The organism is Actinocorallia sp. B10E7, from assembly GCF_039871655.1.
In the GTDB taxonomy this organism is placed as follows: Bacteria; Actinomycetota; Actinomycetes; order Streptosporangiales; family Streptosporangiaceae; genus Actinocorallia.
Window position 1 is genome coordinate 111,682 of the sequence record NZ_JBDPLZ010000011.1, and the last position, 56,861, is coordinate 168,542.

Here is a 56,861-nt window from a genome sequence, read left to right on the forward strand (position 1 = left end):
CGACGACCACATCCAGCGGACCCCCGTGCGCCGGGTCGGCCGGCCCGAGGACCTCGCCGCGACCTGCTCCTTCCTGGTCTCGGAGGAGGCCGGATACATCACCGGCCAGATCGTGGGAGTGAACGGCGGACGCAACACATGAGCTCCGGCAGGCGGCCGGGCCGAAGAAGCACCGAGAAAGAAGAGGACATCACCCATGGGACGTGTTGAGGGCAAGGTCGCGTTCATCACGGGCGCAGCGCGCGGTCAGGGCCGCAGCCACGCGGTCCGGCTGGCCGAGGAGGGCGCCGACATCATCGCGGTCGACCTGTGCCGGAACATCTCGACTGTCGGATACGACCTGGCCGGGCCGGAGGACCTCAAGGAGACCGTCCGCCTGGTCGAGGAGAAGGGCCGCCGCATCGTGGCGGTGCAGGCCGACGTGCGCGACGCCGCGCAGCTGCGCGAAGCCCTGGAACGCGGCATCGCCGAACTGGGCAAGGTCGACGTCGTGGTGGCGCAGGCCGGCATCGCCCCGCTGCACGGCGAGCCGCCGCTGCAGGCCTGGTCCGACGTCATCGACGTCAACCTGATCGGGACGATCAACGCGATCCAGGTCGCGCTGCCCCACCTCACCGCGGGCGCCTCGATCATCGCGGTCGGCTCGGCCGCCGCGCTCATGAACCACGGCATGGTCCAGGTCCCGGGCTCCAACCCCGGCGGGACCGGCTACGCCTTCGCCAAGCGCACGCTGTCCGCCTACGTCCACGAGCTCGCGACGAACCTCGCCCCGCACAACATCCGGGCCAACGTCGTGCACCCGACGAACTGCAACACGCCCATGCTGCAGAGCGAGCCGATGTACCGCTCGTTCCGCCCGGACCTGGAGAACCCGACCCGCGAGGACGCCGAGCCGGCGTTCGCGGTGCAGCAGGCCATGCCGGTGCGCCACATCGAGCCGATCGAGATCAGCAACGCCATCCTCTTCCTCGCCTCGGAGGAGTCCCGCTTCATGACCGGCACTCAGATGCGGGTCGACGCCGGCGGCTACCTGAAGTGGCACGACTTCCACGTCTGATCAGAACGGCGAGGCCGACGCCCCGCCCCTGTCAGGCCCCGGCCTCGCCGGGGCCTGACAGGCGAGAACACCGATCCCGCCCCCGCGACAGGAGGAGAACCGTGAAGGTAAAGGTCGACCCGGAACGCTGCCAGGGCCACACCCTCTGCGCCATGAAGGCCCCGGAGGTCTTCGAACTGGACGACGTCGACGGCCACTCGTCGGTCATCGACGAGAACGTTCCGGCCGAGCTGGAAGGCAAGGTCATGGCGGCCGTCAGGTCCTGTCCTGAGAGAGCGATCTCCGTTTTCTGAATCCCGGCGGTCTCGGGGGTCCGCCCCTCCCCACTCTCCCCGGCAAGGAAGGACGACACCGTGAGCACGGAAGACGTCGTCGGCGACGACGACCGCAAGAAGATCCAGTACCACTTCGACCGGCACGCCCCCGGATACCGCGAGCAGTTCGAGGAGATCACCCAGGAGATGCACTCCCGGTGTCCCATCGCCTGGTCGGACACCTACGGCGGCCACTGGGTCGCCGCAGGCAACCGCGAGGTCTTCGAGCTCGCCGCCCGGTCCACCGAGTTCATCTCCAACGACCACGACCCTAAGGGCGAGCGGCGCGGATACAAGGGGATCATGATCCCCAACTCCCCGCGCGGGGACCGGGGCGGCTTCCTGGAGATGGACCCGCCCGAGCAGCGCCATTACCGGCAGACGCTCAACCCGTACCTGTCCCCGGCCGCGATCAGCCGCTGGATCCCGGTGATCGACGAGATCATCCGCGCCGCCGTCGACGAGAGGATCGAAGAGGGCCGCATCGACTTCGTCGAGGACCTCGCCAACATCGTGCCGGCCGTCTTCACCCTGGCCATGATGGGCATCCCGCTCAAGAACTGGACGATCTACAACGAGCCGGCGCACGCGGTGATCTACACGCCGCCGACCTCGCCCGACATCCAGCGGGTCGGGCAATTGCACGCCGCCATGCAGCGGGACCTGGTCGCCCAGATGACGGAGATCCGGGAGAACCCCCGGCCGGGTCTGGTGGACGCGCTCGTCCGCGCGGACATCGGCGGCAGGACTCCCCCCGACAGCGAACTCCTGGGAGTGCTGTCCTTGCTCATCGGCGGCGGCTTCGACACCACGACGGCGCTCACCGCGCACGCCCTGGAGTGGCTCGGGGAGAACCCCGGGCAGCGGAACCGGCTCAGCCTCGAGCGCGGCGCCCTGCTCGACTCCGCGACCGAGGAGTTCCTGCGCTTCTACACTCCCGCCCCCGGCAACGGGCGCACGATCTCCGCGGACTGCGAGGTCCTCGGGACCCGCTTCAAGGAGGGAGACCGCCTGTGGCTGTCCTGGGCGATGGCCAACCGCGACCCCGCGGTCTTCGAGGAGCCCGGCAGGATCGACATGGAGCGCGAGGGCAACAGGCACGCCAGCTTCGGCCTGGGCATCCACCGCTGCATCGGCTCGAACGTCGCCCGCACGCTGTTCAAGCGGATGATCGTCCATGTGCTCGACCGGATGCCGGACTACGTGTGCGATCCCGAGGGCACGAGACACTACGACACGATCGGCGTCATCAACGGCATGCGGAACCTGCCCGCCACCTTCACTCCGGGCCCCAGGCTCGGGGCGGGCCTCGACGAGACCCTCGAGAAGCTCCAGAAGATCTGTGACGAACAACGGCTCGCCGAGCCCGTCACGGTCCGCAAGGCCAGGGCCCAGGTCACCTGACCTTGAGAGCCGACCATCAGGAGCCGGACGCGGCCTCCCTCCCGTCCGGGGGCGGTGGCCGGTCCGGACTCCCTTCACCAGCAGCACGAACAGTTTGAGGAGGCGATTGTGGCCGGGTCCTCGGGACGTCCCCTGCCCATGCTCACACCGGAGAACGAGTTCTTCTGGACATCCGGGGCGGATGGCCGGTTGCGCTTCCAGGAGTGCGAGTCCTGTTCGGCCCTGATCCACCCGCCCCAGCCTGTCTGCCGGTACTGCCGGAAGACCCGGATCGGGGTGCGTGCCGTCTCCGGGTACGCCACGCTCATCGGCTTCACCGTCAACGAACGGTTCGGCCTGCCCGGCCTTCCGGCGCCCTACGTCGTGGCGCAGGTGGCGATCGAGGAGGACCCGCGGGTCCGGTTCACCACCAACGCCGTCGAGTGCGACCCGGCGGACCTGGTGCTGGGCATGCGCATGGAGGTCGTCTTCGAGCGGGTCGAGGACGTGTGGCTGCCGCTCTTCCGCCCCGCCGCCGAGCAGGGCGAGCCCGCCGGGCTTCCGCGTGACGAGATCGAGCCGGACCAGATGTGGCGCCACGTGCGCCCGATGCTCACGCCGGAGAAGTTCGAGGACAAGGTCGCGATCAGCGGCGTCGGCGCCTCGGAGATCGGCCGCCGCCTCATGGTCGACCCGCTGTCGCTGACCGTCCAGGCGTGCGAGCGCGCGGTCGCCGACGCCGGCCTGACCATGGACGACATCGACGGCCTCGCCACGTACCCGGGCGCCGGGCCGTTCGGCGGGTTCGGCGAGGGCGGCGTGACCGCGCTGGAGTCCGCCCTGGGAATCCGGCCGGTCTGGCACAACGGCGGCGGAGAGACCTTCGGCCCCGGCGGCTCGGTCATCGCGGCGATGATGGCGGTGGCCTGCGGGATGGCCCGGCACGTCCTGTGCTTCCGCACCCTCTGGGAGGCCACGTACAACGAGCTCACGCGGCAGGGGAGGATCACCCCGCCCGGCGGCCGGGCGGGCGGCGGCTCGGCCTGGCGGATGCCCTTCGGCTCGACGTCGGCGGCGCACACCCTGGCCCAGAACGCCCAGCGGCACTTCCACCGCTACGGCACCACCCGCGAGACGCTCGGCTGGATCGCGCTGAACCAGCGGGCGAATGCCGCCCTCAACCCGACGGCGATCTATCGCGACCCGATGACGATGGACGACTACCTGAACGTCCGCACGATCACCACCCCGTTCGGGCTGTACGACTGCGACGTGCCCTGCGACGGCTCCGTCGCCGTCATCGTCTCGGCCGTGGACGCCGCCCGGGACCTGGCCAAGCCGCCCATCCGGGTGGAGGCCGTCGGCACCCAGATCATCGAGCGTCTCGAGTGGGACCAGAGCACTCTCACCCACGAGCCCCAGGTCCTCGGGCAGGCCGCCCACATGTGGACGCGCACCTCGCTGCGCCCGTCCGACGTCGACGTGGCCGAGTTGTACGACGGCTTCACCATCAACTGCCTGTCCTGGATCGAGGCGCTGGGCTTCTGCGGGATCGGCGAGGCCAAGGACTTCCTGGACGGCGGCAAGAACATCGCCCGCGACGGCGTCCTGCCGCTGAACACCCACGGCGGGCAGCTGTCCCACGGACGCACCCACGGCATGGGGCTGTTCCACGAGGCGGTCGTCCAGTTGCGCGGAGAGGGCGGGGAACGGCAGGTGCCGGACGCGAAGGTCGCCGCCGTCAGCAGCGGAGGCCTCACCCCCAGCGGCGCGATCCTCCTCAGGACGGACACGTGACGCCCCGCGAGGCCGGTCTGGCGGTGGACGCTCCCGTGGAGCCGCTCACCGGCGGCGGCCCCGGCGTTCCCCTGACCGTCGAGGTCGGCGGCATCCCGATGTCGGCGCGGCTCCAGGAGGCTCAGAACCCTCGAGCCGTGGTCCTGGCCCTGCACGGCGGCGCGACGACGAGCCTGTACTACGACGCGCCGAACCGGCCGAGGCTGTCGCTGCTGCGGGCCGGCGCGGCGCTCGGGTTCACCGTCCTGGCCCTGGACCGTCCGGGATACGGCGCCTCCGCCGCCCACGCGGCGGAGCTGAACTCCGCGGCCCGGAGAGTCGACCTCGCCTACGCGGCGGTGGAGCGGATGCTGGAGGGGCGGCCCCGGGGCGCGGGCGTGTTCCTGATGGCGCATTCGAGCGGCTGTGAACTCGCCGTCCGGATGGCGGGAGACGAGCGCGGCGCGGACCTGCTCGGCCTGGAGCTCGCCGGTACCGGACGGCACCGCCACGAACGCGCCATGCGGCTCTGGGAGGACTGGCGGGGGCGGGAGAGGGAGGCGCGAGAGGGCCTGCGCGCCATTCTCTGGGGGCCGCCCCACCTCTATCCGGACGATCTCGTCGGCGGCTACAGTGTCTCGGCTTCCGCGCCTCCCTACGAGGGCGTCGAGGCGGAGTCCTGGCCGCGCGGCCTCCCCGGTCTCGCCGCCCGGATACCGGTCCCCGTCCACTACAGCCTCGGGGACCACGAGATGTGGTGGCGGTCCGGTTCTCAGGCGTTGGAGGACATCGCGTCCCTGTTCACCGCCTCTCCCCTGGTCTCCGTCCACGAGCAGGCGGGCGGCGGACACAACCTGAGTCTCGGGAACTCGGCCCTGGCCTACCACCTTCGAGTCCTGTCGTTCGTCGAGGAATGCGTACTCGCCCGCCGGAGCGCGGGCGCCGGGAGGGTGAACTGATGGAAGCGGAAGCAGCCGCGCTGCTGCTCGTACGGGCGGTCGTGGGAATCACCATGATCGCGCACGGCTACAACCACTGGAGGGGCGGAGGCCGCATCGAGGGCACCGCCCGCTGGTTCGGCGGACTCGGGCTCAAGCACGGGACGCTCCAGGCCTGGATGAGCGTGGTCACCGAGATCGGCGCGGGCCTCCTGCTGGTCGCCGGCCTGCTCACGCCGCTGGCCTGCGCCGCGGTCGTCTCCGTGATGCTCGTGGCCGGGCTCCTCGCCCACCGCAAGAACGGGTTCTTCGTCTTCAAGGACGGCTACGAGTACGTCCTCGTCCTGGGCGCGACCTGCCTGGCGCTGGCGCTGCTGGGCCCCGGCGACTGGTCCGTCGACGAGGCCGCGGGCATCACCGTCGACGGCTGGACCGGCGGTGGCATCGCACTCGGCGTGGCCGTGGCGGCGACCGCCGGGATGCTCGCGACCTTCTGGCGACCGGAGAAGACCGAGACGTCCGTCTGACTCCGCCTGCCCTCTCTGTTCCCTCCCACCCAAGGAAGAGAAATGAGTAGATCCGCCCCCACCCCTCCGGTTTCCCGCGTCCATCGGCGGGAGGCCCGCTGATGCGCGTCGGGTTCATCGGCCTGGGCATCCAGGGCGCCCCCATGGCGCGTCGGATCATCGACGCGGGCTACGAGACGACCCTGTGGGCACGACGCCCCGCCTCACTGGAGCCGTTCTCCGGCACCTCCGCGCGGGTCGCCGCCTCCCCCGCGGAACTGGCCGCGGACTGCGACGTCGTCTGCGTCTGCGTGGTCGACGACGCCGACGTCGAAGAGGTCCTCACCGGCGACCGCGGCGTGCTGGCCGGGCTGCGGCCGGGCGGTGCGGTCGTCGTGCACAGCACCGTCCACCCCGACACCTGCCGCAGGCTGGCCGAGCTGGCCGCGGAGCAAGGCGTGCGACTGGTGGACGCGCCGGTGAGCGGAGGCCCCTCGGCCGCGGCCGAAGGCCGCCTTCTGGTGATGGCGGGCGGCGAGACCGAGACCGTCGAACGCTGCCGCCCGGTGTTCGCGACCTACGCCGAGCCCATCATCCACATGGGTCCCGTCGGCTCCGGCCAGTTCGCCAAGCTCCTGAACAACCTGCTCTTCACCGCCCATCTGGCGACCGCCGCCAGCACGTTCGCCCTCGGCCGCTCCCTGGGAGTCGACTCCGCCGCCCTCGCCGAGGTCATCTCCCACGGCACCGGCTTCAGCTTCGCGCTGACCCGGGTCGGCGCCGCCGGGGGCACCCTGGAGCGGATGGCCCCCGTCGCGGGCCCCCTGCTCCAGAAGGACGTCCGGCTGATCGCCGAACTCGCCGAGACGGCCGGAGCCTCGGCGGGCACCGTCCTCGCCGCCGCCGACGACGCCCTGGGCCTCATGAAGCATCCCCGCTGATGGAAGGCGTTCCCTTGACCGAGAGCACCCGACGGTACCGGGTCGTCCAGTGGGCCACCGGGAACATCGGCACCCGTGCGCTGCGGCATGTCATCGAGCACCCGGACCTGGTCCTGGCCGGGCTGTACGTCCACAGCGCGCACAAGACCGGGACCGACGCCGGTGAGCTGTGCGGGCTGGCGCCGACCGGCGTCACCGCGACCGGGAACCTCGACGAGATCGTGGCGCTCGGCGCGGACTGCGTCCTGTACATGCCCGCCGCGTGCGACTTCGACGAGGTGTGTCGGCTGCTGGAGTCGGGCGCGAACATCGTCACGACCCGGGGCGAGTTCCACCACCCGGGCAGCATGGACCCCGGCGTGCGCGAGCGGGTCGAGGCCGCCTGCGAGCGCGGCGGCACCTCGATCCACAGCACCGGGAGCAGCCCCGGATTCATCACCGAGGCCGTCCCGCTGGTGCTCACCTCGATCCAGCGGCGGCTCGACTCCCTGACGATCAACGAGTTCGCCGACCTCTCGCGGCGCGACTCGCCGGATCTTCTCTTCAACGTGATGGGCTTCGGTAGGCCGCCCGCGGCGCTCGACGAACGGCGGCTGACCCACGGGAAGGTCAGCTTCGGTCCGTCTCTGCGCGCCGTCGCCGACGCGCTGTCGATGCCCCTCGACTCGCTGGAGGCGGGAGGAGAGGTCGCAGTCGCGAGCCGCACCGTCCGCATCGCTGCGGGCACCTTGGAGGCCGGTACCGTGGCCGCCCAGCGGATCACGGTCTCGGGCATGCGGGCCGGACGCCCGGTGCTGAACTTCCGCGCCACCTGGTACTGCACCACCGAGATAGCCGCGGACTGGGACATCCGTCCCACCGGCTGGCACATCACGGTCGAAGGCGACTCCCCGCTCGACATCGACATGCGCCTCGCGGTGCCCATCGAGAAGATGGGCGAGGCCTCACCCGGTTTCACCGCCAACCGCGCCGTCAACGCCGTGCCCGTCGTCTGCGGCGCGTCCCCGGGGATCCGCACGGCGGCCGACCTGCCCCAGGTCGTCGCCGCCCTCGGGTAGGGACGGCACGCCGAATCGCCGGGTCGGAGCATGCGCCGCCCGTCCGGAACTGCCATGCTGTCGTCCTGGTGTTCCCCGGACCAGGAGGCCGACTTCGATGACCGCGGCCTCCTTCCCTGAGCTGCCCCCGGTCCCGGGGGCGCCACCGCGCCGGGTGGCGTCCCCGGGCCTGGAGGCGCCCGAATGGGCCCCGTCACTCGGGCTCCTGGCGCCATGACGTCGCTGTTGCTGCGCGATGTCGAGGTCGGCGGGCGCCGGGCCGATGTACGCCTGGCCGGCGGGACGGTCCGCGAGGTGGGCGGGAAGCTGCGCGCGGATCCCCGGGAAGAGGTCGTGGACGGGCGGGGCGGGGCGCTGATCCCGGGGCTGCACGACCACCACATCCATCTGATGGCGACGGCGGCGGCCGAACGGTCCGTACGGCTGGGGCCTCCGGAGGTGTCGACTCCGCGCGAGCTCGCCGAGGCGCTGCGGCGGGCCGACGCCGCGTTGCCGCCGGGCTCCTGGCTGCGGGGGGTGGGCTACCACGAGTCCGTCGCCGGTGATCTGGACCGGGAGGCGCTCGACGCGCTGCTTCCCGGGCGGCCGGTGCGGGTGCAGCACAGGTCGGGAGCCCAGTGGAGCCTGAACGGGGCGGCCTGCCGCGCCGTCGGGCTGGACGGCGGGCCTCTTCCCGAAGGGGCCGAGACGGACGCCGCCGGGCGCGCGACCGGACGGTTGTTCCGCGCCGACGCGTGGCTGAGGGAAAGGCTGCCGCCGCAGCCCCCTCCCGACTTGGCCGGGCTGGGCCGACGGCTGGCCCGCGCCGGGGTCACCGGGGTCACCGACGCGACGCCCGTGGAGCGGGTGGAGGATCTGCGTCTTCTGGCCGAGGCCGGGCTGCCGCAGCGGCTGGTGCTCACCGGGGGTCCCGCGCTGGCCTCGGCGAACTTCCCCGAGGGGGTGGGGCGCGGGCCGGTCAAACTGGTGGTCGCCGACCACGAGCTTCCCTCGCTGGACGCCCTCGCCGCGGCGATCGAGGCGGCGCATCTGGCCTCCCGCCCGGTGGCCGTCCACTGCGTCAGCCTCGTGGCGCTCGTCCTGGCCCTGGCCGCCTGGGAGCAGGCGGGAGTGCGGCCCGGAGACCGGATAGAGCACGGATCGGTGGTGCCCGCCGGACTCATCCCCGTTCTGGCCGAGCGGAGGCTGACCGTGGTGACGCAGCCCGGTTTCATCGCCGAGCGGGGGGACCGCTACCTTCTCGACGTCCCTCCGGAGGACCACGGGGACCTCTACCGCTGCGCCTCCCTGCTCGCCGGGGGCGTGCCCGTCGCCGGGAGCACCGACGCCCCCTATAGCGCGCCCGACCCCTGGCGTGCCGTCAGGGCCGCGACCGACCGGCGGACGGCGTCCGGCCGGGTGCTGGGAGCGGGGGAACGGCTCCCCGCCGACCGGGCCCTGGACCTCTTCCTGACGCCCCTCGACTCTCCCGGCGGGAAGCCGAGATCGGTCCGGCCAGGGGTCCCCGCCGATCTGGTCCTGCTGGCGGCACCGCTGGAGGAGGTCCTGGCCTCTCCCTCGGCGGACGCCGTCACCCTGACGTTCTTCGCCGGAGCCCCCTTCCCCCGCTGAACCTCAGCAGGAGGCGCGGTCGTCGCGGGGCTCGTCGAGGTCGTGGTCGCTCCAGAAGGCCTCGAGTTCCGCGCGCGTGAGGTCGCCGTAGGGGCGTTCGGGAATCGGGCGGCCGGTATGGAGGGCCCACACCGTGTAAAGGCAAAGGGCCAAGGTCTCTTCATCGTCCGCGCGGGAGCTCGTCGACACAGTTCCACCGTGCGGCAGGATCGCTCTCTTCCGCGACCGAATCCTCACTATCCAGACAAAACCGGATACCCCGAATGGCTCGCCCGCACCTCCCGGAGCATCCCCTTGCTCGTGAATGGCACAATATAACAAACGCACTGGTCGGGAACGCGCACGGATGGAAGGATGCTCACGCACAGCACCGCATCGGAGTGCACGGATCCTTCCGGAGTCTGGATGTCCCACCGATCCGCACAGGAGGTGGTGGCCGCCTTCATCGCCGACCTCAAGGAGGCCTGGGCGGTGGCGGCCACGTCCTACGCCGCCGTGGAGAGGCTGGCCGAGGAGACCAGGAGCGGTCCGGGTCGGCCGCTCGGGTCGCGGATGACCCTGCTGCCCGCGGCCACCGTGAACGACCTGCTCACCAAGCCCCGGCACAGGCTTCCCCGCTGGGAGATGACGGCCTCGCTGCTGGTCGTGCTCCGGAAGGTCATCGCCGACCGCGGAGAGGACCCCGACCGCATCGGCACCCTCACCGGGTGGAAGGCCCGGCACGAGGCCGCGCACAGGGCCGTGGACGAGATCCGGCTGCGAAACCGCCGGTCGGGCGTCAGTCTGGCCTCCGGCGAACCGGCCCCCGAGGACCTGGCCCGCAGGCGCGCCGAGATCGAGGACGCCCAGCGCGCCACCCTGCTGGCGATGGCGGGGAACGGCGAGCGGAAGTGGTGGCATCCCTACCGGGACGTCGTCCCCGCCGGCTCCCGCGACTATCTGACGCTGGAGCGGTCGAGCCACCGGCTTCAGATCTACGAGCCCGGCGCGGTCCCCGACCTGCTGTGGCCCGAGGAGCGCATCCACCGCCTGGTCCGGCGGCGGCATCCCGGCGCGCCGGAGAGCCTGGTCGCCTCGACGGTCGGGCTGCAGCTGAGCCGCCGGCACGTGCTCCACCGCGACGAACCGACCCGGCTGTGGGTACTCCTGGACGAGACCGCCGTCCAGCCCTTCGCCGACCGCGACCTCTGGCGGGCGCAGCTGGAGCATCTGCTCGCTTTGGCCTCGCTGCGGAACGTCAGCCTTCAGATCCGGGCCTCGGGGGCGCACACCAGCCCGATCGGCGACGAGGTCAGGCTGCTGCGCTTCCGGGAGGCGGCGCTTCCGGACGTCGTCTGCCTCCGGCAGGGAGAGGAGCTGTTCTGCCCGGCCCAGTCGGAGCTCGTCCACCACTACGTCGCGCTCCTGAAAGGACAATTCTTCTCCGCGGCCACCCCCGAAAACTCGGTGAAAATCCTGAAAAACCTCCTTAAGCGGAATTGATGTCCAAAAATCCCTTATATCTAGCCAACACCCTTGTTCTTCTGTTGTCATGTGAGGGTCACCCGCACGATCACAGCGCCCTTCGTGGTGCCTTCCGGAGGCTGGTATGACCGCTGAAGAAGAGCGTTTCGCCTGGCATGAGGCGGAGAAGGACATCTATTCCGGGATCGACACCTCGGTACCGCACTCGGCCCGCATCTGGAACTACTGGCTGGGCGGCAAGGACAACTTCCCCGTCGACCAGCAGGCGGGCGACGAGTACGTGCAGGTCTTCCCCGGCATCATCGACCTCGCCCGCCACTCCCGCGCCTTCCTGACCCGCGCGGTGCGCCACCTGGCCGCGCAGGAGGGAATCCGCCAGTTCCTGGACGTCGGCACCGGGCTCCCCACCTTCGACAACACCCACGAGGTCGCCCAGCGCGTCGCGCCCGACGCGCGCATCGTCTACGTCGACAACGACCCCCTCGTGCTCCTCCACGCGCGGGCTCTGCTGACCAGCACCCCCGAAGGGGTGACCGCGTACGTCGACGCCGACCTGCACGACCCGCCCGCCATCCTGGAGAAGGCCGCGGAGACCCTCGACCTCTCCAAGCCCGTGGCCCTGATGCTGATGGGCATCATGGGCCACGTCTCCGACGACGCCGAGATCAAGGAGATCATCCGCCGCCTGCTGGACGGGCTGCCCTCCGGCAGCTTCCTGGTGCTCTACGACGGAACCGCCACCGACGAGTCCTTCACCGAGGCGCAGGAGGGCTACGACGAGACGGGCGCCGTCCCCTACCGCCTGCGCAGGCCGGAGCAGATCATCGGCTTCTTCGAGGGCCTGGAACTCCTCGACCCGGGCGTCGTCCCCGTCACCCTGTGGCGCCCCGAGCCCAGCCCCTTCGACCCCGGCCCCCCGGCCCACGCCTACGGCGGAGTCGGCCGCAAACCCTGAGCGCCCCCGTTCCCGCCCTCGCGACGATCACCGAAGACGGTCCTCCCGTCACCCGGCGCGAAAGCGGATGGGAGCGGCGGTCCGGGAGACGACCTCTTCCGGGGCGACGCCGGGAGCGGTCTCGACCAGGAGCAGGCCGTCGGGGGTGATGTCCAGGACGGCGAGGTCGGTGATGACGCGGTGGACGCAGCGACGGCCGGTCAGGGGGAGGGTGCAGGCGTCGACGAGTTTGGGGGTGCCGTCCTTGGCGGTGTGCTCCATGAGGACGATGACCTTGCCGGCGCCGTGGACGAGGTCCATGGCGCCGCCCATGCCCTTGATCATCTTGCCGGGGACCGTCCAGTTGGCCAGGTCGCCCTCGGCCGAGACCTGCATGGCGCCCAGGACCGCCACGTCGATGCGGCCGCCGCGGATCATGCCGAAGGACAGGGCCGAGTCGAAGAAGCCCGCACCGGGCAGGACGGTGACGGTCTCCTTGCCCGCGTTGATGAGGGCGGCGTCGACCTCGTCCTCACCCGGGTAGGGGCCGACGCCCAGCACGCCGTTCTCCGACTGGAGCACCACCTCCACCCCCTCGGGCAGGTGGTTGGGGATGAGGGTGGGCAGGCCGATGCCCAGGTTCACATAGGCGCCGTCGGGGAGTTCGGCGGCCGCGCGGGCCGCCATCTCGTCGCGGGTCCAGCTCATCGGACCGTCCTCTTCTCCACGTGTTCGACGGCGGCCTGCTCGGGGGTGAGGACGACGACGCGGTCCACGTAGACGCCCGGCAGGTGGATCTCGTCGGGGTCCAGGTCGGTGAGCTCCTCGACCTCGACGATGGTGGTGCGCCCGGCCATGGCGCACAGCGGGTTGAAGTTGCGTTCGGACTTGTCGAAGACGAGGTTGCCCCACCGGTCCGCCTTCAGGGCCCTGACCAGTGCGAAGTCGGTGACGATGCCTTCTTCCAGCACGTGTTCGCGGCCCTGGAAGTCACGCACCTCCTTGGGCGGCGACGCGACGGCGACGGTGCCGTCGGACGCGTAACGCCACGGCAGGCCGCCGTCGGCGACCAGCGTGCCGACCCCGGCCGGGGTGTAGAAGGCGGGAATGCCGGTGCCTCCCGCCCGCAGGCGTTCGGCGAGGGTCCCCTGCGGGACGAGTTCGACCTCGATCTCACCCGCTAGGTACTGGCGGGCGAACTCCTTGTTCTCCCCGATGTAGGAGCCGACGGTCCGGGCGATGCGCCCGGCGCCCAGCAGCAGGCCCAGGCCCAGCCCGTCCACACCACAGTTGTTGGAGACCGTGCGCAGCCCGGCCGCGCCCTGCTCGTACAGCGCCTCGATCAGGGTGAAGGGCACCCCGCACAACCCGAAGCCGCCGACGGCCAGTGACGCTCCCTCTGGAATGTCGGCCACCGCCTCGGCGGCGGACGCCACCGTCTTGTCGATCAATGTCCTTCTCTTTCTTGCTGCCCGGACCGGCGCCGCTCGACCGAGGAGTCAGCGCCGGTCCGGGGCCGGAGCCCCCTGCCGGGGGAGGGTCCGGCCCGGCGACGTCGAGTGGAAGGGTCGCGCCGGGCCGGAGGCCTGTGCTCCTACCGGGAGGCCGGGGCGGCGCGCAGCGCCTCGGCCAAGGAGGTGAGGTCTTGCGCGTCGGGCAGGCCGTAGGTCAGTTCGGTGACGCGGTCGGCCTGCTCGGGGGTGAGCAGCCGGGTGGCGTTCAGCCGGAACTTCGTGGCCAGCTCCTCGGAGCTCAGCGGATTGCCGGGGCCGCCGCGGTTGACGCTGACGCGCTCCTCCAGCACCTCTCCGGAGGCGAGCCGGACGCGCAGCACGGCCGGGAACTGGTGCGGGAAGATCCGGTCGCACTCGGCGTCCGGGACGCAGTGGACCTTGGCGGCCAGCGCGAGCCGGGCCGGGTCCGCCGCGGCCTCGTCGGTGAAGTCCTCGTGGAACAGGCCGAGGCCTCCGCCGCCGAGCAGCGCCGCCGCGACCGTGTAGGGGCCGGAGAAGGCGGCGTGGTAGCCGGACCTGGGGTGGATCTTGTCCTCGCGCGGCTCGCCGATGGTGCGCAGGACGGGCGTGGGCGCGCCCAGCTCGATGTGCTCGACCTGGGAGACATTGAGGCCGCGCTCCCGCAGCCGCAGTGCCGCGTCGATGCCCGCGTGGGTGAAGTGGTTGCACGGGTAGGGCTTGAAGAAGATGCCCGGCAGCTCCCACTTCTCGCCCAGCCCGTCGAGCAGCGGCTCCAGGTGGTACTGGTCGCCGCAGAACGCCTGGAGCAGGCCGAAGCGGCCTTCCAGCACGGTCGGCGGGCCGGTCAGGCCGGTGCGGGCCAGACCCGCGGCGGTGACGGCGGCGTGCGCGGCCCAGCCGCAGTGCACGCGCTTGACGGTGCCGCCGGTGCGGTTGGCCTCCAGCAGGCCGGAGCCCATGCTGGCGGCGATGCCCAGCGCGTCCGCGACGCCCTGGGCGCCCAGGCCGGAGAGCATGGCACCCGCCGCGGCGCCGCCGAGCGCACCGCAGATCGCGGTGGCGTGCAGGCCGCGCTCGAAGAACACCGAGTTGCCGAGCTCCTCGTCGTACCCGGCCATGCCGACGCGGACGGCGATCTCGATGCCGACCCCGATGGCGTCCAGCAGCTGGGCGCCGGTCGCGCCCCGGGACTCGGCGACGGCCAGCGCGGCGGGCACGACCGAGGCCGACGGGTGCAGCACCGACGGCAGGTGGGTGTCGTCGAAGTCGAGGGAATGCGCGAGGGTGCCGTTCAGCAGCGCCGCGCTCGGCTCGGGCAGCGGCTCGCCGAAACCGATCGCGGTGGCGCGGCCGCTGCCGCCCCACTCGCGGACCAGCGCGCCGACGGCCTTGGCGGGCGGCTCGGCGGTGGCGGCCAGGCTGTTGCCGAGCACGTCGAGGACGCGGCGGGCCGCGTCCGCACGCAGCTCGGCGGGCAGCCCCTTGACCCGGACCTCCTCGGCGAACTCGCCGAGCCTGTGGACGAGCGGCGCGGTCATGCGCTCACCGCCGCGAGCGGACGGACCGGGGAGCCGGTGCCGCCCTTGATGCGCAGCGGGGCCAGCACGAAGACGAACTCGTGGATCCCGGCCTCGGCGATGTCCTCGAGGTCGAGGTGCTCCATGATGTAGATGCCGTTCTCCACCAGCAGCACCCGGTGGACGGGCAGGACCGCGTGGCCCGCTCCGGCGGGGATCTGCTCGTAGGCGGTGGTGTCGGCGCCGGTCGCGACGATGCCGCGCGCGGCCAGCCACTCGGCGGCGTCGACGGTCGCGCCGGGCACGCCCTCCGCCTTGCTCATGTAGGCCTCGGGGTCGCCGAAGTTGCGGGCCCAGCCGGTGCGGATGAGCGCGACGTCGCCCTGGCCGGGCTCGACGCCCGCGCGCTTCGCGGCGGCCTCGAGGTCGGCGGCGGTCACACCGTGGCCGGGCGGCAGGGTCGGCACGCCGTGGACGGCGGCGACGTCGAGCAGCACGCCGCGGCGCAGCAGGCCGGGGAGGTTCTCGGCGCCGTGCTCCTTGAACACGCCGCCGAGCTGGGCCTCGGCCGCGTCGACGTCGCCGTGCAGCTTGCCGCAGTGGCTGACGTGCGACAGCGCGTCGATGTGGGTGCCGACGTGGCCGCCCGTGACGATGATCTCGTTGGCGGCGGAGCCCCCGTCGGGGCGCTCCATGTCGCCGTGCCGGCGGATCAGCGTCATCCGGAAGCCGGGGTGGTTGGGCGAGCACGGCATGCCGGTGAAGAACGGCTGGCCGAGCTCGATCAGCCGCACTCCGCCGGCGACGGCGGCCAGCAGGGGGTCGGTGGTCTGGGTCATTGAACGTCGCCTTCCTTGGCGTTCTCACGGTCGACGGTCCCGGCGAGGGAGAGCAGCCAGCGGGCCCGCTCCACGACGGCCTTGTCGACGAACTTTCCGGAGGAGTCGATCCAGGCTGATTCCCCGGTCGACCCGGCCGCTCCGGTGAACCGGCCGAGCAGCTCACGCGCCCACGCGGTCTCTTCGGGATCGGGGGCGCACGCCTCGTGCACGACGGGGATCTGCGCGGGGTGGATGACCGAGCGGCCGAAGAACCCGGCCTCGCGGCCGGACTCGGTGTCGGCGCGCAGTCCGTCCAGGTCGCGCACCGCCGTCCAGACGCTCTGCGCCGGGCTGGGCAGCCCGGCGGCGCGTGCCGCGACGACGATGCGCGACCGGGGCCAGGCCAGGGCCCGGCGGCCCGCCCGCAGGTCGGCCTGGAGATCCGCTTCGCCCAGCGAGATCCCCCCGACCAGCGGGTGGGCGGTCGCCAGCGCCAGGGCGTTCTCCACCCCGAGCGCCGACTCGATCAGCGGGAACACCGGAACGCCGAGCCGGTCGGCGACGCGTCGCAGCTCACCGGGGTCCTCGCTTTTAGGCACCCGGACGCCGGCGAGCGAGCCCTGCGCGGCGGCCAGCTCCCGCACGTCGGCCTCCCCTGAGGGGGCGGCCGGGTCGTTGATCCGCACGTACGCGGGCCGACCGGAGGCCAGGACGTCCAGCACGTTGCGCCGCGCCTCGTCCTTGGCCCCCGCGCCGACCGCGTCCTCCAGGTCGAGGACGACGGCGTCGGCGGGCCCGGCCAGGGCCTTGTCCATCCGGTCGGGGCGGTCCCCCGGCACGTACAGCCAGCTGCGGATCACCTGATGACGCCCTTGGCCCGCAGCTCCCGCAGCTCCTCGCCGGTGACGCCGTAGCGGGCGAGGACCTCCTCGGTGTGCGCGCCGACGGGCGCGCCGGCGGACTCGATGCGTCCGGGGGTCTCCGAGAGGCGGAACAGGATGTTCTGCATCTTGATGGGGCCGAGTTCCTCGTCCTGGACGGTGGCGATGGTGCCGAGCGCCTGGAACTGGGGGTCGGCCATGATGTCGGCGGCGTCGTAGATGGGGGCGACGGCGGCCTCGGCCTCCTCGAACGCCTTGATGACCTCGTCGCGGTCGCGCTGCGCGATCCAGCTTCCGACGGCCTCGTCGAGCTCGTCGGCGTGCTTCGCGCGCTCGGCGCCGGAGGTGAACCACGGCTCGTCGATGTACTCGGGGCGGCCGACCAGCCGCATCACGCGCTCGGCGATCGACTGCGCGCTGGTGGAGATCGCGACCCACCTGCCGTCGCGGGTCTGGTAGGTGTTGCGCGGCGCGTTGTTGCTGGAGCGGTTGCCGGTGCGCTGCTGCAGGATGCCGAGCTGGTCGTAGTTGATGATCTGCGGGCCGAGCAGGGTGAGGATCGGCTCGATGATGGCCATGTCGACGACCTGGCCGCGGCCGGTGGTCTCGCGGGCGCGCAGCGCGGTCATCACGGCGAACGCGGTGGTCAGCGCGGTGATGCCGTCGGCGAGCCCGAACGGCGGGAGGGTCGGCGGGCCGTCGGGCCGGCCGGTGATGGCGGCGAAGCCGCTCATCGCCTCGGCGAGGGTGCCGAAGCCGGGCCGCTTGGCGTAGGGGCCGATCTGGCCGAAGCCGGTGACGCGGACCAGCACGAGCCGGGGGTTGATCCGGCTGAGCTCGTCGTAGCCCAGGCCCCAGCGTTCCAGCGTGCCGGGCCGGAAGTTCTCGATGACGACGTCGGCGTCGGCGACCATCCTCCGGAAGATCTCCTGGCCTTCGGGCGAGCCCAGGTAGAGCGTCATGGCCTTCTTGTTGCGGCCGATCATCTTCCACCAGAGCCCGACGCCGTCGCGCTGCGCACCGTGGTCACGGACCGGATCGCCCTTGGGATGTTCGACCTTGACGACCTCGGCTCCGAAGTCGCCGAGCAGGGTCGCGGCGAGCGGGCCGGCGAACAGGGTGGCCGTGTCGATGACCCGGATGCCCTCCAGAGCGTCTGCCATGGACCGGCACCTTCCTTTCCTTATCGTTCCGCCTGGCGGAACGGTATCGAACCGCTCTCCCCGGATCGGTTCCGGTGATGCTTTTTCAAGTTCGCACTGGTTACTGGCTATAGTCAAGTTGGCGCAGGATGTTGACCCAAGACAGGGGCCGATGTCACGCTGGGCAAGCTCCGGGCTAATGTTTCCTCCAGCGGAACGATCCCGGACGGCGGAGTCAGGAAGGAACGCAGTGAGCGGAACGCAATTCGACGGACCCGACCTCGTCGTGGCCGGCGCCGGAGGCGGCCTCGCCGGAGCCCTGCGGGCCGCGGAGCACGGGCTGAGCGTCCTGGTGGTGGAGGCCAGCGAGCATTACCGCCGCGGCAACAACACCTCGATGTCGACCGCGATGTTCCCCGGCGCGGGCTCCCGCTGGCAGGCCGAGGCCGGGGTGCAGGACTCCCCCGAACGGTTCGCCGCCGACATGGCGGCCAAGACCCGGGGCCAGGTCGACGCCCGGCTCGCCCGCACGCTCGCCGAGGTCAGCGCCCCCCTCGTGGAGTGGCTCAACGACGGCGTCGGGCTGCCGATGTCACTGGTCACCGACTTCAACTACCCCGGGCACTCGGTCACGCGCTGCCACACCGTGCCCGGCCGGCACGGCAGCACCGTGATCGACCATCTGGCGCGCCGGGTGCGCGAGCACCCCGCCATCGACATGCTCGTCCCCGCCCGGCTCACCGACGTGCTGACCGGCCAGGACGGCGCGGTGCGCGCGGTCGTCGTGCGGATGCCCGACGGCTCCGAGGAGGAGATCCCGACCCGCGGCGTCCTGCTCGCCACCAACGGCTACGGCGCCGACCGCGAACTCGTCGCCGAGCACATGCCGGAGATCAGCAAGGCTCTCTACCAGGGCGGCGAGCATTCACGGGGCGACGCGCTGCGGATCGGCGAGAAGCTCGGCGCGGCCAGCGGCTACCTGGACGCCTATCAGGGCCACGCCGCGGTCGCGGCCGGCGCGAGCACCCTGGTGAGCTGGGCCACGATCGTCCTCGGCGGCATCCTGGTCGACCTGACCGGCCGCCGCTTCGGCGACGAGACCCGCGGCTACTCCGAGTACGCCGCCGAACTCGCCGCCCGGCCGGGCTCGACGGGCTGGATCGTCATCGACGAGACCATCCACGAGCGGTGCCTGGCCTTCCAGGACTACCTGGACGTCGTGGAGTCCGGCGTGCTGGTGCGGGCCGACGACGCCGCCTCCCTCGCCGAGGCCACCGGACTGCCCGCCGAAGTGCTCGCCGCCGAGCTGGCCGACTCCGCGTCCGCCGCCCGCGGCGAGATCCCCGACCCGCACGGGCGCGCCAACTGGACGCGCCCGCTCACCCCCCGGTATGTCGCCGTCCGGGTCGTCCCCGCCCTCTTCCACACCCAGGGCGGCCTGATCGTGAACGAGCACGCCGCCGTCGTCGACCGGGAGGACCGGCCGATCAAGGGCCTGTACGCCTCGGGCGGCGCGGCGGCGGGCGTCTCCGGCCACGGCGCGGCCGGATACCTGGCCGGCAACGGCCTGCTGCCCGCCTTCGGGCTCGCCTACCTCGCCGCCGACGACCTCGCCCGCGAACTCGCCGACTGACCCCCTTTCCCCTCAACACCCGCAAGCGGAGGAGACCGCCCATGGCGTCCATCGAGTTGCTGATCAAGAACGTCCGGGTCGTCCGGCCGGGCGACCCCGACGGGACGCCCCCGCCGGTGGACATCGCCGTCAACGACGGCACCATCGTCCGGGTCGGCCCCGGCCTGCCCGAGGACGACGCCGCCACCGTCGTCGACGGCCGGGGCCTGCTGGCCTTCCCCGGCGTGGTCGACGCCCACCAGCACTGGGGCATCTACAACGACCTGTCCACCGACACCCGCACCGAGAGCCGCGCCAGTGTGCAGGGCGGCGTCACCACCGCGGTGACCTACATGCGGACCGGCCAGTACTACCTCAACAAGGGCGGCAGCTACCGGGACTTCTTCCCCGAGGTGCTCTCGCTGGCCGAGGGCAAGGCCTACACCGACTACGCCTTCCACCTGGCGCCGATGAGCGCCCAGCACATCGGCGAGATCCCGTACCTCGTCGAGGAGCACGGCGTCACCTCGTTCAAGATCTTCATGTTCTACGGCAGCTACGGCCTGCACGGCAGGTCGACCAGCCAGAGCGAGTTCCTGATGATCCCGGAGAACGAGCGCTACGACCTGGCGCACTTCGAGTTCGTCATGCGCGGCGTCCAGAACGCCCGGGAGATCCTCACCGAGTACGCCGACCACCTGTCGTTGTCGCTGCACTGCGAGACCGCCGAGATCATGACGGCGTACACCAGGATGGTCGAGCAGGAGGGCACGCTCACCGGGCTGCGCGCCTACAGCGCCTCCCGGCCGCCGCACTCCGAGGGCCTGGCCGTCACGATCGCCTCCTACCTGGCGCACGAGACCGGCCTGCCGAACATCAACCTGCTGCACCTGTCCGGCGAGAAGGCCCTGTCGGCCGCGTTGACCATGGCCGGCGCGTTCCCGCACGTGAACTTCCGCCGCGAGGTCACCATCGGCCACCTACTCGCCGACGTCGACACCGCCAGCGGCATCGGCGGCAAGGTCAACCCGCCGCTGCGCGAGCGCGAGGACGTCGAGGCGCTGTGGAGGCACGTGCTCGACGGGAACGTCGACTGGGTGGTCAGCGACCACGCCTGCTGCCGCGACGAGCTGAAGTTCGGCGCCGACCGCGAGGACGTCTTCCTGGCCAAATCCGGTTTCGGCGGCGCGGAGTACCTGCTGCCCGGCCTGGTCGGCGAGGGTCTCAAGCGCGGCCTGTCCCCTCAGGCCGTCGCCCGGCTCTCCTCGGCCAACCCGGCCAGGCGCTACGGCCTGCTGCGCAAGGGCGACATCGCCGAGGGCTACGACGCCGACATCGCGCTGGTCGACCCGAACGCCTCCTGGACGGTCCGGGCCGAGGACTCCGAGTCGACCCAGGAGTACACGCCGTTCGAGGGCTTCACCATGACGGCGAAGGTCACCGACACGTTCGTGCGCGGCAACCGGGTACTGGCCGACGGCGAGGTCGTCGGCGACCCCGTGGGCCGCTACCAGCCGCGCGGACGCTGACGCCGCTCCCCCAGGCCCCGCGGACTCGAGGTCCGCGGGGCTTTTTCGGATCTCTCCAGCCTGCCGAGACTTAGGATCTACACGTGACCGAGAAGAGCGTTTCGGGGCGTATCGCCACAAGGTCCGCGGACAGCTCCGGAACCGAGACGGCGGCCCGCGTCGCCGACGTGCTCCTGCTGTTCGCGGGCGGCCCCCAATACCTGGGCGTCAGCGCGATCAGCCGGGAGCTGGGCCTGTCCAAGGCGGTGGTGCACCGCATCCTGCAGTCCCTGGTCTCCCGCGAGATGCTGCAGACCGACCCCGGCGTGCCCGGCTACCGGCTCGGGCCCGCGGCGGTGGCGCTCGGCGCGAGCGCGCTGTCGAGGTTCGAGACCCGCACCGCCGCGCTGCCCGTGCTGCGCAGGCTGCGCGACGAGACGGGCGAGACCAGCACCCTGTCGGGGCTGGTCGGCGAGGAACGCGTCTACCTGACGCAGTTCGAAAGCCCCTACGAGGTCAAGATGACCGTCGAGGTGGGCCGCAGGTTCCCGCTGCACGCGGGCTCGTCCGGCAAGGCCATCCTGGCGTTCCTGCCGGAGGACCGCAGGGAGTCGCTGTTGTCGCGCCCGCTGCTCTCGTTCACCGAGCGGACGGTCACCGACACCGGCGCGCTGCGCGCCGAGCTCGCCGAGATCGCCCGCGACGGGGTGGCGGTGTCCGCCGGGGAGCGCCAGTCCGACGCCGGCTCGGTCGCCGCGCCCCTGTTCGGACCGGACGGCGAACCGCACGGCTCCATCAGCGTGTGCGGCCCCCGCCACCGCTTCACCCCCGAGAGGGTGGAGCTGTGGCGGGGGCTCGTACTGGCCGCCGCGGAGGAGATCAGCCGGAGCTGGACCTGGTCGCGCCCCGCGGGCGAGCGCTCCCGCTGATCCGCCTCCCTACCAGAGTTCGGGGTCGCTCTTGGTGCGGGCGGACGGGTTGAGCGCGTCGCGGATCGCGTCGCCCAGCAGGTTGAACGCCACCACCACCAGCATGATCGCCAGGCCGGGGAAGACCGTGGCCCACCAGGCCAGCCGCAGCGTGGTGCGCGAGTCCGACAACATGCTGCCCAGGGAGAAGTCCGGCGGCTGCACGCCCAGGCCCAGCAGGCTGAGCGCGCTCTCCACCAGGATCATCACGCCGGCGCTGGTCGACCACAGGATGACGACCGGGCCGAGCACGCTGGGCGCGATGTGCCGGAAGAGGATCGCCGGGGTGCGGGCGCCGATGGTGTGGGCCGCGGTGACGAAGTCCATGCGCTTGGTCTGGGAGACCGAGTTGACGATCGTCCGCGCGTAGTTCGCCCAGCCCCACACCGCCAGGATGATCATGAGCTTGACGATGCCGGGCCCGACGACCGCGGCGAGCGCGACACCGACCGCGACGAACGGGATCGCGAACTGGATGTCGGCCAGCCGCATGAGCACCAGGCCCAGGCTGTTCTCGAAGTACCCGGCGAGCAGGCCGAGCACCAGGCCGAACAGGGCGGCCCCCGACGCGGTCACCACGCCGACGATCAGGCTGAGCCGCAGCCCGTACAGCAGCCGGCTGAACACGTCCCGGCCGAGGGTGTCGGTGCCCAGCAGGTAACCGCCCTCTCCGCCCAACCAGGACGGGGCCTGGCTCGCGGCGGCGAGGTTCTGGTGGGTGGGGTCGTGGGGCACGAGCCACGGGGCGAAGACGGCGATCAGCACCAGCACCGCCAGCATCGGGATCGCGATGCGCCCGGAGGTGTCGCCCCAGACCCGGCCGAGGATCTCGACCAGGCGGGAGCGGCTGCGCGGGGCCGGCTGGGACTTGGCGACCGGGACGGTGGCCGTGGTCATGGGGTCCTCCGTGGGGTCAGGGGGCTCACGCCGCCGCCTTGGCGCGCAGCCTGGGGTCGATCAGCCGGACGATGAGGTCCATGGCGATGTTGACCAGGGTGATGAGCATGGCCATGCAGAACACGCTGGCCTGCACCAGCGGGAAGTCCTGGTTGCCCACGCTGCGGATGAGCAGCGCGCCCAGCCCGTTGTAGCCCAGCAGGGGCTCCAGCACGAGCAGCGCGCTGAACAGGAACGAGAACTCGATGCCCAGCCAGGCCAGCAGCGGCGGCATCGCGCCGGGCAGGGCGTGGCCGAACAGCACCTTCCAGGGCGGCACGCCTTTGGAGCGGGCGGTGAGCACGTGCCCCTCGTTGAAGGAGTCCAGCAGCTGGCCGCGCACCAGACGGGTGGTGGTCGACACTCCCGCGAGGGTCAGCGCGGCCACCGGGATCACCAGGCTGGCCATGCCCTCGCTGCCGGTGGCCGGGAGCCACTGCAGGTTCACCGCCAGCAGCAGCACCAGCAGCAGGGCCATCCAGAAGTAGGGCACGCTTCCGGTGATGAAGGCGCCGACCATGAGAAGGCGCCCGGTGAGGCGGCTGGGCTTCAGCGCGGCGACGATTCCGACGCCGAACGACACCACCACGCACAGCACGAGGGCGGGGATCACCAGCCACAGGCTCGGGCCGAGCCGTTCCAGGACCATCGTCGCGGCGGGCTGGCTGAAGGAGAACGACTGCCCGAAGTCGAAGGTGAACGCGCTCAGCAGCGCCTCGCCGTACTGGACGAAGAAGGGCTCGTTGAGGCCGAGCCGCTCCCGGGTCGCCTCGATCACCGCGGCGCCGGCGTCCGGCGGGGCCATCAGCTCGGCCGGGTCGCCCGCCAGGCGGGCCAGGACGAACAGGAAGGTGGTCACGCCCCAGGCGACCACGGCGACCAGCAGCAGCCGGCGGACGGCGTATCCGATCATCGGGGTCCTCCCGCGGCGGCAGCCTCCATGACGCGTTCGAGGAACGCCCTGCGGTCGGCCGCCAGCCGGGCGCTCAGCTCCGGTCCGGGCTGGAACAGGTCGAGGTCCCGCCGGGTGACCGAGCCCCGTTCGGCCAGCAGCTCCTCCAGGACGGTGAAACGGTCACGGAGCACCCAGAGCTCTGAGGCCACTTCCATGAGTGCGTTGAACACCCCGTCCAGGCGTTCGGAACGTTCCAGATAGACGGGGTTCTCAGCGGCGAATCCCGGCATGGTCATCCGCCTTTCTTGAGGGTCGGCAAATCGGTGGCGGGAAGGGTGAGCGGGGGCGGCGCGGGCACCGCGCGGTGCCCGAGATCACCGCCGAGCCGCAGCTCGCCCGGGAAGTGGCAGGCCGCCTGGCGCCCTTCGGCGACGGTGACCAGCGGCGGCGCCTGCTCGACGCACCGGGCGGTGGCCAGCGGGCAGCGGGAGCTGAACGCGCAGCCGGGAGGCCGGTCGACCGGGGAGGGGATGTCTCCGGTCGGCAGGATGCGGTGTTCGGCGTCCCGCTGCATCGAGGCCAGCACCGCGGTGTAGGGGTGGGCGGGGTCGGTGAACAGCTCGGCGGCGGGGCCGATCTCCACCACCCTGCCCAGGTACATGACCGCGATCCGGTGGCTGAGGTGCCGCACCAGAGCCAGGTCGTGGGTGATGAACAGGTAGGCCAGGCCGCGCCGCCGCTGCAGGTCCTGCAGCAGGTTCACCACCTGGGCCTGCACCGAGACGTCCAGGGACGCGGTCGGCTCGTCCGCCACGATCAGCGACGGGTCGAGCATGAGGGCCCTCGCGATGCCGACGCGCTGCCGCTGGCCGCCGGAGAGCTCCTGGGGGTACCGGCCGGCGAACGCCGGGTCCAGCCCCACCTGCTCCATCATCTCCAGCACCCGGCGGCGGCGCTCGGCGGAGCCGCCCTCCCCGTGCACCTGCAGCGGCTCGGCCAGTACGTCGCCCACCCGCTGGTAGGGGTTGAGCGAGGTGGACGGGTTCTGGAAGACCATCGCCATGCGGCGGCGGACGGCGGTGCGCAGCGCCGAGCCGCGGAGCGCGGTGACGTCGCGGCCCTCGAACTCGATGCGGCCCGCGGTGGGCTTCTCCAGCCGGATCAGCATCCGGGCCACGGTGGTCTTGCCGCTGCCGGACTCCCCCACCAGGCCCAGGGTCTCGCCGCGGCGCACCTCGAAGGAGACCCCGTCGACGGCGCGCAGCGTGCGGCCGCCGCCGAGGCGGAACTCCTTGACCAGGCCGTCGGCCCGGGCGACGTACTGCTCACTCATCACGGGCTCCTGTGGTGATCGGGCCGTACCCCTCGGTCAGCAGGCAGGCGGCGGTCCGTCCCGGGGCCACCGGGCGCGGCTCGGGACGCGCGGACCGGCACACCTCGTGCACGCTCGGGCAGCGGGCCGCGAACGCGCAGCCGGTCAGCTTCTCTCCGGGGCCGGGCGGGCGGCCCTCGATGGTGTTCAGCCTCTCGCCCGGACGGTGGGAGCCGGGGGCCGAGCGCAGCAGCGACCAGGTGTAGGGGTGGCGCGGGCGGGCCAGGACCTCGGCGGTCGGCCCGGTCTCCACGACCTCGCCCGCGTACATCACCACCAGCCGGTCCGCGAGATCGGTGATCACATCCAGGTCGTGGGTGGCGATCACGATCGACAGGCCGAGCTCCCGGTTGAGCTCTTTCAGCAGCTCCAGGATCTGGGCCTGGGTCGTCACGTCCAGAGCCGTGGTGGGCTCGTCGCAGAACAGGACGGCCGGTCCGGCCACCAGCGCCATCGCGATCACGATGCGCTGGGACTGGCCTCCGGAGACCTCGTGGGGGTAGGAGTTCATCCGGGAGGCCGGCTCGGGGATGCCGACCCGGGCCAGCATCCGCTCGGCCAGCTCGCGGGCCGCGGCGCGGGACAACGACGGGTCGGCCGTCCGCGCCGACTCGATCAGCTGCGCCCCGATGCGCTTCATCGGGTGCAGCGACCGCCACGGGTCCTGGAACACCAGCCGTGCCCGCTTGGCCCGCAGGTCGCGCAACCCGCGCTTGGGCATGGCCAGCACGTCCTGGCCGTCCAGGACGATCGAGCCCTCCACCTGCGCGCCGGGCGGCAGCAACCGCAGCGCCGCCATGATCGAGGTCGACTTGCCCGAGCCCGACTCCCCCGCCAGCGCCACGATCTCGCCCTTCTCGACGTGGAACGTGGCGTCCCGGATGATCCGCAGCCGTCCCTTGCCGGTCGGGAGCGTCACCCGGACGCCCCTCATCACCAGGGCGTCCTCCCGGAACCTCTCCGGGGACGGCGCCGCGGCCGTCTCCACCAGTCCCTCGCTCACGTCGACTCCTTCTCTTCGGCCGGGCGGCGGGCGAGGGTCACCCACGGGTAGTTCCCGGGGCCGAGGGCCTGCTGGCGCACCTCGGTGAACCCCGCGGCCTCGGCCATCTCCACCAGATCGGCCGTGGCGGTGGTCCGCCACCACGGCTCGTTTCCGTTCTCCGCGTCCCAGTCGTCCAGCCACGCCTGGTAGGGGGTCCGCTCGTGATAGGGCGCGACGTCGGAGAACACCAGGTCCCCGCCCGGCTTCAGCAGCCGGAACGCCTCGGCGAAGACCTTGCGGATCGTGTGCGGGGGGATCTCGTGCAGCAGGATGAACGAGGTCACCAGGTCCTGGCTCCCCGCGGGCAGTCCCGTCTGCTCGGCGGGAGCCCGCACCAGCTCCCAGGTCAGTCCCCTGTCGGCGGCCCGTCGCTGAGCGTAGCGCAGGGCCGTCAGTGACAAGTCCACTCCGGTGACGCGGGCGTCCGGGAAACGTTCGGCCAGCTTGAGCGTGTACTGCCCGGTTCCGCAGCCCAGATCGCAGACGGCGGTGTAGCCGGTTCTCGGCGCCGCCGCCGCGACCTGGGCCCGCTGGCGAAAGATGTCACCGTAGGCCGGCACCAGCAGATACCGGTAGACCAGCTCGTGGTGCACGAACCCCATGTGCTCGTGGCCGTCCCAGCCACCGGTGGTGCCGTGGAACTCGTACTTCCAGTACCGCGGCACCACCTCCTGCCCCCGGTCGAGGATCGCCGCGGGGTCGGGTGCCTGCGCGAACTCCTCCAGCTCCGCGCGCTGGGCCTGGAAGGCCGCGGCGGCACGCGGGGTCAGCGAACGGCGGCCCCAGCGCAGCGCGGCGCCGATCACCGCCTGTTCGGCGGAGCCGTCCAGGGCCCGATCGGCCGCCTCGCGCAGGTCGCCGATCCGCGGGTCCAGTGCGTCCGCCCACGCCGCGACCTCGGGCGAGGCCTCGAGCCGGGCCTTGACCCTCGCCCGCAGCGGGTCGAGGGCCGCCCGCTGCGCGGCGAGGAACTCCAGCTCGGCCCGGCCGCGCTGGTGCAGCCGGACGTCCGGGTTCATGCCGTCGGGAACCTGTGCGGCGATCTCCTCCGGGGGCAAAGGTCAGACCTCCTTGGCCACTGCGTCGAGCTTGAGCATCAGGCCGTTGCCGTTGTCGAACCCGGTCACGCCCTTGCGGTAACCGCCGACGGTGGGGGCGCCGTAGGTGTAGAGGATGTAGGCCTGCTCGTTCAGGTACTCGGCGCACTCGATGAGCTTCTTCTCGCGCTTGGCGGTGTCCAGCTCGGTGCGCTCGGCCTGCAGGAGCTTGTCCCACTTGGCGTCCTTGACGAACGGCTTCTTGGACGAGGAGACGTGCCCGTACATGCGGTCGGCGTCGAAGATGCCGGTGTAGGAGCCGCCCCGGTAGAAGACGTGGGCGTCCGAGCCGTTGCGGAACGACTGCACCCAGACCGGGATGTCCACCGAGGTGATCTTCGGCTTGAATCCGGCCTCCTGGAGCTGAGCTCCGACCGCTTCGTACAGCTTCTTGTAGAGGTTCATGCCGAAGATCTCGATCTCCGCGCCCACCGCGCCGGCCTCCTTGAGGAGGTTCTTGGCGCCCTCGAGGTCGTAGGCCGGACGGGTGATCGACGTGGTGTGCCCGAAGACGCCCTCCGGCGCGACCTGGCCGTCCTCCAGCACGCCCGCCCCGTAGGTGAGCGCCTTCATCAGGGCCGGGGCGTCGATCGCCTTGATCGCGGCCTGGCGCACCCGGATGTCGTCGAAGGGGGCCTTGGTGGTGTTCAGCTGGAACATGTTCTGGTTGCCGCTGAAGTCGGAGGCGATCGTGAGGTCGTCCCGGCCGCTCAGCGTCTTCAGGCTCTCCGCGCTGAGGTTCTGCGCGGCGTCGATCTCCCCGGCCTCCAGTGCCGAGGCGAGCGCCCCGGCGTCGGTGAAGTACCGCAGGGCGATCTGCGAGGTCTTCGGCGCGCCGCCGTAGAACCCGTCGTAGGCGGTGAACTCGATGCCGGTGTCCACCCCGAACTTGCTGATCTTGAACTGGCCGGAGCCGATCGGGTTCGCGGTGAAGCCGTCCGGGCCGACCTTCTTCCAGTGCGCCTGGGGCACGATGAAGACCTGGCCGAGGCGGGCCAGCAGCAGCGGGTCGGGCGCGACGGTCTCGATCTGCAGCGTGGTGGCGTCGATCTTGCGCACGTCCTTCACGCCGGTGAGGAACATCGCGACGGCGTACTGCTTGGCGGTGACCTCGGTGAGGCTGAAGACCACGTCGTCGATGGTGACGGGCGAGCCGTCGTGGAACGTGACACCCTGGCGCAGCTTGAACTTCCAGACCGTCGGCTTGATCCGCGTCCACTCCTCGGCCAGCCGGGGGGCGGCCTCGGTGTCGCCGCGCAGCTGGCGCACCAGCGAGTCGAAGGCGTTGAACTGGAAGGTGGTGTACTGCTCCTGCATCGGGTTCAGCGTGTCGTCCACGATGACCGTGCCGAGGGTCAGGAGGGAGGCCTTGGAGCCGCTGCCGCCCGAGTCGCCGGGTCCGCCGCAGGCGCTCAGCAGGGGGGCCGCCGCCGCCAGGCCGCCCAGCGCCAGGCCGCCACGCAGGAAGCCCCTGCGGTCGATCGCACGGGCCTGGCCGGAGAAGAGGTTCTTGCTCACTTACCGTTCCTTAAGATTCGGTGGCCGCGACCGCGGCCTTCACCCGGGTGTCGGGGTCGAAGATCGCCCCGAACACGCGTCCGACGAGCGCCTCGCGCTCCTTGCGCAACTTCGCCACGAGTTCCTCGGACGGCCGCAGCTCGTCCACCGCCGCGGGGTCGAGGCAGCCCCGCTCGGCCAGCAGGTGCTCCAGGACCAGGGTGCGGTCCTTGAGGATCCACAGCTCGGAGGTCAGCTCGGCGATCATGCGCGCGAGCTCGTCCAGCCGCCCCGAGCCGAGGTAGGTCTCGCCGCTCACAGGTTCTCCTCCTTGCGTCCGCGGACGATCCACGGGTAGTCGCCCTTGTTCAGGCCGTAGGCCTTGACGTCGGTGAAGCCCACTTCCTCCATCAGGGCGGGCAGGTCCAGCTGCAGGTAGGCGCGCATGAACGGCTCGCCCCGGTGCTCGGTCTCCCAGTCCAGGACCACCGACCGGAAGGCGCCGTTGCGGTCGAAGGGCGCGATGTCGCCCATGACCAGGTCGCCGCCGGGCTCCAGCACCCGGAACATCTCCTGGAGGATCTCCTTGGTGGCCTTCGGCGGGGTCTCGTGGAAGAGAGTGAAGATCGACACCAGTCCGACCGAGGCGTCCGGCAGGCCGGTCTCCTCGACCGGGGCCTGGATGAGGGTCCACTCCTCGCCCTCGTGCACCGCGCGGGCGCGGGCGTAGCGCAGCTGGGTCTCCGACAGCTCGACGCCGATGATCTCGCTGTCGGGGAAGACCCCGGACAGGGCGGTCAGCATGCGACCGTTGCCGCAGCCGGCCTCCAGAACGGTGCCGTAGTCCCGGCGCGGGGCCTCCATGGCCACCTGGGTGCGCTGGTCCATCAGGTTCTCGCCGGTCCGGACGGCGCCGACGCCGCCGGGCATGATGACGTAGCGGTAGCCCAGGTCGTGGATGACCACGCCCATCAGGTCGTGGCCGTCCCAGCCGCCGGTCGTCAGGTGGAACCCGGCGTGGAAGTAGGCCGGCACGTCGGCGTCGGGGTTGAGCGTGAGCGAACCGGGGGCGTCCTCGGGGACGTCCAGCCACCCCTCGATCGCCGTACGGGACTCCTCGGCGGCCGGGATGGAGCGGACGTAGATCTCCTCCGCCACGTACCGGGTGTACAGCCGGTCGAACAGCCAGGGGGCGTGGTCGGCCAGCTTCTCCGTCACCGAACGGCGGCGTTCGGCCAGCTCCGCGGGGGGCTCGGACTCGAGCTGCTCGTACCGCGCGGCGGCCGCGGGCTGCAGCACTCCGCCGGCGTAGCCCTGAAGCGAGCCGAGGAATTCCAGGCTCGCGCGGGAGCGCTGCTTCACAGGGACGTCCAAGGGAACCTCCTTCTTACGATGCGGAAATCAAGGGGTCAGGCGGGCTGTGTGTCGCGGGAGACGCGGGAGGCGAGCATCGAGGAGCGCAGCAGGTGCGCCCGCGCCAGCTCCGGGTCGGCCGCGGTGCGGCGCATGTGGTCGTTCTGGCGCCGCCGCTCGGCCGGGTCCTCTTCGCGGAGCATGTCCCGGTTCTCGTGGGTGACGACCCGGACGTAGTCGTGCGCGACGGACTTGCGGGTCTTCTCGTAGGCGTCGAGCAGGGCGGTGTCCCCGGCCTCCGCGGCGAGGATCGCCTCGGCCGCCATGGCGGCGTCGTGGATGCCGCTGTTCATGCCCATGCCGCCGAGCGGGTTGTTGAGGTGGGCGGCGTCGCCCGCCAGCAGCACCCGGCCCACCCGGAACCGCTCGGCGACCCGCTGGTGCACCCGGTAGATCCGGGAGTGGACGATGTCGTAGCCCTCGGGGTGGGGGGCGATGGCCTGGAGCCGGCGCTGGATCTCCTCGGGGTCCAGGGCCTCGGCGGCGTCCTGCTCGCCCGAGGAGATCGGGAAGAGCGCCCGCCAGTGCAGCGGGGTGCGCAGCAGCACCAGCCACTCGCGCGGGTCGGAGATGTAGTTGACCGAGGCGATGCCGGGGATGAGCTCGGCGAAGTCCACGTTGGTGGAGACCACGAGGAACTGCTCGGGGTAGGTGATCCCGGGGAAGTCGATGCCCAGCGCGTGCCTGATCGGGCTGTGCGCGCCGTCGGCGGCGATCACCCAGCGGGCCCGGTGCTCGATCACGGGGGCGTCGGGGTCGGCCGAGCCGGCGACGCGGACGACCGCCTCGTCGCCCTCGGTCTCGGCGGAGCGCACGTGGGCGTTCTCGTAGAGCCGGACGTTGGGCAGTTCGGCGAGCCGGTCGCGGATGATGCAGACCAGGTTCTGCTGCTCGCTCTGCAACCGGTAGGGGAACGGCGTGTCCTGGGCGATGTCGGCCAGGTCGAAGTGCGCGATCAGGCCTTCGGCGCGGTCCCGGTACTGGTAGGTGTCCGCCACCAGGCCGACCTCGTGCAGCGCCTCGGACACGCCCAGCTCGGCCAGGATCTCCAGCGTCGGCGGGTGGAAGGTCGAGGCCCGGGACTCGCCCAGGACGCCCTCACCCGCCAGGCCCGCCTCGAAGACGGTCACCTGGAGCCCGCGCAGGGCGAGCGTGAGCGCCGCCGTGGCGCCCACCGGGCCGAGGCCCACGACCACCACATCGGAACTCTCCGGCGGACGCGAGTCGTTGAAGCCGAGAAGCACGGATCCTCCATCTGCTGACAGCTCTCACACTGCGGTAACCATGCACTCGAGATGCGGGAACGCTAACTAGCGCAATACGGGCAAGTCAATGCCTTCCAGACACGGATTAACCAACTGGTTACATCAGTGGACTTTCGTTCCGCTGAGCGAAACGCGATCACGCCAAAACACCCCTGTACAGGGGTTGGCCGTTCCGCCGAACGGAACGTTGATCTCGAGCCGGACAACAAGAATCCCGGCCCGCGGTATGGCGGGCCGGGATCAGAGGGGGCGAAGGCTCAGACGCGGTGCGAGCGGTCCACGAGGATCTTGGAGATCTCCGCCGCCCCGGAGACGACCAGGTCGATGATCCGGGCCCGGTCGGCGTGCTGCAGCCGGAAGAGGGGGCCGGCCACCCCGAGCGCGCCGACCACTTCGACGCCGTCCTTGATCACGGCCGAGGCGCCCCAGATGCCCTCGTCCACCTCGCCGAAGCTCTCCAGCCAGCCCAGCCTGGCCACGGTGTCCACGTCGGCCCTGATCTGCTCGCGCTCGGCCTCGGTGAGCTGGGACATCGCCGCCAGGTAGCGCTCCCGCTCCGCCTCCTTCATGGAGGCCAGCAGCACCCGGGAGGCGGAGCCCTGGTGCAGGATCATCGGCTGCCCCTGGTCGAACTGCAGCCGGACCGGGTGCGGCGACTCGACCCGGTCCGCGCAGATGGCGCTCCAGCCCACCCTCCTGATGAGGAGCGTGGTCTCGCCGCCGGCCTCGGCCACCGACTTCAGGACCGGCTTGGCCAGGACCTCCAGGGAGTCCCCCGCGGCCCGCGCGGCGTTGGCCAGGCTGACGAACAGCCAGCTCAGCCGGTACTCGCCCGGCCTGGCCTCCTCGACCAGGCCCTCCTCGCGCAGGACCGACAGGTAGCGGTAGATCGAGCTGATCGGCATGTCCAGGACGGTGGCCAGCTCCGCGGCGGATCTGGTGTGCCGCTGCGGGCTGAAGGCCATCAGCAGGTGCAGCACCTTGCGCGAGCTCTCCGCGCCGCTGCGCCTGGTGGAGCGCCCCTGCGCCGAGACGGCGGGCGTTCCCTCCGCCACGGTCCCGTCGGACACACCGCCTCCTTCGCCCCGGACCCCGGCTTGACCTCGGGAGACACCAGGATCTAGGTTGTCTTACATAGCAATAATCATTCTCTCACACTGCGGGAACCCAGCGCCAGCGATCGACATCGATACGACTACGCAGGGGAGGAACCCGCCATGGTTCGGCACATCGTCCTGCTGAGGTGGACGGAGACGGCCACCGCCGAGCAGAAACGACACGCAGAGACAGCTTTCCACAAGCTGGCAGAGCAAATTCCACAAATCGGGCACATTTCCTGCGGCTCCGACCTGGGGCTCACCGACGGAGCGCACGACTTCGCCGCCGTGCTCGACTTCGCCGACGCCGAGGACTGGCGCGCCTACCAGGGCCACGAGGCGCACAAGGCGCTGATCGCCGATCATCTGGCGCCGATCCTGGCCGAACGCTCCGTCATCCAGTTCGATGTCTGAGGGGGCCGGAGAGGCGTTCACCCGCGACGCGCTCGCCGCCGATTACCAAGGGGCGGGATTCGGCGGGAGCCTCGGGATCGGCGAGCGGCCCGCGCTGGTGGTCGTCGACCTCGTCCGCGCCTACCTGGATCCGGAGTCGCCGCTGTACGCGGCGGCGGAGTCCGCCGCCTCCCAGACCCTCCGGCTGGTCCGGTCCGCACGCGCGCTCGGGCATCCCGTCGTCTTCACCTACGTGGAGTACGCGCCCGGCGGCGCCGACGGCGGCCTCTTCTACCGCAAGGTACCCGCGCTCCGGCTGTTCGACCGCGGCTCGCCGTGGGGAGAGCCTCCGGCCGGGCTGGAGCCCGGGCCGGGCGACCTCGTGGTCACCAAGCAGTATCCGTCGGCGTTCTTCGGCACGTCGCTGGCCTCCACGCTGACCTCGCTGGGCGTCGACTCGGTGGTCGTCACCGGGACGAGCACCAGCGGCTGCGTCCGTGCCACCGCGCTCGACGCGCTGTGCCACGGGTTCCGGCCCATCGTCGTGTCCGACGCCGTCGCCGACCGCGACCCCCGGCCGCACGAGGCGGCGCTGTTCGACCTGGCCGCCAAGTACGCGGACGTCCACGAGACTGCGAAGGTACTGGAGTTGTGGAAGACAACGACATGACTCCTCAACTCGTCACCCCCGCCGACCGCCTGCGCGCCCGCCTGGCCGGAGGCGCTCCGCTCCTGGCCGCCGGATGCCATGACGCGCTCTCCGCCAGGCTGGCCGCCCAGGCCGGATTCGAGGCGATCCACCTGTCCGGCGCGCTGGTCAGCGCGGTCACCTTCGGGCTGCCCGACCTGGGCTACGTCGGCGCGACCGACATGGTCGAGGCACTGGGCCGGGTCGCGGCCGGCACCGACCTGCCGATCATCGCCGACGCCGACACCGGCTACGGCGACCCGCTCCAGGTGGCCGAGACCGTCCGCCGGTACGAGCGGGCCGGGGCCGCGGCCCTCCACCTGGAGGACCAGGTCATGCCCAAGCGCTGCGGCCACATGGCGGGCGTCCGGCTGGCCGGTCTGCCCGAGACCGTGGCCCGGCTGCGCGCCGCCGCCGACGCCCGGCGGCGGCTGGTGCTCATCGCCCGCACGGACGCGCTGAACGCCGCGGGCGAGGACGAGGCGCTGCGCCGCGTCGCGGCGTTCGCCGAGGCCGGAGCCGACGCGATCTTCGTCGAGGGCGCCCGGGACTCCGCCACCGTCCGGCGGGCGCACGAGGCCGCCGGAGGCCTGCCGGTCGTGGTCAACTACTCCGCCGCCGGACACGCCCCCGAGCCGATCGACGAACTGGCCAGGGCCGGAGCCCGGCTGGCCCTGTTCCCCGTGGCCGCCGCGCTCGCCGGGGCCGCCGCGATGAGCGCGGCCTACCGCGAGATCCTGACCGGCCGCCGCGCCCCCGAACCACCGCTCAGCTGGGCGGACTTCACCACCGTACTGGGACTGCCCGGCCTCGCCGAGGAAGAGGAGCGCTGGCGTCCCGCCGCCTCCGACCGAGAGGAATCATCATGACGACCGTTCTGGCCGACCGTCACGTCTTCGGCGTGATCGTGCCCTCCACCAACACCGCGGTGGAGGACGAGTACTACCGCTTCCGCGCACCCGGGGTGTCCTTCCACGCCGGGCGGATCCTCATCCGCAACGCCATCCTGAACTCCGACGAGGACATGGAGAACTTCCTCGAGGACCTGCGCGGGGAGATCGGCGCCGCGGTGGAGTCCGTCCTGACCTGCAAGCCCGACTCCCTCATCATGGGGATGAGCGCCGAGACGTTCTGGGGCGGCGTGAAGGGCAACGCCGAGTTCGAGCGCTGGATCAAGGAGCTGTCGGGCCTGGAGGTCGTCACCGGCGCGTCCGCGACCCACGAGGCGCTCCAGCGGCTCGGCGTCCGCAAGATCGGCGTGATCACCCCCTACCAGCCCGTCGCCGACGAGCAGGTGCGCGCCTACTTCACCGAGCTGGGCTACGAGGTGCACGCCGTCCACGGGCTGAAGTGCACCTCGGCGACCTCGATCGCGGAGGTGACGCCGGAGGAGATCCGCGCCGCGTTCGCCGAGGTCGACGCCCCGGACGTGGAGGCGCTCGTCCAGGCCGGCACCAACCTGCCGGTCATCGGCGTGGCCGCCGCGCTGGAGGAGGAGCTGAACAAGCCGGTCGTCCCGATCAACGCCGCCTCCCTCTGGCACGCCTACCGGACCAACGGCATCAAGGACCGCATCCCGGGCGCCGGTCGGCTGCTCGGGACGCTTTAGAAAGGCAGGAAGAGATGACGAAGGTTCGGGTCGCGGCGGCCCAGTTCTTCTCGGGACCGGATCCGCTGGCCAACCTGGAACTGTGCGCGGGCCACGTCCGTGACGCGGCGGCGCGGGGAGCCAGGCTGGTCGTCCTGCCCGAGAACTCCAACCGCGTGCGGAACTACTCCTCCCGCGAGGAGTGCTGGGAGCGCTCCGAGGACCTCGACGGCCCGTTCGTGACGGGCCTGCGCGAACTCGCCGCCGAGCTCGGCGTCCACATCGCCGCGGGCGTCGACCTGCGCGGCGGGGACTCGCCGACCGTCTACATCGCCTCGGTCCTCCTCGGACCGGACGGCGGAATCGTCGGCGTGCACCACAAGCACGTCCTGTGGGACTACGAGTACACCCTCTTCGTGCCGGGCGACGAGCCCTACCAGGTGTTCGACACCGAACTCGGCCGGATCGGGCTGCTGCTGTGCGCCGACGGGATCGTCCCCGACACCCCCCGCGCGCTCGGCCTGATGGGCGCGCAGATCCTGTGCAACTCCCTGAACTCCCGGGGCCCGGACGAGTACCGGGTGCACGTGCCGCTGCGCTCGATGGAGAACCGGGTGTGGCACGTGGCGGCCAACACCGTCGGCGGGCCGGAGCTGGAGTGGCCGTGGATGGGCGGCAGCCAGATCATCGCCCCGGACGGCACCCGGCTGGCCGACGCCGGGGAGGAGGAGCCCGGCCTGGCCATCGCCGACATCGAGCCGGAACTCGCCGACGACAAGCGCATGGCCGGTGTGGGCGACGTGTTCGCCTGGCGGCGTCCCGACCTGTACGGCGTGCTCACCCGTCCGCTCGACGAGGTGCCCGCGGCCTCCATGTACGGTCCCGCCCCGGCGGACATGCCGTCGCGGCCGCTGCCCGTCGCGCTGCTCCAGGTCAGCTGGTTCCGCAACACCGAATGGACGGTGCTGCGCGCGCTCGGCCAGGTCGCGTACGCGGGCAAGCGGGGCGCGCGGCTCGGGGTGCTGCCCGAGCTGTTCTGCCTGAAGCCGGGCGAGGCCGCGCAGGACCCCGAGAAGGCCGCGGGCCTGTCCCGCGACGTCCTGCAGCGGCTCGCGGCGGCCTGCGCCGAGGCGAAGCTGTGGCTGGCCGCCAACCTGGTGGAGGCCGAGGACGGGCGCTACTACTCGACCGTCTACCTGCTCGACGACACCGGCGCGGTCGTGCACCGCTACCGCAAGACCCACCTGACCGACGAGGACCGCGCCTGGGCGACGCCCGGTTCGGAGCTGTCGGTGGCCGACACGCCGATCGGCCGGATCGGCTTCATGATCGGCGAGGAGGTGTGGGTGCCGGAGGTGTCACGGGTCCTGGCCGTGGAGGGCGCCGAGCTGATCGTCCACCCGACGTCCTGGACGACGCCGGACGCCATGCACGTCGCGGCCACCGAGCGCACCGAGGAGAACCGCGTCCACCTGGTCTCGGTCACCCGCCTCGACTGCCCGGCGAACCTGGGCAGCCAGGTCGTCCGCGCCGACGACTTCGAGCCCGGCCAGCCCATCGCGGTGATGCGCTACCCCACCGGCTACTGGACCCGCCCCGGGTTCGAGGAGCAGCTCCTGCTCGAGCTCGACCTGCGCGAGTCCAACGACAAGATGATGGGCCACCACCTCGACCCGCTGGCGACCCGGGCACCGCACCTGTACGGCTCCTTCACCGCGTCCTGACCTGGAGGCCCGTCGAACGGATTCCCTCAGGTCCCCTTCTGCGCCCGCGCCCCGGTCCGGTCCTCCGGCCCGGGGCGCGGGCGTCCTCACGCGTCCTCGGGCGGCGGGGCGGTGCTCTTGCGGACGACGAGGCTGGTGGACAGCTCCAGTCGGGTGGGCGGGTTTCCGCCGTCGCGCAGGCTCAGCAACATCTGCGCGGCGGCCTCGGCCATCTCGCGCAGCGGCTGATGGACGGTGGTGAGGGCCGGGCTGGACCATGGCGCCACCGCCACGTCGTCGTAGCCGACGACCGACAGGTCGTTCGGGACTCGCAGGCCGTGGACGCGCGCCGCCTCCAGGACGCCGAGGGCCTGCAGGTCGCTGCCCGCGAAGATCGCCGTCGGCCGGTCGGGGCGGCCGAGCAGCTCCAGCGCGTGCCGGTAGCCGCCTTCGACGTGGAAGTCCCCATAGGCCACCAGTCCCGGATCGACCTCCAGGCCCGCCATGCCCATCGCGGACCGGAACCCGTCGAGGCGGGCCAGCGAGCACAGCATGTCCTCGGGCCCGGTGATGATCGCGATTCGCCGGTGCCCGCACTCGATGAGGTGGCGGGTCGCGGCGACCCCGCCCGACCAGTTGGCCGACCCGACCGACGGCACGTCCGGCTCGGGGTCGCCCGCCGGGTCGATGACGACGAACGGGATGGAGCGCGAGCGCAACTGGTGCTTGACCTCCGGCGGGAGGCTGGAGAAGACCAGGACGACGCCGAGGGGACGGCGGCGCAGCACTCCGTCGAGCCACTCGGGTCCCGGCGCGTGCCGGGTTCCGCTCTCGGTGAGCACCACGGCGGCGGTGTTGGCCTTGGCGACGGCCTCCACGCCCCGGATCAGCTCCATCGCCCAGAGGCTGTCGAGCTCGTGGAAGACGATCTCGATCAGCGGGGCCTCCCCCGCCGAACCGGGCGCCCTGCGGTAGCCGTGCAGCTCCAGGAGACGCTCGATCCGGGCACGGGTCGGCCGCGCCACGTCCTGGCGGCCGTTGAGAACTTTCGAAACCGTCGAAACAGAGACTCCGGCCTCATCGGCCACCTGGGCCAGAGTGACCCGACCCGTCTCCTCCTCTGCGCGCATGGACAGCAGCATAGGCCACCCCACGTCGAGCGCTGTCTTCCTTCGTCCTTGGTGCGGGGTTGACCGTCCGGAGAACGCGTTCTAGTGTCCCGGATCACAACGATGTTTCGGGGGAGCTTCCGAAACTTTTCGAAAGGTCTGCGATGAAGAGACGTACCTGGCTCACCCGGGCCGTCGCCGGTGGAACGGCCCTCGCCCTGAGCCTCGCCCTCGCGGCGTGCGGCGGGGACTCCGGCGGCGGAGAGGACGGAGAAATCCGCATCCTGGTGTACGGAGACGCCACCAACAAGGCCGAGACCAAGCTCGTCGAGACGTTCAACAGGACGTCGGACGTCAAGGCGGTCCTCGACACCATCCCGGGCGCCGACTACCAGGCGAAGCTCCAGACGATCATCAACTCCAAGCAGGCGCCCGACGTCTTCTTCAACTGGGGCGGCGGCAGCATCCAGCCGTTCGTGAAGGCCGGCCTGCTCATGCCGCTCGACGACCTCATCGCGAAGGACCCCGCGCTGAAGTCCAGCTTCCTGCCCTCGGTGTTCGACACCGCGGTCGTCGACGGCAAGCCGTACGGCATCCCGATGCGCGGCACCCAGCCCGTCCTGCTGTTCCACAACAAGAAGGTCCTCGCCGACGCGGGCGTCTCGGTGCCGACCACATGGGACGAGCTGCTCGACGCCGTCGCGAAGCTCAAGGCGAAGGGCGTCACGCCCATCGCGCTCGGCGGCGGCGACAAGTGGCCCACCCAGATGTGGTTCCAGTACGTCTACGACCGCGTCGCCGGGCCCGAACTGTTCAAGCGGGCCGTCAGCGGCGACGCCTCCGCGTGGGACGGCCCCGACAGCCGCAAGGCGCTCGAGACGCTGCGGCAGCTGATCGACGCCGGGTCCTTCGGCACCAACTTCGACTCGGTGAAGTTCACCGACGACGGCTCCCCCACCCTCCTCGCGCGGGGCAAGGCCGGCTTCGAGCTGATGGGCTCCTGGGCCTACTCCACCCACCAGGAGCTCGACCCCGAATTCGCCGAGAAGGGCCTCGGATACAGCGCCTTCCCCGCCGTCCCCGGAGGCAAGGGCGACCCGGCGAACATCGTCGGCAACACCAACAACTTCTACTCGGTGCTGAAGAACACGAAGCACCCGGAGGCCGTCGCGGAGTTCCTGAAGCTCCAGTACTCCGACGAGTTCGTCAAGGAGCATCTGGCCCTCGGCAACCTGCCCACCACCACGAACACGCCGAAGTTCCTCGACACCTCGGCCAACCCCGAATACGCGAAGTTCCAGTTCGGGCTCGTGGAGAAGGCCCCCGCCTTCCAGCTGTCCTGGGACCAGGCGTACCCGCCGGCCGCGATGACCCCGCTGCACCGGGCCGTCCAGGAGTTCTTCAACGGATCCATCGACGCCGACGGGTTCATCAAGGCCATGCAGGCCCTGCCCAAGCCTTGACGGACCCCGCCATGACCACTCTCACCGCGACCACCGCGGGCAAGCTCCGGGCCGCGCGGCGGCCCGGAGCCGCGTCCACCCGCCCGGGATTCCTCTGGGCGCTGCCCGCCACCGTCTTCTTCACCCTGTTCGCCCTCGTCCCGCTCGTCCTCGTCGCCGTCCTGTCCTTCACCGAGTGGAACGGCCTGGGCGACCCCGCCTTCGTCGGGACGGACAGCTGGTCGGCGCTGCTGGACGACCCCGTCATGCTCAAGAGCATTTGGCTGAGCCTGCTGCTCACCGCGCTCGGCGTCGCGTTCCAGACGCCGATGAGCATCCTGCTGGGCGTGTGGGCGGCGGGTAAGCAGCGCAACCGCGCCCTGCTGTCCGCGATCTACTTCGTCCCGCTGCTGCTGTCGGCCACCGCCGTCTCGGTGCTGTGGCGCTCCCTGCTCGACCCGAACTTCGGCGTCCCCGCCGAGGCCCGCTGGCTGTTCGGCGACGGCAACCTGTTCAGCTCCCAGAGCGGGGCGATCGCCGTCCTCGTCTTCGTGGGCGTCTGGCAGTTCACCCCGTTCCACACCCTGATCTACCAGGGCGCTGCGCGCGCCATCCCGCAGGTGCTCTACCAGGCCGCGGAGATCGACGGGGCGGGACGGGTGCGCAGGTTCCTGCACATCACCCTGCCGCAACTGCGCAACGCGATCATCACCTCGGTGATCCTCATGGTCGTCGGCGGCCTGACGACCTTCGACACCGTGCTCATCCTCACCCAGGGCGGGCCCGGCACCGACACCACGATCACCGCCTACTACATGTACGACAAGGCGTTCAAGGGCTTCCAGTTCGGCGCCGCCTCGGCCGTCTCGCTGGTGCTCGTCGTGACCGCCACCCTCATCTCCCTCCTGGTCGTGCGGCTGTCCGGCTACGACCGGATGCGCGGAAGCACGGAGGGGGTCTGATGCGCGGACGCCCCAACCACCTCGCCGGACTCGGCTCTCTCGTCTGGCTCGCGGTCGTCGGACTGCCGCTGTACGTGATGCTCGCGGCGTCCCTGCAGAGCCGCTCCGACTACTCGGCCGGCGGACCGCTGAGCGTCCCGGGACGGCTGACGCTCCAGAACTACCTCGACGTGTTCGACGGCGGATTCGGCCGCTACTTCCTCAACACCCTCATCGTCACCGTCGCCGTCGTCGCCATCGTGCTGCTGGTCGTACCGCCCCTGGCGTACGCGATCGTCCGCAGCCGGGGCCGCGCCACGACGGTGGTCTTCCGGCTCTTCCTGCTCGGGCTGGCCGTCCCCGCGCAGGCCGTCATCGTGCCGATGTTCTACGTCATCAGCGAGGCCGGCCTGTACGACAACCTCGTCGGGGTGATCCTGCCGACGGCCGCGTTCTCGCTGCCGGTGTGCACGCTGGTCCTCACCGGCGTCATGCGGGAGATCCACACGGAGCTGTACGAGGCGATGGCGATCGACGGCGCCTCGGCCGGACGCATGTTCTTCCGGCTGGTCCTGCCGTTGTCCAAGGGCGGGCTGTCGACCATCACCGTCTTCTCCGCCCTCCAGGCGTGGAACGGGTTCCTCTTCCCCCTGGTCCTCACCCAGTCGGCCGAGACCAAGCTGATCACCCTCGGCCTCTACGACTTCCGCACCCAGCACGGCGTCAACGTCCCCGGCCTGCTCGCCGCGGTCGTGCTGTCCATGCTGCCCATCCTCATCGTCTACCTGTTCGCCCGGCGGGCCCTCATCCAGGGCCTGATGGGCGTCGGGGGAAAGTAGACCCGCGTATGGAGAGCGAATTGGAGACCGAAACGGCCGCCCCCGCCTGGCGGGACGCCTCACTGCCCCCGCACGAGCGCGCCGCCGCGCTGCTCGCCGAGCTCACCCTCCCCGAGAAGGTCGCCCAGCTGTTCGGCGTCTGGGTCGGGGCGTCCGACGAGGGCGGCGAGGTCGCCCCCTACCAGCACGAGATGGAGGAGCCCCCCGACCTGGAGGAGCTGCTCCCCGACGGGCTCGGCCAGCTGACCCGCCCGTTCGGCACCGCGCCCGTCGACCCGGCGCTCGGCGCGCTGTCCCTCGTGCGCACCCAGCGCCGGATCGTCGGCACCGGCCGGTTCGGCGTCCCCGCGATGGCACACGAGGAGTGCCTCGCCGGGTTCGCCGCCTGGCGGGCCACCGCCTACCCGGTGCCGCTGTCGTGGGGCGCATCGTTCGACCCGGACCTGGTGCGGCGCGTCGCCGGGCGAATCGGCCGCGACCTGCGCTCGGTCGGCGTCCACCAGGGCCTCGCCCCCGTCCTGGACGTCACCCGCGACGGGCGCTGGGGCCGGGTGGAGGAGACCATCGGCGAGGACCCCTACCTCGTGGGGACCATCGGCACCGCTTACGTGCAGGGGCTGGAGGCCGCCGGGGTCGTCGCCACACTGAAGCACTTCGCCGGATACTCGGCGTCGCGGGCGGGCCGCAACCTCGCGCCCGTCGGCATGGGGGCGCGCGAACTCGCGGACGTGATCCTGCCCCCGTTCGAGATGGCGGTCCGGGAAGGTGGCGCCCGGTCGGTCATGCACTCCTACACCGACCTCGACGGGGTGCCGTCCGCGGCGGACGCGGAGCTGCTCACCGGGCTGCTGCGCGACACCTGGGGGTTCACCGGCACCGTCGTGGCGGACTACTTCGGCATCGCGTTCCTCAAGACGCTGCACGGCGTCGCCGGGAGCTGGGGCGAGGCCGCGGGGACCGCGCTGGCGGCGGGCGTCGACGTCGAACTGCCCACGGTGAAGACCTTCGGCGGGCCGCTGCTGGAGGAGGTTGCCGCCGGACGCGTCCCGGAGGAGCTGATCTACCGGGCCGCGCTGCGCGTCCTCACCCAGAAGGCCGAACTGGGGCTGCTGGACCCCGACTGGGATCCCGTCCCGCCGGCGCTCGCCGGGGCGGATCTGGACGACCCGGCGTCGCTGCGCGGAACGGTCGAACTCGACAGGCCGGAGAACCGGGCGCTCGCGCGGGAGCTCGCGGAGAAGGCCGTGGTGCTGCTGCGCAACGAAGGTGTGCTCCCGCTCTCGCGGCCCCGGCGGATCGCGTTGATCGGGCCCAACGCCGACGATCCCGCGGCGGTGCTGGGGTGCTATTCCTTCCCTCGGCACGTGGGGGTGCACCATCCCCGGGTCCCGGCGGGCATCGCGCTGCCGACCCTGCGGGAGGCGCTCACCGCGGAGTTCCCCGGAAGCGAGCTGGTCCACGCGCCCGGCTGCTCCGTGGACGGGCCCGGGAAGGAGGGTTTCGCCGCCGCGCTCGCCGTCGCCCGGGACGCCGACGTGGCGGTCCTGGCGCTCGGCGACCGGGCCGGGCTGTTCGGGCGCGGCACCAGCGGCGAGGGGTGCGACGCGGAGTCGCTCGTCCTCCCGGGTGTGCAGCAGGAGCTGCTGGACGCCCTGTTGGACACCGGGACTCCGGTCGTGGTCGTCCTGCTGGCGGGACGCCCCTACGCGCTCGGGCGGGCGGTCGGCGAATCAGCGGCGGTCGTCCAGTCGTTCTTCCCCGGGGAAGAGGGCACCGGGGCGATCGCCGGGGTGCTCAGCGGGCGCGTCGACCCGTCCGGGCGGTTGCCGGTGAGCGTGCCGAGGCGCCCGTACGTCCAGCCGTCGACGTACCTGGCGGCGCGGCTCGGCCACGCCACCGACGTGTCGGGCACGGACCCGACGCCCGCCTTCGGTTTCGGGCACGGACTGGCCTACACGAGCTTCGTCTGGTCGGACTTGGCCGTCGTCCGGGGCGAGACCGGCACGGATGGGGAGTTCCTGCTGGAGTTCACCGTCCGCAACACCGGGGACCGGGACGGGACCGAGGTCGTCCAGCTCTACCTGCACGACCCGGTGGCGTCGGTGGTGCAGCCGGTGCAGCGGCTGATCGGCTACCACCGCCTGCCGCTCGCGGCGGGCCGGGCCCGCCGTGTCCGCGTCGCCGTGCCCGCCGACCTGGCTTCCTTCACCGGGCGCGACGGGACGCGCCGGGTCGAGCCCGGGGAGCTGGAGCTGCGGCTGAGCGCCTCCAGCACCGACCCGCGCCTGACCGCGGCGGTGGCGCTCACCGGCCCGGTGCGCCGACTCGACCACACCCGCCGCCTGCACCCGGTGTTCTCCTCCGCCGACGCCTGAGGGGCCGGCCGTCCTGCTCGAAGGGGCGCCGCGGGGCCGCCGGGCGCGGCATACCTGGTGAAACGGGTGGCCGAGGCCGGTCGGCGCCGATAGCGTGGCGACGGAACGGCCAGATCAGGCGGGGAGCGGGAGTGCGGCTGAGCGCCAACCGGAACAGGTTCCTGCTGGGGCTGCTGCCCTACGCGATGATGGGGGCGATCGCGTTCGCGGACGCGGTGACCGGGCCCGAGTACGGGTTCCTGCCCCTGCTGTCGCTGGGCCCGGCGTTCGCGAGCCTGAGCGGCGGTGTGAAGCGGGCCCTGTCCATCGGCGTGCTGGCGATGCTGCTGTGCGCCGTGCTGGCCGTCTACAACGGCGTGCTGGGAACGCGCCAGAACACCGTGACGTGGGGGACGCTCCTCGGCGTGATCGGCGCCAGCGTCGTGGCGACCATGGGACGGCAGCGCAGGGAGCGGGAGCTGGCCAACGTCCGTTCGATCGCCGAGGCCGCGCAGCGCGTCCTGCTCAAGCCGGTCCCGCGGCAGGCCGGGCATCTGCGGATCGCGGTGTCCTACACCTCCGCGGTCACCGAAGCCCTGATCGGCGGCGACCTGTACGAGGTGGCGTCGTTCCCCGGCGGGGTGCGCGTCATCGTCGGCGACGTGCAGGGCAAGGGCCTGGAGGCGGTGGAGACCGCCGCGATCGTGCTGGGCGCCTTCCGTGAGGCCGCCCCCGACGAGCCCGACATCAAAGCGGTCGGCGCCCGGCTCGAACGCGCCCTGAACCGCCGCCTGAAGGGCGAGGACTTCGTCACCGCGATCCTCGCGGAGATCCGCGACGACGACCTCACCCTCCTCAACTACGGCCATCCCCCGCCCCTCCTCCTCCGAGCCGACGGCACCTCCCTGTTCGCCGAACCCGAGCAGGCCGCTCCCCCGCTGGGCCTGGCCGACCTCGAACCGGACCCTCCCCTGCCCTACGGCCTCCCGTTCACGTCCGGCGACCAGCTCCTCCTCTACACCGACGGCGTCATCGAGGCCCGCGACCCGTCCGGCGGCTTCTACCCCTTGGACGAACGCGTCGCCCACCTCAAGGCCGACGACCCCGAAGAGGCCCTGGAGAACCTCCGCCGGGACCTCCTCACCCACCTCAGCGGCCCGCTCCAGGACGACACCGCCATGCTCCTCGTCCGCTGCCGCACCCACCTGGAAGGCCTCGAGAACTTCGAGGGCCCGGCGGAAGAGCGCTGACCGCCCGTCGGAATGCTTTCTTCATCAGCTCATGAACCAAAGCGGAAATTCCGTTTCATACCATGCAGGCATGTCCTCAGAACCGGGTACCGCGGAGAACGGCGAGCAACTCCTCCAGACCGCTCTGCGGCTCTTCGCGCTCCTGGGCTATGACAACACCACCGTCGACATGATCGCGGAAACGGCGGGAAGGGACCGTGAAGCGGTCGCGGCGGCGGGCGGGAAGGCGGGGCTCTACCGGGCCTCGATGCAGAGATACGCCGACATGACGCATGCTCTGCTCGATTCTCTCGCCGCTCATTCCTCCCCTGATCCCGCCGAGGCGCACACGTCTCTCGACCTTATCCTCGACTTCTATTTCGAGCATCCCGAGTTCGGCCTCCTGTGGACTCAGCGCTGGCTCTCCGACGCTCGCGACATATCTGATATCGAGCAGTCCTATCGGTCGCCGCTGCAAAAGATCGGTCACCGCCTTCTCTCCGTGACGATCCTCAAAGGAAGAGGGGAAGAAGACGTGGAGATGGCGGCGAGCCTCTTCGACTGGGCCATTCACGGCTTCCTCACCGAAGGCATCGGGCAGGCCGACGGCGACGCCCTGAAGTCCGACGACCCGCGGGCCCGCCGCCGCTTCCGCGCCTACATGCACCGCCTCATGGACCTGCTCGAGCACGAACACCGCTCCTGAGCCGGTCGTGGCCGGCATGCCGCGTGGCGAAAGTGGCCTAGAATTGCATGTAACACATAGCTCTGTCCTCTGCTCCGGAAGGGTCGTCCATGCCTGAGTCCTCCGAGGGTGGGATCCGGATGAGCCCGATCGGTGGCGGTGAGCTGCTGCTGGACCGGGTGGCGGGGGCGCTGCGCGCGGCGATCCTGAGCGGGGAGCTGGCGCCCGGCACCCATCTCAGCGTGCCGGAGCTGGCCCGGCAGCTGGAGGTGAGCCGGACCCCGGCGCGCGAGGCGCTGTTCCGGCTGCAGAGCGAGGGCCTGGTCAGCGTGACGCCGCGGCGCGGAGCGGTGGTGCTCAGCGGGGACCCGGGACGGCTGGCCGAGCTCTTCGAGTACCGCGAGGCGCTCGAGGGCATGGCGGCGCGGCTGGCGGCGAAGCGGATGGACGCGGACGGCAGGGCCGCGCTGCGGGCGTCCTTCGAGGCGCACGCCGAAGCGGTGCGGACCGGTGATCTGGCCGCGCACGTGGAACACGACCAGGAGTTCCACGAGCTCTTCATCGCCGGCTCCGGCAACCAGCGGATCGAGCAGGAGCTCGGCCGGGTGCGTTCCCAGCTGACGCTGCTGACCCGCAGGATGTCGGCCAAGCCCGGCGCGCTGACCGAGATCGTCACCGCGCACGAGGCGATCCTCACCGGCATCGAGGCCGGGGACGGAAGGCGGGCCGAGAACGCGGCCAGGGTCCACGTGCGCGGGATCTTCGACTTCTACCGGGAGAACCCCTGACGTCTCACGGGGTCCGCTCGGAGAACGAGGCCCGCAACGCCTCCTTCTTGACCTTGCCCGCGGGGGTCCGCGGCAGCTCGTCCACCCGGACGACGTGCTCGGGCGACTTCTGGATCGCCAGCCCCGTTCCGGTCAGGAACGCGCGGAGCTCCTCGGGCCCCAGGAGCGCGTCGCCGGTCACCAGATAGGCGCAGGCGCGCTGCCCCATGACGGGATCGGGCACTCCGACGACCGCGACGTCCGAGATCGACGGATGCTTCCGGAGCGCCTCCTCCACCTCCATCGCGCTGATGTTCTCGCCGCCTCTGACGATGATGTCCTTCGCGCGGCCGGTGATCCGCAGCCGTCCGTCCGCGTCGAGCACCCCCAGGTCGCCGGTGCGGAACAACCCCTCGGCAGTGAAGGCGCCCTCGTTCAGGACGGGATCCAGATAGCCCAGGAACATCTCGGGACCGGCCGCGACGATGTGCCCTGGCGTGCCCGAGGGCAGTTCGCGGTCGTCCTCGTCGAGCACGCGCAACCGGATGTTCTCCAGCGGGACCCCGTCGGTGCCCGCCAGCCGCTCGGCCTCCCACTCCGGGCGCGTGCAGGTCACGGTGGGGATCTCGGAGAGCCCGTAGACCCGCAGGACGGTCACCTCGCACGCCGCGGCCGCGTCCATGAGGCTTCGGGGGATGTCCGCGCCGCCGCAGCGTACATACCGGAAGGCGCGCAGGGCCTCGCGTGCCCCGGGGAGGGCGAACATCTGCTGCAAGAACGGGGTGGCCATCACCGAGTAGGTGCATCCGTGCCGCTCGACGAGCCGCAGGGCCGTGGCGGCGTCCCACTTCTCCTGGAGCACGGTCGTGCCGCCCAGGCTGATCGGGGTGATGATCCCGTTGAGCAGACCGGTGATGTGCGCCAGCGGTGACGGCATGAAGAATACGTCGGCGCCGGAGAGTCCCAGGAACCGCTGCATGGTCCCGACCTCGTACAGGAGCGTCGCCTGCGAATGCAGGACGCCTTTGGGGTTCGACTCCGTCCCCGACGTGTAGACGACCACCGCCACCTCCCGGGCCGACGCGGGCGTGTGCGCGTCCGGACGCGGGTCGGCCGCGGGGGTGGCGGGCCACCTCGAACCCGGCCGTACCGGCACGACCTCGCGCACGGACGGAACGTCGTCGGCCACTCCGGCCGCGAAGTCGAACCGAGGGTCGCCTCCGGGCACGAACAGCAGTTTCGCCCCGGTCTGGCCGCAGATGAAGGAGACCTCCTTCCTGCGGTAGATCGGGACGACGGGCACCGCGACGGCGCCCAGGTCGAGGACGGCGAGGAAGATCGCGGCGGACTCGACGCAGTTCGGCAGCTGCCAGGCGACCGGGTCGCCCGGCGCGACGCCGCGGGCCCGCAGTTCGGCGCGCCAGGCGCAGGTCAGCTCCAGCAGCTCGGCATAGGTCACCGGGCCGTGGTCGTCGACGTAGGCGGTCTTCTCCGGGGCCTGTTCCGCCGCCAGGCGCAGCCGGAGCCCCAGGGCCCCGCCCTCCCAGGACGGTTCCACAGCGGGTTCATGTGTTACATGCAACATGCAAATCAGCCTATCAGGGCAGGTGAACACACCATCGGCCAATTCACATGTTGCATGTAACGCGTAGACGAACTACCGTCCTGTGGCGGACCTCACATCACAGGCATACCCGGCCTGTCGAAGAAACCGCATCCGGAGGGGCATGTGCCTGAACGCATCGAAGTGAGAGATGCCGCTGCTACGAACGGATCGGCGAAATCCGCGGCCTCCTCCCGGCTGCCGGGCGAGGAACGACGCCGGGCCGTCTGGGAGGCGCGCTACCCGGCGCGCTTTCGCATCGTGTGGGTCGCGCTCGCCGTGCTGCTCGCCGTCATCGCCGTCGTCGAACCCCAGGTGCTGTCCGGGTCCTCGCTGAAGGCCGTCACCGCGCTCACCGGGGTGCTCGTCCTCATCGCGCTCGGAACCCAGCTGGTTCTCCAGACCGGCCAGATCGACCTCTCGCCCGGTGCCACGATCACCCTGGTCGCGGCGGCGGTCGTGCACCACTCCGACGCCGTCGAGGCCAGGCTGGGCACGGCGATCGGAATCGCGCTGGCCGCCGCGGCCCTGATCGGGCTGGTCAACGGGCTGCTCATCGGCCTGGTCGGGCTCAACGCCCTGATCGTCACGCTGGCGACGGCGAGCGTGATCTCGGGCGTCACCCTCCTGTGGCTCGGCGTCCCGCCGTCCCCCAGCGGCCGGGTGCCCGACTCCCTGTACGACCTGGCCCACGCCGGCATCGGCCCGGTCAGCGTGGTGCTGGTCATCGCGCTGGCGGCCGCGGTCGGGGTGGCGTGGTTCCTGCGGCGCGCCCCGGCCGGCCGGCGCTTCGTCGCCATCGGCGGCAACCCGGCCGCCGCCGAGGTGCTCGGCCTGCGGGTGCGGACCCACCGGGCCGCGGTCTACGTGTTCGCCTCCACGATGTACGGCGTCGCGGGAGTCCTCGCGGCCGGGTTCGTCCGCAGCCCCGACATGACGCTCGGCGAGCAGTACCTCTTCACGACCATCGTCGCGGTCGCCCTCGGCGGGACCCTCCTGCACGGCGGCACCGCGAGCGTCTCCAGCACGGTGGCGGCCTGCGTGTTCCTGACTCTGCTCGACCAGCTGCTCGCAGGTCGGAACATCCCCGCCGGCTACCGGGTCCTGGTCCAGGGCGTCGTCCTCGTCCTCGCCGTCGCCGCCGTGAACGTCGGCTCCACCACGCTGGCGGCTCTCCGCCGGAGGGCACGGCGCGAACCCCCTTCCGTGGCCACCGCCACGGCTCCCCCCGCCTGAAGGAGGCAAAAATGCCCATCAACCACTCCAGAACCCTCAGGATCGGGAGATCCAGCCGGTCGGCCGCGGTCGGCGTGTCGCTGGTCGCCGCGCTCCTCGCCGGCGCCTGCGGCAACTCGGCCACCCAGCCCTCGACCGGCGAGAAGAGGTCCATCGGCCGGATCACCGTCCCCGACGTGCCGGAAGCAGACCTGAAGGCGACGCTCGACCGGGTCTTCACCGGCGCCGCGCCCGCCGTGTCCGAGCTCGATCCGACGGTCGTCGCCGCGCTCAAGACCGCTTCGGTGCCGCTGACCCCGGAGCAGAAGAAGATCGCCGACCGGTGTTCGGAGGAGAGTTCCTGCGACACCGGCACGGGCTCGGTCACGATCGCGATGGCCGAGTCCTTCGGCCAGGCCACCCGCCGGAAGGTGTTCCGCCGCGAGATGGTCGAGCAGGCCGTCGCCTCCGGCCGGGTCCGCAAGATCATTCACCTGGACGCGCGCGGCGACCTCCAGACGTTCCTGTCCAACTTCCGCAGCCTGGTCACCCAGAACGTCGACGTCGTCTTCAGCGCCTTCGACTTCGGCGCCTCGGCGCTGCCGCAGGTCAAGGACGCCACCGCCAAGGGCATCCTGGTCGTGCCGGTGACCACCGGGCTCGCCGGGGCGACCCCCGGCGAGGACTACGCCTTCGACGTCGCGACCGACGTGTGCTCGGTCGGGACGCAGATGGCCGAGGCCGCCGTGAAGGCCGGGGGCGAGAACGGCTCCGCCGCCGTCTACACCGGCCCGGCGGGCAACCAGTACGCCGCGCAGTGGCAGCCGTGCCTGAAGAAGGTGCTCGACGCCCACGGCTGGAAGACCACGCTGAGCGGCAACACCGACTGGACCCCGCAGGGCGAAGCCAAGATCGCCGCCACGCTGGCGGGCTCCAAGGAGAAGCCCGACGCGCTGTTCTACGACAGCGCGCCGACCGTCCTGCTCAAGGCGCTGCTGGACGCCGACAAGCCCGCGCCCTTCGTGGTGTCGAACACCGCGACGTACGAGTACCTGAAGTTCGTCCACGACGAGAACAAGAAGGGCACGAAGATCGACGCCCAGGTCGCCCCGTTCCAGAGCTGGCTGTTCCGGGTCGGCGTCACGGGTGCTCTGCTGCGGCTCTCCGGCGAGAAGGTCGCCGACCACGTCCAGATCCCGAGCGTCTTCGCCCCGGCCTCGACCGTGTACGACCTCGCGGGCGACGGCATCGACACGCTGTCTCCGCTGCTGCCGGCCTTCCCGCTGCTCGACGACGACGTCGCGCAGAGCCTGTACCAGAGCAAGTAGGGCCGCGGGGGTTCCGGGCCCGTCCGGAACCCCCGCACTCCGATCACCGAGTCCGACCGTCGGGAGTACGTCCTCATGTCCACAGCCACCCCGTCGCCGCCGTTGCGGCTCGCCCGGGTCAGCAAGTCCTACGCGGGATCCCCCGCGCTCGACGACGTCAGCTTCGAGTGCCGTGCGGGCGAGGTGCACGCCCTGGTCGGCGAGAACGGGTCGGGAAAGTCGACCCTGATCAAGATCGCGTCCGGGGTGGTCCGCGCCGACCGGGGCCAGGTTCTGATCGGAGGGAAGGCGCTGCGGCCCGCCGGCCCCCGGCGCGCCAAGGAGCTCGGTCTGCTGACCGCCTACCAGGACACCTCGCTCGTGCTCGGCCTGAGCGTGGCGGACAACTTCCTGCTCGCCCAGCACGGCGCCACCCGCCCGTCGTGGCGGCGCGACACCGGCCTGGCCGCCCGGTCCCTGGCCGAGTACGACCTGCCGTGGCACACCGACGACCTCGTCTCCGAGCTGAGTCCGGGCGAACGCCAGCTTCTGGAGGTGGTGCGGCTGCTGGCGTTCCAGCCGCGGGTCCTGGTCCTGGACGAGCCGACGGCCGGCCTCGACGCGGTCGGCGCCGAACTGCTGGAGAACATCGTCGACACCGCCAGATCGCGCGGCGTCGGCATCGTCTACGTGACCCACCGGCTCGGCGAGATCGAAAGGCTCGCCGACCGGATCAGCGTTTTGCGCAGCGGCCGGATCGTCGGCGAGCACGCGCGCGGCTCGTGGGACCGGGCCTCCATCGTCGACCTCATGGTCGGGGTGCCGACCTCCCTGGCCTTCCCTCCCAAGGCCGCCGCGCTCGACCCCGGCGACGAGGTCCTCAGGCTGGAGGACGTGTGCGGCGAGGGCTTCGGCCCGGTGGACCTGTCCGTGCGGCGCGGCGAGATCGTCGGCCTGGCGGGCGCGGAGGGCAACGGCCAGCGCCGGATCCTGCGCGCCTGCGTCGGCGCGGCCGGGTACCGGGGAACCGTGGAGATCGAGGGAGAAAGGACGTCCTGGACACCGGGCCGCGCACTGCGCGCCGGGGCGGTGCTGCTCAGCGGGGACCGCCACGTGGACGGGATGTTCCCCGACCTCCCGGTCATGGAGAACGCCGTCTTCCCCGTCCGCCGCGCCCTGGCCCGGCTCGCCCCGGTCTCCCGGACCGGTGACACGGCCGTCTACCTCCCGCTCGCCGGCCGGCTCGGCATCGTCGCCTCCTCCCGCGACCAGCCCGTGGCCGAACTGTCGGGAGGCAACCAGCAGAAGGCCGTGGTGGCCAGGGCGATGGACGACGGCCTGTCGGTCGTGGTCATCGACGAGCCGACGCAGGGCGTGGACGCAGGCGCGCGCCTGGACATCCACCGCGCCCTGCGCGACAAGGCGGCCTCCGGGAGCGGGATCCTGCTCGCCTCGTCCGACGCCGCCGAACTGGCCGGGTTGTGCGACCGCGTCCTGGTCGTCTCCCGCGGGCGGATCGTCCGGGAGTTGCGGGGCGACGAGTTGGACGAGACGACGATCGTCGAGGCGTTCGTCACGGCCGGGCACTCCCGGGACGTCCCGGCCTCCCCGGAGAAGAAGCCCGCCGGGCGGGGCGGACTCGCCCGGCTCGTCTCCTCTCCGCGGCTGCCCGTCCTGATCGTCCTGGCCATGACGGCCGCGCTCGCGCTCTACGCCGGCGCCCGCTCCCCGGTCTTCTGGACGGCCCCGAACATGATCGCGCTGCTGACCGGCGCGCTGCCGCTGATCGCCATCGCGATCGGCCAGCAGGGGGTCCTGCTCACCGGAGGGTTCGACCTGTCGGTCGGCTCCGCCATGACGCTCAGCGTGGTGCTCGCCTCGTTCTGGATCTCGGCGGCCTCGCCGGTCGCGATCCTGCCCGGCGTGGCCCTGGTCCTGCTGGCGGGGGCCGCCGTGGGCCTGCTCAACTGGTTCGTGGTCGGGGTGCTCCGGGTGGACGCGATCATCGGCACGATCGCCACGCTCAGCGTGATCCAGGGCATCGCCACGATCATGCGCCCGCTGCCCGGAGGGGCCATCGGCCAGGGGCTGGTCCACGGGCTCTCCTACAACGTGGGGCCGGTCCCCGTGGTGCTGATCGTCTTCCTGGTCCTCGTGGTCGCCGCCGACCTGTGGCTGCGCCGCACCCTCGCCGGGCTGACCGTGCGGGCCACCGGGATGGCCGAGGAGGCGGTCCGGCGCAGCGGCGCGCGGGTCGTCCTCATCCGGGCGGGCGGCTTCGTCTTCGTCGCGCTCATGGCGGCGGTCGGCGGCCTGCTGCTCGCCTCCCAGCTCGGCCTGGGCTCCAACTCCGCGGGCGCGACCTACGTGCTGGCGGCGTTCACCGCCTGCTTCCTGGGCGGCGCGAACCTCACGGGCGGCAGGGGCTCCTTCCTCGGGGCGACGCTCGGCGCCGTCTTCCTGACCCTGCTCATCAACGTCGCCCCGCTGCTGGACTTCTCGGACGCGCTGAGCGAACTGGCGACGGGCGTGCTGCTGCTGGCCGCCGTCATCCTGTTCTCCCTCCAGCGCGGGAGGGGTCGAGCGGCATGAGGGCTCCGCTCGATCTGACCGGGCTGCTGGACGCCGCGCTCGCCGAGGCCGCCGACCGGGTCGTGCTGGTGGACGCCGGCCGGAGCCTGACCGGTGCCCAGGTGCGCCGCCGGGTCGACGAGATCGCCTCCTGGCTGCGGGAGCGGGGAGCCGGCCCCGGCCGGGTGGTCGCCGCGTGCCAGGGCAACCACACCGAGGCGGTCGTGCTGTTCCTGGCGGCGCAGCGGGCGGGCGCGGTGTGGGCGGGGATCAACCCCGGACTCGGCGCCAAGGAGAAGGCCCGGCTGGTCGCCGGGCTGGATCCCGCCGTCCTGGTGGCGGACGAGCCCGCCGAGACGCTGCTCGGCGGCGCGCCCCCGGACGGCTGCCACCTGACCGGCGAGGCCGGCTCCGGTTCCGGCCCGGTGGAGCGCGCCGCGGCCGACCCGACGGCCCCCGCCGCCATCGCCTTCACCAGCGGCACGACCTCCGCCCCCAAGGGGGTCGTGCACAGCGGGCACAACCTCGCGCTGGCCGCGCTCGGCGTGGCCGGCCGGCGGACCCGGCCCGACGGTCCCCTCGGCTCGTGCCTGCCGGTCATGGTGCTGAACATCATGCTGCTGGGCCCCGTCGCGGCGCTGCTCAGCGGACGCCGGTCGGTCCTGATCCCGAAACCGTCCGGGCAGGTCGTGGCCCGGTGGGTGGCCGAGCACCGCGTCGCGGAGCTCGGCGTGCCGCCCACGGTCATCCACGACCTGCTCGACACGTGTGAGTCCCCGCGCGAGACGCTCCGTTCCCTGGTCTGGCTGGAGTCGGGCGGGGCCGCGTGCACCCAGCGGCTCGCCGAGCGTTACGAGGCCGCGACGGGCAACCGGATCGTCCGGTCGTACGGGCTCACCGAGGCCCCCGGGACGGTCTGCGCCCCCGACAGCCCGTCCGCGCAGGTCCCCGGGGCCAGCGGCCGGCCGCTCGAGCACCTGCGGCTGGTGATCCGGGACTCCTCTGGCGCGCCCGTACCGGCCGGGACGTCCGGCGAGATCTGCCTCGGCGCCAGGGACGACGGCCCGTTCGCCGGCCTGTACCGTCCGATGCTCGGTTACTGGCGTTCGGAGCGGGAGGCGCCGGTCGTCGCCGGAGAGCTGCGCACCGGCGACCTGGGCGTGCTGGACGAGGACGGGAACGTCCGGGTGCTGGGCCGGGACAGCGAGCTCATCATCCGCGGCGGCGCCAACATCGCGCCGCAGGAGGTCGAGACCGCGCTGACCGCCCATCCCCTGGTGGCGCAGGCGTCCGTCTTCGGGATCCCCGACGAGCGGCTCGGCCAGGTGGTCGCGGCGGCGGTCGAGGTGCCCGGACCGGTGCCGACCGTCGAGGAGCTGCGCGCGCACGTCGCCGCCGAGCTGGCCTGGGGTAAGGCCCCCCGGTACGTCCTGGCCGTGCGGACGCTGCCCAGGAACGCCGCGGGGAAGATCCAGAAGGCGCCGCTGCGGGAGGCGGTCGAGGCGGTGCTCCGCGCGGGCGGGCACCCCCGGCACCTGCTGATCGACCGGACCTGAACCGGGGCCTCCGTACGGACCACCCCCACCATGCGAGTATGTTACATGTAACATGAAAGGAGTGATCGTGTCTGACTTCACCACGGTCCGCTACACGGTCGACGGCCCCGTGGCCTGGATCGAGATGAACCGCCCCGAGAAGCGCAACGCGCAGAGCGTGCCCATGACGTACGAACTGAACGAGGCGTTCGACCTGGCCGCCAGGGACCGTGACGTCGCCGTCGTCGTCCTGGCCGGAGCGGGCCCTCACTTCTCCGCCGGACACGACATCACCGACCCCGACCGCTACGCCGAGCCCGACCACTGCGTCGGCACCTGGGCCGGCTGGGACGCCGGCGGCGCCGAAGGCCGCCTGGCCCGCGAGCACGAGATCTACTTCGACATGTGCAGGCGCTGGCGCGACTTCGCCAAGCCGACCATCGCCGCGGTCCAGGGCAAGTGCATCGGCGGCGGGCTCATGCTCGCCTGGGTGTGCGACCTCATCGTGGCCGCCGAGGACGCCCAGTTCCTCGACCCGGTCGTGAACTTCGGCATCGGCGGCGTCGAATGGCTCGCCCACCCGTGGGAGCTCGGCCCGCGCAAGGCCAAGGAACTGCTGATGACGGCCGAGTCGTGGAGCGCCCAGGAGGCGGCGTCCCTCGGCATGGTCAACCACGTCGTGCCCCGCGACGAGCTGCGGGACTTCACCCAGCGGCTCGCCGAGAAGATCGCGAGCAAGCCGAGGCTTGCGGTCAAGCTCGTCAAGGAGGCCATCAACGCGACGCTCGACGCGCAGGGCCAGACAAGCGCCATGCAGACGGCGTTCGCTCTGCACCAGCTCGCCCACGCGCACAACGTCATCCAGTTCGGCGAGCCCCTCGACCCCTCGGGCATCCCCGCGGCGGTCCGCCCCAAGACCACGAAGAAGGAGGACTAGATGGACCTCACGCTCACCGCCGAGGAGGAGCGCTTCTACCAGGAGGCGCACACCTGGCTCGCGGCCAACGTCCCCGACGGCGCCCACTCGCCCCCCGGCACCCCCGAGGCCGTCCAGCGCAGCCGGGCCTGGGACCGCGCCCTGTTCGAAGCGGGCTGGTCGGTGCTCACCTGGCCCGCCCGTTACGGCGGACGGGACGCGTCCATCATGCAGTGGCTGCTGTTCGAGGACGCCTACCACAGCTTGGACGCCCCCTACCGGCTCTCCCAGAACGGCATCTCGCTGCTGGCTCCCACCGTCATGGAGTACGGGACGGACCGGCAGAAGGAGCAGATCCTCCTGCCGATGGCGCGGGGCGACGTCATCTGGGCCCAGGCCTGGTCCGAGCCCGGCGCCGGCAGCGACCTGGCCGCCCTCACCTCCAAGGCGACCAAGGTGCCCGGCGGCTTCCGGCTCGACGGACGCAAGATCTGGAGCTCCCACGCCGCCTCCGCGGACATGGCCTTCGGCCTGTTCCGCACCGGCGACCCCGGCGAACGCCACCGCGGCCTGACCTACCTGCTGATGCCGCTCGACGCCGCGGGCGTCACCATCTCGCCGATCCCCCGGATCGACGGCCACGCGAGCTTCGCCGAGATCCAGTTCGACAACGTCTTCGTCCCCGACGACGACGTGCTCGGCGGGGTCGGGCGGGGCTGGCAGGTCGCGATGGCCACCACCGGCTCCGAGCGCGGATTCGCGCTGCGCAGCCCCGGCCGGTTCGTCAGCGCGGCCGAACGGCTGCTGTCCCTGCTCGACTCGTCCGTCGCGCGGCAGTTCCCCGACCTGGTGGACCGGGCCGCCCAGATGTGGCAGGACGCCCGCGCCTACCGGCTGCGGGTGCTGGCCATGGCCGCCCGGGTCGGCCGCGGCGAGTCCGTCGGCGCCGAGTCGAGCTTCGACAAGCTCTACTGGTCCGAGCTCGACGTCCGGCTGAACGAGCTCGCCCTGGACATCCTGAGCGCCACCGGCTTCCCCGAGACCAACGACCCGAAGCTGCGGCGCTGGCTCGAAGGCCTCGTCACGGCGCTGCCCGGAACCATCTGGGGCGGCACCAACGAGATCCAGCGCAACATCCTCGCCCAGCGCGCACTCGCCCTTCCCAGGAGCTACTGATGGACTTCTCCTTCGACACCGACCACGTCGAGATGGCCGGGGCCGTCCGCGAACTGCTGACCCGCGACTTCCCCGCCGAAGCCCTGCGCTCGTCGGCCGGCGACCGGTCCGCGCGCCGCAAGATCTGGGACCAGCTCGCGGGTCAGGGCCTGCACGCGACGCTCGTCCCCGAGGCCCGCGGCGGCCTGGAGCTCGGCTGGGAAGCCGCGGTGCTGTGCCTGACCGAGCTGGGCCGGGCGGCCGTGCCCGGTCCCTTCATCGACTCGGTCGCCGTGGC

At 71.7% G+C, this 56,861-nt stretch carries 54 protein-coding genes (2 of these 54 only partly in view); 34 read left to right on the plus strand and 20 right to left on the minus strand.

Annotation, left to right across the window (positions count from 1 at the left end; all coding sequences use genetic code 11):
• The 10 genes from ABGB12_RS29520 to ABGB12_RS29565 all read left to right on the plus strand — a co-directional run.
• Positions 1-142, plus strand: partial view of an SDR family NAD(P)-dependent oxidoreductase gene (locus ABGB12_RS29520; RefSeq protein ID WP_347682804.1) — the end only. Its footprint begins 563 nt before the window's first position; the window shows 142 of its 705 coding nt (coding positions 564-705); its start codon lies beyond the left edge, outside the window; its stop codon occupies positions 140-142.
• Between the two features lie 54 nt (positions 143-196).
• Entirely contained in the window at positions 197-1,057 is an 861-nt protein-coding gene (locus tag ABGB12_RS29525; RefSeq protein ID WP_347682806.1) for a mycofactocin-coupled SDR family oxidoreductase, read from the plus strand.
• 101 nt (positions 1,058-1,158) lie between these two features.
• Positions 1,159-1,350 carry a ferredoxin gene (locus ABGB12_RS29530; RefSeq protein ID WP_347682808.1) on the plus strand — a complete coding sequence of 64 codons (192 nt, stop codon included), beginning with the start codon at positions 1,159-1,161 and terminating at the stop codon, positions 1,348-1,350.
• Positions 1,351-1,410: 60 nt separating this feature from the next.
• On the plus strand, positions 1,411-2,775 hold the full coding sequence (locus tag ABGB12_RS29535; RefSeq protein WP_347682810.1) for a cytochrome P450: 1,365 nt from the start codon (positions 1,411-1,413) through the stop codon (positions 2,773-2,775).
• A 108-nt stretch (positions 2,776-2,883) separates the two neighbouring features.
• Complete coding sequence (locus tag ABGB12_RS29540) at positions 2,884-4,551, plus strand: OB-fold domain-containing protein (protein WP_347682811.1); 1,668 nt, start codon at positions 2,884-2,886, stop codon at positions 4,549-4,551.
• On the plus strand, positions 4,548-5,489 hold the full coding sequence (locus tag ABGB12_RS29545; RefSeq protein WP_347682813.1) for an alpha/beta fold hydrolase: 942 nt from the start codon (positions 4,548-4,550) through the stop codon (positions 5,487-5,489). Before ABGB12_RS29540 ends, ABGB12_RS29545 begins: the two co-directional genes overlap by 4 nt.
• A complete protein-coding gene (locus ABGB12_RS29550) occupies positions 5,489-5,995 on the plus strand; it encodes a DoxX family protein (protein ID WP_347682815.1) in 507 nt (168 codons plus the stop codon). The genes ABGB12_RS29545 and ABGB12_RS29550 overlap by 1 nt, the downstream gene beginning before the upstream one ends.
• A 101-nt stretch (positions 5,996-6,096) precedes the next feature.
• On the plus strand, positions 6,097-6,915 hold the full coding sequence (locus tag ABGB12_RS29555; RefSeq protein ID WP_347682817.1) for an NAD(P)-dependent oxidoreductase: 819 nt from the start codon (positions 6,097-6,099) through the stop codon (positions 6,913-6,915).
• 14 nt (positions 6,916-6,929) lie between these two features.
• Positions 6,930-7,973, plus strand: coding sequence for a hypothetical protein (locus ABGB12_RS29560; RefSeq protein ID WP_347682819.1), 1,044 nt, complete (start codon positions 6,930-6,932; stop codon positions 7,971-7,973).
• A gap of 213 nt (positions 7,974-8,186) precedes the next feature.
• The gene (locus ABGB12_RS29565) at positions 8,187-9,584 is read left to right on the plus strand and encodes an amidohydrolase family protein (protein ID WP_347682821.1); all 1,398 of its coding nucleotides are present in this window, start codon (positions 8,187-8,189) and stop codon (positions 9,582-9,584) included.
• A 3-nt stretch (positions 9,585-9,587) separates the two neighbouring features.
• Here ABGB12_RS29565 and ABGB12_RS29570 read toward each other — a convergent pair whose 3' ends face one another.
• The gene (locus tag ABGB12_RS29570) at positions 9,588-9,716 is read right to left on the minus strand and encodes a hypothetical protein (RefSeq protein ID WP_347682823.1); all 129 of its coding nucleotides are present in this window, start codon (positions 9,714-9,716) and stop codon (positions 9,588-9,590) included.
• A 273-nt stretch (positions 9,717-9,989) separates the two neighbouring features.
• Here ABGB12_RS29570 and ABGB12_RS29575 point away from each other — a divergent pair, with 273 nt between their 5' ends.
• Positions 9,990-11,066: a Scr1 family TA system antitoxin-like transcriptional regulator gene (locus ABGB12_RS29575; protein WP_347682825.1), complete on the plus strand. Its 1,077-nt coding sequence runs from the start codon at positions 9,990-9,992 to the stop codon at positions 11,064-11,066.
• A gap of 106 nt (positions 11,067-11,172) precedes the next feature.
• Positions 11,173-12,003: an SAM-dependent methyltransferase gene (locus ABGB12_RS29580; protein ID WP_347682827.1), complete on the plus strand. Its 831-nt coding sequence runs from the start codon at positions 11,173-11,175 to the stop codon at positions 12,001-12,003.
• A 48-nt stretch (positions 12,004-12,051) separates the two neighbouring features.
• On the opposite strand, the gene ABGB12_RS29585 is transcribed toward ABGB12_RS29580, so the two are convergent.
• The 6 genes from ABGB12_RS29585 to ABGB12_RS29610 all read right to left on the minus strand — a co-directional run bounded on the left by ABGB12_RS29585 (position 12,052) and on the right by ABGB12_RS29610 (position 17,839).
• Positions 12,052-12,690 carry a CoA transferase subunit B gene (locus tag ABGB12_RS29585; protein ID WP_347682829.1) on the minus strand — a complete coding sequence of 213 codons (639 nt, stop codon included), beginning with the start codon at positions 12,688-12,690 and terminating at the stop codon, positions 12,052-12,054.
• Positions 12,687-13,430 carry a CoA transferase subunit A gene (locus ABGB12_RS29590; protein WP_347683024.1) on the minus strand — a complete coding sequence of 248 codons (744 nt, stop codon included), beginning with the start codon at positions 13,428-13,430 and terminating at the stop codon, positions 12,687-12,689. The genes ABGB12_RS29585 and ABGB12_RS29590 overlap by 4 nt, the downstream gene beginning before the upstream one ends.
• 146 nt (positions 13,431-13,576) lie before the next feature.
• Positions 13,577-14,995 (minus strand): MmgE/PrpD family protein, encoded by a 1,419-nt coding sequence (locus ABGB12_RS29595; protein WP_347682831.1) that lies wholly within the window; start codon positions 14,993-14,995, stop codon positions 13,577-13,579.
• Positions 14,992-15,813 (minus strand): cyclase family protein, encoded by an 822-nt coding sequence (locus tag ABGB12_RS29600; RefSeq protein ID WP_347682833.1) that lies wholly within the window; start codon positions 15,811-15,813, stop codon positions 14,992-14,994. Before ABGB12_RS29600 ends, ABGB12_RS29595 begins: the two co-directional genes overlap by 4 nt.
• Positions 15,810-16,655, minus strand: coding sequence for a CoA ester lyase (locus tag ABGB12_RS29605; protein WP_347682835.1), 846 nt, complete (start codon positions 16,653-16,655; stop codon positions 15,810-15,812). The genes ABGB12_RS29600 and ABGB12_RS29605 overlap by 4 nt, the downstream gene beginning before the upstream one ends.
• Positions 16,652-17,839, minus strand: a complete 1,188-nt coding sequence (locus ABGB12_RS29610) for a CoA transferase (protein WP_347682837.1) — start codon at positions 17,837-17,839, stop codon at positions 16,652-16,654. The genes ABGB12_RS29605 and ABGB12_RS29610 overlap by 4 nt, the downstream gene beginning before the upstream one ends.
• Positions 17,840-18,068: 229 nt before the next feature.
• On the opposite strand from ABGB12_RS29610, the gene ABGB12_RS29615 reads away from it, so the two are divergent.
• The 3 genes from ABGB12_RS29615 (at position 18,069) to ABGB12_RS29625 (ending at position 21,867) form a co-directional block, all read left to right on the plus strand.
• Positions 18,069-19,451, plus strand: a complete 1,383-nt coding sequence (locus ABGB12_RS29615; RefSeq protein WP_347682839.1) for an FAD-binding protein — start codon at positions 18,069-18,071, stop codon at positions 19,449-19,451.
• Positions 19,452-19,492: 41 nt separating this feature from the next.
• Positions 19,493-20,959: a dihydroorotase family protein gene (locus tag ABGB12_RS29620; protein ID WP_347682841.1), complete on the plus strand. Its 1,467-nt coding sequence runs from the start codon at positions 19,493-19,495 to the stop codon at positions 20,957-20,959.
• An 83-nt stretch (positions 20,960-21,042) separates the two neighbouring features.
• Positions 21,043-21,867, plus strand: coding sequence for an IclR family transcriptional regulator (locus ABGB12_RS29625; protein ID WP_347682843.1), 825 nt, complete (start codon positions 21,043-21,045; stop codon positions 21,865-21,867).
• A 9-nt stretch (positions 21,868-21,876) separates the two neighbouring features.
• Here ABGB12_RS29625 and ABGB12_RS29630 read toward each other — a convergent pair whose 3' ends face one another.
• The 11 genes from ABGB12_RS29630 to ABGB12_RS29680 all read right to left on the minus strand — a co-directional run bounded on the left by ABGB12_RS29630 (position 21,877) and on the right by ABGB12_RS29680 (position 32,496).
• Entirely contained in the window at positions 21,877-22,803 is a 927-nt protein-coding gene (locus tag ABGB12_RS29630) for an ABC transporter permease (protein ID WP_347682845.1), read from the minus strand.
• Positions 22,804-22,828: 25 nt separating this feature from the next.
• Positions 22,829-23,755, minus strand: coding sequence for an ABC transporter permease (locus tag ABGB12_RS29635; protein ID WP_347682847.1), 927 nt, complete (start codon positions 23,753-23,755; stop codon positions 22,829-22,831).
• Positions 23,752-24,033 (minus strand): hypothetical protein, encoded by a 282-nt coding sequence (locus tag ABGB12_RS29640; protein WP_347682849.1) that lies wholly within the window; start codon positions 24,031-24,033, stop codon positions 23,752-23,754. Before ABGB12_RS29640 ends, ABGB12_RS29635 begins: the two co-directional genes overlap by 4 nt.
• On the minus strand, positions 24,030-25,070 hold the full coding sequence (locus ABGB12_RS29645; RefSeq protein WP_347682851.1) for an oligopeptide/dipeptide ABC transporter ATP-binding protein: 1,041 nt from the start codon (positions 25,068-25,070) through the stop codon (positions 24,030-24,032). Before ABGB12_RS29645 ends, ABGB12_RS29640 begins: the two co-directional genes overlap by 4 nt.
• Complete coding sequence (locus tag ABGB12_RS29650) at positions 25,063-26,112, minus strand: ABC transporter ATP-binding protein (RefSeq protein ID WP_347682853.1); 1,050 nt, start codon at positions 26,110-26,112, stop codon at positions 25,063-25,065. Before ABGB12_RS29650 ends, ABGB12_RS29645 begins: the two co-directional genes overlap by 8 nt.
• On the minus strand, positions 26,109-27,212 hold the full coding sequence (locus tag ABGB12_RS29655; RefSeq protein ID WP_347682855.1) for a class I SAM-dependent methyltransferase: 1,104 nt from the start codon (positions 27,210-27,212) through the stop codon (positions 26,109-26,111). Before ABGB12_RS29655 ends, ABGB12_RS29650 begins: the two co-directional genes overlap by 4 nt.
• A 3-nt stretch (positions 27,213-27,215) precedes the next feature.
• Positions 27,216-28,769, minus strand: a complete 1,554-nt coding sequence (locus ABGB12_RS29660) for an ABC transporter substrate-binding protein (protein WP_347682857.1) — start codon at positions 28,767-28,769, stop codon at positions 27,216-27,218.
• A 10-nt stretch (positions 28,770-28,779) separates the two neighbouring features.
• Positions 28,780-29,067, minus strand: coding sequence for a hypothetical protein (locus tag ABGB12_RS29665; RefSeq protein ID WP_347682859.1), 288 nt, complete (start codon positions 29,065-29,067; stop codon positions 28,780-28,782).
• Positions 29,064-30,122, minus strand: a complete 1,059-nt coding sequence (locus ABGB12_RS29670) for a class I SAM-dependent methyltransferase (protein ID WP_347682861.1) — start codon at positions 30,120-30,122, stop codon at positions 29,064-29,066. The genes ABGB12_RS29665 and ABGB12_RS29670 overlap by 4 nt, the downstream gene beginning before the upstream one ends.
• 35 nt (positions 30,123-30,157) lie before the next feature.
• Positions 30,158-31,405, minus strand: coding sequence for an NAD(P)/FAD-dependent oxidoreductase (locus ABGB12_RS29675; RefSeq protein ID WP_347682863.1), 1,248 nt, complete (start codon positions 31,403-31,405; stop codon positions 30,158-30,160).
• A 278-nt stretch (positions 31,406-31,683) separates the two neighbouring features.
• Positions 31,684-32,496: an IclR family transcriptional regulator gene (locus ABGB12_RS29680; RefSeq protein ID WP_347682865.1), complete on the minus strand. Its 813-nt coding sequence runs from the start codon at positions 32,494-32,496 to the stop codon at positions 31,684-31,686.
• A gap of 147 nt (positions 32,497-32,643) precedes the next feature.
• Here ABGB12_RS29680 and ABGB12_RS29685 point away from each other — a divergent pair, with 147 nt between their 5' ends.
• The 5 genes from ABGB12_RS29685 to ABGB12_RS29705 are packed head-to-tail and all read left to right on the plus strand — an operon-like array spanning position 32,644 to position 36,916.
• A complete protein-coding gene (locus ABGB12_RS29685; RefSeq protein ID WP_347682867.1) occupies positions 32,644-32,937 on the plus strand; it encodes a Dabb family protein in 294 nt (97 codons plus the stop codon).
• Positions 32,930-33,586: an isochorismatase family protein gene (locus ABGB12_RS29690; RefSeq protein WP_347682869.1), complete on the plus strand. Its 657-nt coding sequence runs from the start codon at positions 32,930-32,932 to the stop codon at positions 33,584-33,586. The genes ABGB12_RS29685 and ABGB12_RS29690 overlap by 8 nt, the downstream gene beginning before the upstream one ends.
• Positions 33,583-34,473: an isocitrate lyase/PEP mutase family protein gene (locus ABGB12_RS29695; RefSeq protein ID WP_347682871.1), complete on the plus strand. Its 891-nt coding sequence runs from the start codon at positions 33,583-33,585 to the stop codon at positions 34,471-34,473. The genes ABGB12_RS29690 and ABGB12_RS29695 overlap by 4 nt, the downstream gene beginning before the upstream one ends.
• Positions 34,470-35,213, plus strand: coding sequence for an arylmalonate decarboxylase (locus ABGB12_RS29700; protein WP_347682873.1), 744 nt, complete (start codon positions 34,470-34,472; stop codon positions 35,211-35,213). Before ABGB12_RS29695 ends, ABGB12_RS29700 begins: the two co-directional genes overlap by 4 nt.
• Positions 35,214-35,227: 14 nt before the next feature.
• Positions 35,228-36,916 (plus strand): carbon-nitrogen hydrolase family protein, encoded by a 1,689-nt coding sequence (locus ABGB12_RS29705; protein WP_347682875.1) that lies wholly within the window; start codon positions 35,228-35,230, stop codon positions 36,914-36,916.
• Positions 36,917-37,002: 86 nt separating this feature from the next.
• On the opposite strand, the gene ABGB12_RS29710 is transcribed toward ABGB12_RS29705, so the two are convergent.
• A complete protein-coding gene (locus tag ABGB12_RS29710) occupies positions 37,003-38,025 on the minus strand; it encodes a LacI family DNA-binding transcriptional regulator (protein WP_347682877.1) in 1,023 nt (340 codons plus the stop codon).
• Between the two features lie 143 nt (positions 38,026-38,168).
• On the opposite strand from ABGB12_RS29710, the gene ABGB12_RS29715 reads away from it, so the two are divergent.
• The 7 genes from ABGB12_RS29715 to ABGB12_RS29745 all read left to right on the plus strand — a co-directional run bounded on the left by ABGB12_RS29715 (position 38,169) and on the right by ABGB12_RS29745 (position 46,282).
• Positions 38,169-39,467 (plus strand): extracellular solute-binding protein, encoded by a 1,299-nt coding sequence (locus tag ABGB12_RS29715; protein WP_347682879.1) that lies wholly within the window; start codon positions 38,169-38,171, stop codon positions 39,465-39,467.
• A gap of 11 nt (positions 39,468-39,478) precedes the next feature.
• A complete protein-coding gene (locus ABGB12_RS29720; RefSeq protein WP_347682881.1) occupies positions 39,479-40,408 on the plus strand; it encodes a sugar ABC transporter permease in 930 nt (309 codons plus the stop codon).
• Positions 40,408-41,226: a carbohydrate ABC transporter permease gene (locus ABGB12_RS29725; protein ID WP_347682883.1), complete on the plus strand. Its 819-nt coding sequence runs from the start codon at positions 40,408-40,410 to the stop codon at positions 41,224-41,226. Before ABGB12_RS29720 ends, ABGB12_RS29725 begins: the two co-directional genes overlap by 1 nt.
• 8 nt (positions 41,227-41,234) lie before the next feature.
• On the plus strand, positions 41,235-43,601 hold the full coding sequence (locus ABGB12_RS29730; protein WP_347682885.1) for a glycoside hydrolase family 3 N-terminal domain-containing protein: 2,367 nt from the start codon (positions 41,235-41,237) through the stop codon (positions 43,599-43,601).
• Positions 43,602-43,732: 131 nt separating this feature from the next.
• Entirely contained in the window at positions 43,733-44,830 is a 1,098-nt protein-coding gene (locus ABGB12_RS29735; RefSeq protein ID WP_347682887.1) for a PP2C family protein-serine/threonine phosphatase, read from the plus strand.
• Positions 44,831-44,861: 31 nt separating this feature from the next.
• Entirely contained in the window at positions 44,862-45,515 is a 654-nt protein-coding gene (locus tag ABGB12_RS29740) for a TetR family transcriptional regulator (protein WP_347682889.1), read from the plus strand.
• A 119-nt stretch (positions 45,516-45,634) separates the two neighbouring features.
• On the plus strand, positions 45,635-46,282 hold the full coding sequence (locus tag ABGB12_RS29745) for a GntR family transcriptional regulator (RefSeq protein WP_347682891.1): 648 nt from the start codon (positions 45,635-45,637) through the stop codon (positions 46,280-46,282).
• Positions 46,283-46,286: 4 nt separating this feature from the next.
• On the opposite strand, the gene ABGB12_RS29750 is transcribed toward ABGB12_RS29745, so the two are convergent.
• Entirely contained in the window at positions 46,287-47,846 is a 1,560-nt protein-coding gene (locus tag ABGB12_RS29750; protein ID WP_347682893.1) for an AMP-binding protein, read from the minus strand.
• A gap of 144 nt (positions 47,847-47,990) precedes the next feature.
• On the opposite strand from ABGB12_RS29750, the gene ABGB12_RS29755 reads away from it, so the two are divergent.
• The 7 genes from ABGB12_RS29755 to ABGB12_RS29785 all read left to right on the plus strand — a co-directional run.
• Positions 47,991-49,100 carry an ABC transporter permease gene (locus ABGB12_RS29755; RefSeq protein WP_347682895.1) on the plus strand — a complete coding sequence of 370 codons (1,110 nt, stop codon included), beginning with the start codon at positions 47,991-47,993 and terminating at the stop codon, positions 49,098-49,100.
• Between the two features lie 11 nt (positions 49,101-49,111).
• Positions 49,112-50,407, plus strand: coding sequence for a substrate-binding domain-containing protein (locus ABGB12_RS29760; protein WP_347682897.1), 1,296 nt, complete (start codon positions 49,112-49,114; stop codon positions 50,405-50,407).
• A gap of 75 nt (positions 50,408-50,482) precedes the next feature.
• Positions 50,483-52,978 (plus strand): ATP-binding cassette domain-containing protein, encoded by a 2,496-nt coding sequence (locus ABGB12_RS29765; protein WP_347682899.1) that lies wholly within the window; start codon positions 50,483-50,485, stop codon positions 52,976-52,978.
• Positions 52,975-54,513 carry a class I adenylate-forming enzyme family protein gene (locus ABGB12_RS29770; protein ID WP_347682901.1) on the plus strand — a complete coding sequence of 513 codons (1,539 nt, stop codon included), beginning with the start codon at positions 52,975-52,977 and terminating at the stop codon, positions 54,511-54,513. Before ABGB12_RS29765 ends, ABGB12_RS29770 begins: the two co-directional genes overlap by 4 nt.
• 67 nt (positions 54,514-54,580) lie before the next feature.
• Positions 54,581-55,429 (plus strand): enoyl-CoA hydratase, encoded by an 849-nt coding sequence (locus tag ABGB12_RS29775; RefSeq protein ID WP_347682903.1) that lies wholly within the window; start codon positions 54,581-54,583, stop codon positions 55,427-55,429.
• Positions 55,430-56,584 carry an acyl-CoA dehydrogenase family protein gene (locus ABGB12_RS29780; protein WP_347682905.1) on the plus strand — a complete coding sequence of 385 codons (1,155 nt, stop codon included), beginning with the start codon at positions 55,430-55,432 and terminating at the stop codon, positions 56,582-56,584.
• A protein-coding gene (locus ABGB12_RS29785) for an acyl-CoA dehydrogenase family protein (protein WP_347682908.1) crosses the window boundary here: on the plus strand, positions 56,584-56,861 show its start. 727 nt of this gene lie beyond the right edge of the window; the window shows 278 of its 1,005 coding nt (coding positions 1-278); its start codon is at positions 56,584-56,586; its stop codon lies off the right edge, out of view. Before ABGB12_RS29780 ends, ABGB12_RS29785 begins: the two co-directional genes overlap by 1 nt.

Coding starts and splice junctions, on each gene's coding strand:
- ABGB12_RS29525 (WP_347682806.1), top strand. CDS start 197: ATGGGACGTGTTGAGGGCAAGGTCGCGTTCATCACGGGCGCAGCGCGC.
- ABGB12_RS29550 (WP_347682815.1), top strand. CDS start 5,489: ATGGAAGCGGAAGCAGCCGCGCTGCTGCTCGTACGGGCGGTCGTGGGA.
- ABGB12_RS29555 (WP_347682817.1), top strand. CDS start 6,097: ATGCGCGTCGGGTTCATCGGCCTGGGCATCCAGGGCGCCCCCATGGCG.
- ABGB12_RS29565 (WP_347682821.1), top strand. CDS start 8,187: ATGACGTCGCTGTTGCTGCGCGATGTCGAGGTCGGCGGGCGCCGGGCC.
- ABGB12_RS29575 (WP_347682825.1), top strand. CDS start 9,990: ATGTCCCACCGATCCGCACAGGAGGTGGTGGCCGCCTTCATCGCCGAC.
- ABGB12_RS29580 (WP_347682827.1), top strand. CDS start 11,173: ATGACCGCTGAAGAAGAGCGTTTCGCCTGGCATGAGGCGGAGAAGGAC.
- ABGB12_RS29585 (WP_347682829.1), bottom strand. CDS start 12,690: ATGAGCTGGACCCGCGACGAGATGGCGGCCCGCGCGGCCGCCGAACTC.
- ABGB12_RS29595 (WP_347682831.1), bottom strand. CDS start 14,995: ATGACCGCGCCGCTCGTCCACAGGCTCGGCGAGTTCGCCGAGGAGGTC.
- ABGB12_RS29600 (WP_347682833.1), bottom strand. CDS start 15,813: ATGACCCAGACCACCGACCCCCTGCTGGCCGCCGTCGCCGGCGGAGTG.
- ABGB12_RS29610 (WP_347682837.1), bottom strand. CDS start 17,839: ATGGCAGACGCTCTGGAGGGCATCCGGGTCATCGACACGGCCACCCTG.
- ABGB12_RS29620 (WP_347682841.1), top strand. CDS start 19,493: ATGGCGTCCATCGAGTTGCTGATCAAGAACGTCCGGGTCGTCCGGCCG.
- ABGB12_RS29630 (WP_347682845.1), bottom strand. CDS start 22,803: ATGACCACGGCCACCGTCCCGGTCGCCAAGTCCCAGCCGGCCCCGCGC.
- ABGB12_RS29635 (WP_347682847.1), bottom strand. CDS start 23,755: ATGATCGGATACGCCGTCCGCCGGCTGCTGCTGGTCGCCGTGGTCGCC.
- ABGB12_RS29640 (WP_347682849.1), bottom strand. CDS start 24,033: ATGACCATGCCGGGATTCGCCGCTGAGAACCCCGTCTATCTGGAACGT.
- ABGB12_RS29645 (WP_347682851.1), bottom strand. CDS start 25,070: ATGAGTGAGCAGTACGTCGCCCGGGCCGACGGCCTGGTCAAGGAGTTC.
- ABGB12_RS29685 (WP_347682867.1), top strand. CDS start 32,644: ATGGTTCGGCACATCGTCCTGCTGAGGTGGACGGAGACGGCCACCGCC.
- ABGB12_RS29690 (WP_347682869.1), top strand. CDS start 32,930: ATGTCTGAGGGGGCCGGAGAGGCGTTCACCCGCGACGCGCTCGCCGCC.
- ABGB12_RS29695 (WP_347682871.1), top strand. CDS start 33,583: ATGACTCCTCAACTCGTCACCCCCGCCGACCGCCTGCGCGCCCGCCTG.
- ABGB12_RS29700 (WP_347682873.1), top strand. CDS start 34,470: ATGACGACCGTTCTGGCCGACCGTCACGTCTTCGGCGTGATCGTGCCC.
- ABGB12_RS29705 (WP_347682875.1), top strand. CDS start 35,228: ATGACGAAGGTTCGGGTCGCGGCGGCCCAGTTCTTCTCGGGACCGGAT.
- ABGB12_RS29710 (WP_347682877.1), bottom strand. CDS start 38,025: ATGCGCGCAGAGGAGGAGACGGGTCGGGTCACTCTGGCCCAGGTGGCC.
- ABGB12_RS29715 (WP_347682879.1), top strand. CDS start 38,169: ATGAAGAGACGTACCTGGCTCACCCGGGCCGTCGCCGGTGGAACGGCC.
- ABGB12_RS29720 (WP_347682881.1), top strand. CDS start 39,479: ATGACCACTCTCACCGCGACCACCGCGGGCAAGCTCCGGGCCGCGCGG.
- ABGB12_RS29725 (WP_347682883.1), top strand. CDS start 40,408: ATGCGCGGACGCCCCAACCACCTCGCCGGACTCGGCTCTCTCGTCTGG.
- ABGB12_RS29730 (WP_347682885.1), top strand. CDS start 41,235: ATGGAGAGCGAATTGGAGACCGAAACGGCCGCCCCCGCCTGGCGGGAC.
- ABGB12_RS29740 (WP_347682889.1), top strand. CDS start 44,862: ATGAACCAAAGCGGAAATTCCGTTTCATACCATGCAGGCATGTCCTCA.
- ABGB12_RS29745 (WP_347682891.1), top strand. CDS start 45,635: ATGAGCCCGATCGGTGGCGGTGAGCTGCTGCTGGACCGGGTGGCGGGG.
- ABGB12_RS29750 (WP_347682893.1), bottom strand. CDS start 47,846: ATGTTGCATGTAACACATGAACCCGCTGTGGAACCGTCCTGGGAGGGC.
- ABGB12_RS29760 (WP_347682897.1), top strand. CDS start 49,112: ATGCCCATCAACCACTCCAGAACCCTCAGGATCGGGAGATCCAGCCGG.
- ABGB12_RS29765 (WP_347682899.1), top strand. CDS start 50,483: ATGTCCACAGCCACCCCGTCGCCGCCGTTGCGGCTCGCCCGGGTCAGC.
- ABGB12_RS29770 (WP_347682901.1), top strand. CDS start 52,975: ATGAGGGCTCCGCTCGATCTGACCGGGCTGCTGGACGCCGCGCTCGCC.
- ABGB12_RS29780 (WP_347682905.1), top strand. CDS start 55,430: ATGGACCTCACGCTCACCGCCGAGGAGGAGCGCTTCTACCAGGAGGCG.